Origin of the sequence: Micromonospora sp. CPCC 206171 (assembly GCF_036906755.1) — a bacterium.
Lineage (GTDB): Bacteria > Actinomycetota > Actinomycetes > Mycobacteriales > Micromonosporaceae > Micromonospora > Micromonospora purpureochromogenes.
Genome location: NZ_JBAKHT010000021.1, coordinates 57,672 through 115,342, shown reverse-complemented (window position 1 = coordinate 115,342; position 57,671 = coordinate 57,672). Strand labels below are relative to the sequence as shown.

50 protein-coding genes, 1 tRNA gene and 2 pseudogenes (2 of these 53 cut by a window edge) are annotated in these 57,671 nt (G+C 73.9%); 38 read left to right on the top strand and 15 right to left on the bottom strand.

Going from position 1 to position 57,671, the window contains the following annotated elements:
* On the top strand, nt 1-2,352 hold the 3' portion of the coding sequence (locus V6U89_RS22445) for a S8 family peptidase (RefSeq protein ID WP_334573317.1). 1,383 nt of this gene lie to the left of the window's left edge; only the last 2,352 of its 3,735 coding nucleotides appear in the window; its start codon lies off the left edge, out of view; the stop codon is at nt 2,350-2,352.
* Nucleotides 2,353-2,575: 223 nt separating this feature from the next.
* Here the strand turns inward: V6U89_RS22445 and V6U89_RS22440 are convergent, their stop codons facing one another.
* On the bottom strand, nt 2,576-3,556 hold the full coding sequence (locus V6U89_RS22440; protein ID WP_334573316.1) for a helix-turn-helix domain-containing protein: 981 nt from the start codon (nt 3,554-3,556) through the stop codon (nt 2,576-2,578).
* Between the two features lie 79 nt (nt 3,557-3,635).
* On the opposite strand from V6U89_RS22440, the gene recN reads away from it, so the two are divergent.
* From recN to V6U89_RS22335, 21 genes and pseudogenes are all read left to right on the top strand, one after another.
* The gene (gene recN / locus V6U89_RS22435; RefSeq protein WP_334573315.1) at nt 3,636-5,393 is read left to right on the top strand and encodes a DNA repair protein RecN; all 1,758 of its coding nucleotides are present in this window, start codon (nt 3,636-3,638) and stop codon (nt 5,391-5,393) included.
* Between the two features lie 119 nt (nt 5,394-5,512).
* Nucleotides 5,513-6,691: a putative cytokinetic ring protein SteA gene (gene steA, locus V6U89_RS22430; RefSeq protein ID WP_088962657.1), complete on the top strand. Its 1,179-nt coding sequence runs from the start codon at nt 5,513-5,515 to the stop codon at nt 6,689-6,691.
* Nucleotides 6,692-6,719: 28 nt separating this feature from the next.
* Nucleotides 6,720-7,658 (top strand): copper transporter, encoded by a 939-nt coding sequence (locus V6U89_RS22425; protein ID WP_334573314.1) that lies wholly within the window; start codon nt 6,720-6,722, stop codon nt 7,656-7,658.
* Nucleotides 7,659-7,716: 58 nt separating this feature from the next.
* Complete coding sequence (locus V6U89_RS22420; protein WP_334573313.1) at nt 7,717-8,577, top strand: hypothetical protein; 861 nt, start codon at nt 7,717-7,719, stop codon at nt 8,575-8,577.
* Nucleotide 8,578: 1 nt separating this feature from the next.
* A complete protein-coding gene (murJ, locus tag V6U89_RS22415) occupies nt 8,579-10,270 on the top strand; it encodes a murein biosynthesis integral membrane protein MurJ (protein WP_334573312.1) in 1,692 nt (563 codons plus the stop codon).
* A 298-nt stretch (nt 10,271-10,568) separates the two neighbouring features.
* The gene (locus tag V6U89_RS22410; protein ID WP_334573311.1) at nt 10,569-11,735 is read left to right on the top strand and encodes a glycosyltransferase family 4 protein; all 1,167 of its coding nucleotides are present in this window, start codon (nt 10,569-10,571) and stop codon (nt 11,733-11,735) included.
* A complete protein-coding gene (locus tag V6U89_RS22405; RefSeq protein WP_334573310.1) occupies nt 11,735-14,344 on the top strand; it encodes a hypothetical protein in 2,610 nt (869 codons plus the stop codon). Before V6U89_RS22410 ends, V6U89_RS22405 begins: the two co-directional genes overlap by 1 nt.
* Nucleotides 14,345-14,494: 150 nt before the next feature.
* Nucleotides 14,495-16,246 carry a CTP synthase gene (locus tag V6U89_RS22400; protein ID WP_334573309.1) on the top strand — a complete coding sequence of 584 codons (1,752 nt, stop codon included), beginning with the start codon at nt 14,495-14,497 and terminating at the stop codon, nt 16,244-16,246.
* A complete protein-coding gene (locus tag V6U89_RS22395; protein ID WP_334573308.1) occupies nt 16,243-16,848 on the top strand; it encodes an NUDIX hydrolase in 606 nt (201 codons plus the stop codon). The genes V6U89_RS22400 and V6U89_RS22395 overlap by 4 nt, the downstream gene beginning before the upstream one ends.
* Nucleotides 16,849-17,258: 410 nt before the next feature.
* Nucleotides 17,259-18,374: an alanine dehydrogenase gene (ald, locus tag V6U89_RS22390; RefSeq protein WP_334573307.1), complete on the top strand. Its 1,116-nt coding sequence runs from the start codon at nt 17,259-17,261 to the stop codon at nt 18,372-18,374.
* Nucleotides 18,371-19,363 (top strand): site-specific tyrosine recombinase XerD, encoded by a 993-nt coding sequence (locus tag V6U89_RS22385; protein ID WP_334573324.1) that lies wholly within the window; start codon nt 18,371-18,373, stop codon nt 19,361-19,363. The genes ald and V6U89_RS22385 overlap by 4 nt, the downstream gene beginning before the upstream one ends.
* 191 nt (nt 19,364-19,554) lie before the next feature.
* The gene (locus tag V6U89_RS22380) at nt 19,555-20,478 is read left to right on the top strand and encodes a ParA family protein (RefSeq protein ID WP_154937924.1); all 924 of its coding nucleotides are present in this window, start codon (nt 19,555-19,557) and stop codon (nt 20,476-20,478) included.
* A 53-nt stretch (nt 20,479-20,531) separates the two neighbouring features.
* Nucleotides 20,532-21,689 carry a segregation and condensation protein A gene (locus V6U89_RS22375; RefSeq protein WP_334573306.1) on the top strand — a complete coding sequence of 386 codons (1,158 nt, stop codon included), beginning with the start codon at nt 20,532-20,534 and terminating at the stop codon, nt 21,687-21,689.
* A gap of 388 nt (nt 21,690-22,077) precedes the next feature.
* Nucleotides 22,078-23,052, top strand: coding sequence for an SMC-Scp complex subunit ScpB (gene scpB / locus V6U89_RS30240; protein WP_442933972.1), 975 nt, complete (start codon nt 22,078-22,080; stop codon nt 23,050-23,052).
* Nucleotides 23,039-23,809, top strand: a complete 771-nt coding sequence (locus V6U89_RS22365; RefSeq protein ID WP_334573305.1) for a pseudouridine synthase — start codon at nt 23,039-23,041, stop codon at nt 23,807-23,809. The genes scpB and V6U89_RS22365 overlap by 14 nt, the downstream gene beginning before the upstream one ends.
* A 189-nt stretch (nt 23,810-23,998) precedes the next feature.
* Complete coding sequence (gene cmk, locus V6U89_RS22360; RefSeq protein ID WP_334573304.1) at nt 23,999-24,679, top strand: (d)CMP kinase; 681 nt, start codon at nt 23,999-24,001, stop codon at nt 24,677-24,679.
* Complete coding sequence (der, locus tag V6U89_RS22355) at nt 24,676-26,082, top strand: ribosome biogenesis GTPase Der (RefSeq protein ID WP_334573303.1); 1,407 nt, start codon at nt 24,676-24,678, stop codon at nt 26,080-26,082. Before cmk ends, der begins: the two co-directional genes overlap by 4 nt.
* Nucleotides 26,083-26,257: 175 nt before the next feature.
* Nucleotides 26,258-26,331, top strand: a tRNA-Pro gene (locus V6U89_RS22350).
* A gap of 362 nt (nt 26,332-26,693) precedes the next feature.
* Nucleotides 26,694-27,434, top strand: a pseudogene (locus tag V6U89_RS22345) (class I SAM-dependent methyltransferase); the annotation flags it as partial.
* Nucleotides 27,435-27,550: 116 nt separating this feature from the next.
* Complete coding sequence (locus V6U89_RS22340; RefSeq protein ID WP_334573302.1) at nt 27,551-28,459, top strand: hypothetical protein; 909 nt, start codon at nt 27,551-27,553, stop codon at nt 28,457-28,459.
* A 289-nt stretch (nt 28,460-28,748) separates the two neighbouring features.
* On the top strand, nt 28,749-29,864 hold the full coding sequence (locus tag V6U89_RS22335) for an FUSC family protein (RefSeq protein WP_334573301.1): 1,116 nt from the start codon (nt 28,749-28,751) through the stop codon (nt 29,862-29,864).
* Between the two features lie 248 nt (nt 29,865-30,112).
* Here the strand turns inward: V6U89_RS22335 and V6U89_RS22330 are convergent, their stop codons facing one another.
* The 4 genes from V6U89_RS22330 to V6U89_RS22315 form a co-directional block, all read right to left on the bottom strand.
* A complete protein-coding gene (locus V6U89_RS22330; RefSeq protein WP_334573300.1) occupies nt 30,113-30,538 on the bottom strand; it encodes a nuclear transport factor 2 family protein in 426 nt (141 codons plus the stop codon).
* Between the two features lie 243 nt (nt 30,539-30,781).
* Complete coding sequence (locus V6U89_RS22325) at nt 30,782-31,045, bottom strand: DUF4184 family protein (protein WP_334573299.1); 264 nt, start codon at nt 31,043-31,045, stop codon at nt 30,782-30,784.
* A gap of 55 nt (nt 31,046-31,100) precedes the next feature.
* Nucleotides 31,101-31,481, bottom strand: coding sequence for a VOC family protein (locus V6U89_RS22320; protein ID WP_334573298.1), 381 nt, complete (start codon nt 31,479-31,481; stop codon nt 31,101-31,103).
* An 87-nt stretch (nt 31,482-31,568) separates the two neighbouring features.
* Entirely contained in the window at nt 31,569-32,231 is a 663-nt protein-coding gene (locus tag V6U89_RS22315) for an FMN-dependent NADH-azoreductase (RefSeq protein ID WP_334573297.1), read from the bottom strand.
* 68 nt (nt 32,232-32,299) lie between these two features.
* Here V6U89_RS22315 and V6U89_RS22310 point away from each other — a divergent pair, with 68 nt between their 5' ends.
* The 4 genes from V6U89_RS22310 (at nt 32,300) to V6U89_RS22295 (ending at nt 33,942) form a co-directional block, all read left to right on the top strand.
* Nucleotides 32,300-32,800, top strand: coding sequence for a MarR family winged helix-turn-helix transcriptional regulator (locus V6U89_RS22310; protein WP_334573296.1), 501 nt, complete (start codon nt 32,300-32,302; stop codon nt 32,798-32,800).
* Nucleotides 32,801-33,016: 216 nt separating this feature from the next.
* Complete coding sequence (locus V6U89_RS22305) at nt 33,017-33,475, top strand: DUF2975 domain-containing protein (RefSeq protein ID WP_334573295.1); 459 nt, start codon at nt 33,017-33,019, stop codon at nt 33,473-33,475.
* Nucleotides 33,475-33,681 carry a helix-turn-helix domain-containing protein gene (locus V6U89_RS22300; protein WP_334573294.1) on the top strand — a complete coding sequence of 69 codons (207 nt, stop codon included), beginning with the start codon at nt 33,475-33,477 and terminating at the stop codon, nt 33,679-33,681. Before V6U89_RS22305 ends, V6U89_RS22300 begins: the two co-directional genes overlap by 1 nt.
* A 96-nt stretch (nt 33,682-33,777) precedes the next feature.
* On the top strand, nt 33,778-33,942 hold the full coding sequence (locus V6U89_RS22295; protein ID WP_334573293.1) for a hypothetical protein: 165 nt from the start codon (nt 33,778-33,780) through the stop codon (nt 33,940-33,942).
* A gap of 36 nt (nt 33,943-33,978) precedes the next feature.
* Here V6U89_RS22295 and V6U89_RS22290 read toward each other — a convergent pair whose 3' ends face one another.
* Nucleotides 33,979-36,219, bottom strand: coding sequence for a hypothetical protein (locus V6U89_RS22290; RefSeq protein WP_334573292.1), 2,241 nt, complete (start codon nt 36,217-36,219; stop codon nt 33,979-33,981).
* Nucleotides 36,220-36,626: 407 nt separating this feature from the next.
* On the opposite strand from V6U89_RS22290, the gene abc-f reads away from it, so the two are divergent.
* Nucleotides 36,627-38,264 (top strand): ribosomal protection-like ABC-F family protein, encoded by a 1,638-nt coding sequence (abc-f, locus tag V6U89_RS22285; protein WP_334573291.1) that lies wholly within the window; start codon nt 36,627-36,629, stop codon nt 38,262-38,264.
* Between the two features lie 156 nt (nt 38,265-38,420).
* Here the strand turns inward: abc-f and V6U89_RS22280 are convergent, their stop codons facing one another.
* Nucleotides 38,421-38,642: a hypothetical protein gene (locus tag V6U89_RS22280; RefSeq protein ID WP_334573290.1), complete on the bottom strand. Its 222-nt coding sequence runs from the start codon at nt 38,640-38,642 to the stop codon at nt 38,421-38,423.
* Between the two features lie 197 nt (nt 38,643-38,839).
* Between V6U89_RS22280 and V6U89_RS22275 the strand changes: the two genes are divergently transcribed.
* A complete protein-coding gene (locus V6U89_RS22275; RefSeq protein WP_334573289.1) occupies nt 38,840-39,637 on the top strand; it encodes a Stf0 family sulfotransferase in 798 nt (265 codons plus the stop codon).
* Here the strand turns inward: V6U89_RS22275 and V6U89_RS22270 are convergent.
* Nucleotides 39,586-40,230, bottom strand: a complete 645-nt coding sequence (locus tag V6U89_RS22270; protein ID WP_334573288.1) for a GNAT family N-acetyltransferase — start codon at nt 40,228-40,230, stop codon at nt 39,586-39,588. The two genes, V6U89_RS22275 and V6U89_RS22270, sit on opposite strands and share 52 nt — an antisense overlap.
* A 165-nt stretch (nt 40,231-40,395) precedes the next feature.
* On the opposite strand from V6U89_RS22270, the pseudogene V6U89_RS22265 reads away from it, so the two are divergent.
* Nucleotides 40,396-40,851, top strand: a pseudogene (locus tag V6U89_RS22265) (sulfite exporter TauE/SafE family protein); the annotation flags it as partial.
* 102 nt (nt 40,852-40,953) lie between these two features.
* On the opposite strand, the gene V6U89_RS22260 reads toward V6U89_RS22265, so the two are convergent.
* Nucleotides 40,954-41,613, bottom strand: coding sequence for an HNH endonuclease family protein (locus tag V6U89_RS22260; RefSeq protein ID WP_334573287.1), 660 nt, complete (start codon nt 41,611-41,613; stop codon nt 40,954-40,956).
* A gap of 226 nt (nt 41,614-41,839) precedes the next feature.
* On the opposite strand from V6U89_RS22260, the gene V6U89_RS22255 reads away from it, so the two are divergent.
* Both V6U89_RS22255 and V6U89_RS22250 read left to right on the top strand, forming a co-directional pair.
* Entirely contained in the window at nt 41,840-42,586 is a 747-nt protein-coding gene (locus V6U89_RS22255; RefSeq protein WP_334573286.1) for a hypothetical protein, read from the top strand.
* Entirely contained in the window at nt 42,576-43,301 is a 726-nt protein-coding gene (locus V6U89_RS22250) for a Fic family protein (protein ID WP_334573285.1), read from the top strand. The genes V6U89_RS22255 and V6U89_RS22250 overlap by 11 nt, the downstream gene beginning before the upstream one ends.
* Here V6U89_RS22250 and V6U89_RS22245 read toward each other — a convergent pair.
* The gene (locus V6U89_RS22245) at nt 43,240-44,460 is read right to left on the bottom strand and encodes a PucR family transcriptional regulator (protein WP_334573284.1); all 1,221 of its coding nucleotides are present in this window, start codon (nt 44,458-44,460) and stop codon (nt 43,240-43,242) included. The genes V6U89_RS22250 and V6U89_RS22245 overlap by 62 nt on opposite strands.
* Before the next feature lie 83 nt (nt 44,461-44,543).
* On the opposite strand from V6U89_RS22245, the gene V6U89_RS22240 reads away from it, so the two are divergent.
* The 4 genes from V6U89_RS22240 (at nt 44,544) to V6U89_RS22225 (ending at nt 49,096) form a co-directional block, all read left to right on the top strand.
* Nucleotides 44,544-45,635, top strand: coding sequence for a ferredoxin reductase (locus V6U89_RS22240; RefSeq protein ID WP_334573283.1), 1,092 nt, complete (start codon nt 44,544-44,546; stop codon nt 45,633-45,635).
* A gap of 14 nt (nt 45,636-45,649) precedes the next feature.
* Nucleotides 45,650-46,798 (top strand): fatty acid desaturase family protein, encoded by a 1,149-nt coding sequence (locus V6U89_RS22235; RefSeq protein ID WP_334573282.1) that lies wholly within the window; start codon nt 45,650-45,652, stop codon nt 46,796-46,798.
* A gap of 253 nt (nt 46,799-47,051) precedes the next feature.
* Nucleotides 47,052-48,224: an alanine--tRNA ligase-related protein gene (locus V6U89_RS22230; RefSeq protein ID WP_334573281.1), complete on the top strand. Its 1,173-nt coding sequence runs from the start codon at nt 47,052-47,054 to the stop codon at nt 48,222-48,224.
* 107 nt (nt 48,225-48,331) lie between these two features.
* Nucleotides 48,332-49,096 carry a hypothetical protein gene (locus tag V6U89_RS22225; RefSeq protein WP_334573280.1) on the top strand — a complete coding sequence of 255 codons (765 nt, stop codon included), beginning with the start codon at nt 48,332-48,334 and terminating at the stop codon, nt 49,094-49,096.
* 39 nt (nt 49,097-49,135) lie between these two features.
* Here V6U89_RS22225 and V6U89_RS22220 read toward each other — a convergent pair whose 3' ends face one another.
* From V6U89_RS22220 to V6U89_RS22205, 4 genes are all read right to left on the bottom strand, one after another.
* Nucleotides 49,136-49,654 carry a hypothetical protein gene (locus V6U89_RS22220; RefSeq protein ID WP_231925460.1) on the bottom strand — a complete coding sequence of 173 codons (519 nt, stop codon included), beginning with the start codon at nt 49,652-49,654 and terminating at the stop codon, nt 49,136-49,138.
* An 82-nt stretch (nt 49,655-49,736) separates the two neighbouring features.
* Complete coding sequence (locus tag V6U89_RS22215; protein WP_334573279.1) at nt 49,737-51,011, bottom strand: MAB_1171c family putative transporter; 1,275 nt, start codon at nt 51,009-51,011, stop codon at nt 49,737-49,739.
* Nucleotides 51,008-51,526 carry an ImmA/IrrE family metallo-endopeptidase gene (locus tag V6U89_RS22210; RefSeq protein ID WP_334573278.1) on the bottom strand — a complete coding sequence of 173 codons (519 nt, stop codon included), beginning with the start codon at nt 51,524-51,526 and terminating at the stop codon, nt 51,008-51,010. The genes V6U89_RS22215 and V6U89_RS22210 overlap by 4 nt, the downstream gene beginning before the upstream one ends.
* A gap of 82 nt (nt 51,527-51,608) precedes the next feature.
* The gene (locus V6U89_RS22205) at nt 51,609-52,064 is read right to left on the bottom strand and encodes a hypothetical protein (protein WP_334573277.1); all 456 of its coding nucleotides are present in this window, start codon (nt 52,062-52,064) and stop codon (nt 51,609-51,611) included.
* 427 nt (nt 52,065-52,491) lie between these two features.
* On the opposite strand from V6U89_RS22205, the gene V6U89_RS22200 reads away from it, so the two are divergent.
* The 3 genes from V6U89_RS22200 (at nt 52,492) to V6U89_RS22190 (ending at nt 56,064) form a co-directional block, all read left to right on the top strand.
* The gene (locus V6U89_RS22200) at nt 52,492-53,913 is read left to right on the top strand and encodes an ATP-binding protein (protein WP_334573276.1); all 1,422 of its coding nucleotides are present in this window, start codon (nt 52,492-52,494) and stop codon (nt 53,911-53,913) included.
* Nucleotides 53,873-55,744, top strand: a complete 1,872-nt coding sequence (locus V6U89_RS22195) for an acyl-CoA dehydrogenase (RefSeq protein ID WP_442933970.1) — start codon at nt 53,873-53,875, stop codon at nt 55,742-55,744. The genes V6U89_RS22200 and V6U89_RS22195 overlap by 41 nt, the downstream gene beginning before the upstream one ends.
* Before the next feature lie 149 nt (nt 55,745-55,893).
* Nucleotides 55,894-56,064, top strand: coding sequence for a hypothetical protein (locus tag V6U89_RS22190; protein ID WP_334573274.1), 171 nt, complete (start codon nt 55,894-55,896; stop codon nt 56,062-56,064).
* Between the two features lie 403 nt (nt 56,065-56,467).
* Here V6U89_RS22190 and V6U89_RS22185 read toward each other — a convergent pair whose 3' ends face one another.
* Nucleotides 56,468-57,671: the 3' portion of a long-chain-fatty-acid--CoA ligase gene (locus V6U89_RS22185; RefSeq protein ID WP_334573273.1), read on the bottom strand. It continues 479 nt past the right edge of the window; the window shows 1,204 of its 1,683 coding nt (coding positions 480-1,683); the start codon falls outside the window, past its right edge — the gene reads right to left on this strand; the stop codon is at nt 56,468-56,470.

Below are 57,671 nucleotides of genomic sequence, written 5' to 3'. Positions count from 1 at the left end.
GAACACCCGGACTGGACCGCCGGGAAGCTCAAGGACGCGCTGGTCAGCACGACGAAGGCGAACCCCGCGCTGACCGTCTTCGAGCAGGGCGGCGGCCGGGTTGACGTGGCCGGCGCGCTGAGCCAGCGGGTGTACGGCTCGGCCACTGCCGACTTCGGCCGGGTGAACACCGGCGGTGCGGCGGTGGAGCGGACCGTTACGTACACCAACGGCACGTCGTCCCCGCAGACCCTGCGGCTGGCCCTGGAGCTCCGCAACCTGGACCGCGGTGCGGCCGAGCCGGACGGGGTGTCGCTCGACGGCACGGAGGTGACCGTGCCGGCCGGCGGCAGTGTGAACGTCCCGCTGCACGCCGACCCGGCGAAGCTGGACCGGGGAGTGCACGGAGGGTGGCTGGTGGCCACCGGCGCGGACGGTGTCGCGGTACGTACGGCCGTCGGGCTCACCCTCAGCGGCCCGATCCACACCGTCACCCTGCGCGCGCTGGACATGGCCGGGCAGTCCGGCGTGGCGACGGTGTTCACCCTCTTCGGCGAACACCGCGAGTCGGACCAGCTCGGTTGGATCCCCGGCGAGGTGCAGGTGCAGGTCGAGGAGGGCCCGTACCTGCTCGAGGGGCTGATCTATCACGGCGCACCGCTGGACGAGCAGCTCACCCTGGTCACCGATCCCGAGCTGATGGTCGACCGGGACCTCACCGTGGTGCTCGACCCGCGCAAGGCCACGCCGGTGCGGATCGAGACGCCGAAGCCGACCGAGCAGCGGGCGGTGATCAGCTTCTTCGAGCACCGGATCTTCGGCAACGGCCGGCAGGTCGACCACGGCGTGATGGAGTTCAGCACGGTCCAGCAAGTGAACGTCACGCCGACCCGGCCGTTGCGCGAGGGCGAGTTCGAGTTCTCCTCGCGGTGGCAGCTGGTCGCCCCCATGGTGGACGCCAAGGTCAGCAACGTCTCCGGTCCGCTGGACATCAACCTGCTGCACCAGTCGCCGGCTCCCGACGGCCGGCGGAAGCTGCCGCTGGTGTGGGCGGGCGACGGCACCCCCGCCGAGCTGTCCCGAGCCGGGGTCCGAGGTGCGGCCGCGCTGGTCGTCAGCAGCCCCGAGGTTGTCGCGGAGGACCAGATCGTCGCCGATGCCGCCGCGGCGGGCGCCGCGATGGTGCTCATGGTCCGCCCGGCGGATTGGAGCGCGTGGACGGTCTGGGCTCCCGACGGGGACCGCCTGCCTATTCCGTCGATGGTGGTCGCGAACGACGACGGGCAGCGGATGATCGCGGCGGCGAAGGCCGGACGCGTGACGCTGGACCTGACGCTGACCCCGAACAGCCCCTACCTGTACGACGTGTGGCAGGTGTCGAAGGGGCGGGTCCCGGACCGCATCGTGCACCAGGTGACCGCGGACAACACCGCCGAGGTGACCGCCCGCTACGCCGACACCGGCGGGTTCGACTGGGCCGGCGAGCAGCGGTTCGGCTGGCGGCCCTGGCAGGAGTACTCCTGGATGGACGAGAAGCGGTTGGTGCGTACCGGCACCATGCGGCAGGAGTTCGTCAGCGCCGGGGACAACTGGTGGCAGCAGCGGGTGCTGCACCGGCTCCCCTGGTCCTGGGGCCGGCTGACCGGGGGCTCTACGCAGCAGCCCCGGCAGTACGCCGCCGACGACCGGGTCACCGAAACCTGGCACGCGCCGGTGTTTCGGCCGGCCGTGCCGGCGGGTACCGGGGTGGCGGTGCCCACGCGTACCGGGGACAACCTCGACCTGCGGGTGGCCGAGTTCGTCGACGCCGACGGCCACTACAGCCCGGCCGGGTTCAGCGAGGAGCAGGACACCGTCGAGCGTCGGCTGAGCCGGGACGGGCAGCAGATCGCCGACCTCTCCGGCGGCTGGGCACCGGTTCCGACCACCCCGGGTTCGGCCCGCTACCGGCTGGACGTCACCACGCGGCGGTCGTCGGACGAGTGGCGCTGGGCCACCCGGACCGAGACGGCCTGGGAGTTCACCTCGGCCCGCCCGGCCGGGGACAGTGCCCAGCCGTTGCCGCTGCTCCAGGTGGACTACCGGGTCCCGGCCGACCTGCGCGGCACGGTCGCCGGCGGGCGTCCGCACCAGCTGGAGCTGACGCTGCGCCAGCCGGTGGGCGTATCGGCCCCGAAGGGCACCAGCCTGCGGGTGGAGGTGTCGTTCGACTCCGGTGCGACCTGGCGGTCGGTGCCGGTGCGCGGCACCGACACCCGGTACACCGCGTCGGTGCCGGCCGGCACAGGAGCCGTGTCGCTGCGGGTGCACGCCGCCGACAGCGCCGGCAACGTCGTCGACCAGACCGTGATCGACGCGTACGGGCTGCGCTGAGCCGGGCGTCCGCGCGGGTCGACCCCCCCTCCCGCGCGGACGCCTCCGTCGGCCCGTCCGGCTGCCCGCCCCGAACACGGTGGGCAACCGGACCGGGCCGGCCAGTGGCCGCCGCCGGCACCGCCTTCGGGTGGCGGGACCGGCGGCGGCTCGGCCGGTGGTGGGGCCGGCCGGCGGTCAGTGGTGGGGCGACCGGCGGTTCGTGGCGGGGCCGGCGGGCGGTTCAGAGCCAGCCGCGCCGGGCGGCCTGGTAGGCCAGGCCGGGGCGGGTGTCCACCCCGGCGACCGTCATCAGGTCGGCGAGCCGGCGTTGCACGGTGCGCCGGCTCACCCCGAGCTGGGAGGCGATGGACTTGTCCGGCACCCCGGCCACGAAGAGCGAGAGCAGCCGGACCTCGTCGGCGTCCGGCAGGTAGCCGTCCGCCTCGCCGGCCGGCGTGGTGGCGGACCGCAGCGGAGTGGCCACCAGCCAGTGGCTCTCGAAGAGGGCGAGCAGCGCGTCGAGCAGTTGGCTGCGGCCGATCACCGCGGCGCTCGGCTCACCGATGTCCCGGTCGGGCACCAGCGGGCAGATCGCCGTCCGGGCGTCCACGATGGCCAGCCGGACCGGCAGCCGGTCCAGCACCCGGGCCTGCTCGCCGGCGCGTACGCCCTGCTCCACGTCCGCCAGCGCGCCCGGTTCGAGGAGCATCTTCCGCTCGTAGATGGCCCGGTAGCGCACCCCGCGGGCCAGCGCGTCGAACTCCTCGACGTTCTCCGATCCGGGCATCGTCAGCGGGTTCGCCCGGCAGAACCAGAGCACCTCGCTGCGCGCCGAGTTCTGCAGGTCGCGCAGCCGTTCCCGGAGCATCCCGGCGCCGGTGATCACCTCCACCAGGTGGTCGGCGTCGTGCCGGCGCAGGCCGGCCCGGTACTCCTCGGTGAGCCGGGTGACCGCCACGCGGGCGGCCTCCAGTGCCTCCTGGCGACGCAGCAACGCCTCGCCGAGCGCGACGTCGGGGGCCAGCGGCCGCAGCGGCCCGTCCGGGTCGGGACCGGTCGGCAGGACCAGCCCCTTGTCGCGCAGGGCGTCGAGCTGGGCGACGACCTCGGCCCGCGGGCGGCGCAGCCACCGGGCCAGCTCGTCGACCCGCGCCACGGTGAGCTGCACCAGGCGGCGGTACAGCTCCTCCTCGTCCGGAGTCAGGCCGATCACGTCCAACACGGGGCTGAACTGTACGCACGACTCCCCCCGGCGTCGCCGGCTGGTCAAGTGTCGGGGGCCGCGTCTACTGTCGGTTGCTGTGCTGGAAGAGCTGCGCATCACCGGACTGGGCGTCATCGAGGACACCACGCTGCCGTTGACCGGCGGGATGAACGTCATCACCGGCGAGACCGGTGCCGGCAAGACCATGGTGGTGACCGGCCTCGGCCTGCTCTTCGGTGGCCGGGCCGACGCCGGGCGGGTCCGGGCCGAGCCCGGCCGGGCGGTGGTCGAGGGGCGGCTGCGCCTCGGTGGCCGGCTCGCCGACGCGGTGCACGCCCGGATCGTCGACGCCGGCGGCGAGCCCGACGAGGACGGCTCGCTGCTGCTGAGCCGCACGGTCACCGTCGAGGGCCGGTCCCGGGCCCACCTGGGCGGTCGGAGCATGCCGGTGTCGATGCTCGGCGAGGTGGGCGAGCAGGTGGTGGCGGTGCACGGCCAGTCCGACCAGCTGCGCCTGCTGCGCCCGGCCGAGCAGCGCGCCGCGCTGGACCGGTTCGCCGGGCCGGAGCACGAGAAGCTGCTCGACGCGCTGCGCGAGGCGTACGGCCGGTGGCGGCAGGTGGTGGACGACCTGGCCGACCGGCGGCGCAACGCCCGCGCCCGCAACCAGGAGGCCGACCTGATGCGGCTGGGCCTGGACGAGATCACCCGGGTCGACCCGCAGCCCGGTGAGGACGACGAGCTGAAGGCGGAGGCGCAGCGGCTGGAGCACGCCGAGGGGCTGCGCACCGCGGCCCAGCTCGCCCACCAGTGCGTCGCCGGTGGCGCGGAGGCCGCCGACGAGACGCCCGACGCCACGGCGCTGCTGGGTACCGCCCGGCGCACCCTCGAGGCGCAGGCCGGCACCGATCCGGCCCTCGGCGAGCTGGCGGTCCGGCTGGAGGAGGCGGCCACCCTGGTCGCGGACGTCTCCGCCGAGCTGTCGACGTACCTGGCGGCGCTGGACGCCGACCCGGCCCGGTTGCAGGTCATCTACGAGCGGCGGGCCGCGCTGCGCGCGCTCACCCGCAAGTACGCCGACGACGTCGACGGGGTCATCGCCTGGGCCGAGCGGGCCCGCACCCGACTGTCCGACCTGGACAGCTCCGACGAGCTGCTCGACGAGCTGGACCGGGAGGCCACCCGGCTCGCCGGTGAGGTGGCCGACCTGGCCGGCCGGGTGTCCATCTCCCGCCAGGAGGCGGCGACCCGCTTCGCCGAGCAGGTCACCGTCGAGCTGGCCGGGTTGGCCATGCCGCACGCCCGGATCGACGTGGCGGTGGTCTCCCGGCCGGCGGGCCGGGCGGAGCCGAGCCTCACGGTCAACGGCGTCGAGGCCGGCATCGGCCCGGACGGCGCCGACGAGGTCGAGTTGCGGCTGCTGGCTCACCCGGGCGCGCCCTCGCTGCCACTGCAGCGCGGCGCCTCCGGCGGCGAGCTGTCCCGGGTGATGCTCGCCATCGAGGTGGTCTTCGCCGGCTCCGGCGGCCCGCCCACGCTGGTCTTCGACGAGGTGGACGCCGGCGTCGGCGGCCAGGCGGCGGTGGAGATCGGCCGCCGGCTGGCCCGGCTGGCCCGCAGCCACCAGGTGCTGGTGGTCACCCACCTGCCGCAGGTGGCCGCCTTCGCCGACCGGCACCTGGTGGTGGCGAAGGACACCGGGGGAGCGGTGACGACCAGCGGGGTCCGTGTGGTGGAGGACACCGAGCGGGCCCGGGAGCTGGCCCGGATGCTCGCGGGTTTGCCGGATTCCGACCTGGGTATCGCCCATGCGGAGGAACTCCTGGCGGTGGCGGCCAAGGAAAGGCGGCCCTGACCGCCGCTATTGTGAGCGCAAGCACACCGGCCTGCGCTCCGGTGTGCTTCCCTGGGTAGGCGGCCCTGCTCAGGCATGTCGCGACAGAAAAGCCTGCCTCACATGCCAGGATGGTCACGATGCGTCTACCCACGTTGCGCCGGACCCGGAACGCGGAACCGGGCTCAGTCCTCGGCACCGCACGTCTCGATCGTCGTACCAAACGGCTGGTCGGCCGGCTCCGCCCCGGTGACATCGCGGTGATCGACCACGTCGACCTGGACCGGGTGGCGGCCGACTCGCTGGTCGCCGTCGGTGTCGCCGCGGTGCTCAACGCCAAGCCGTCGGTCTCCGGGCGCTATCCCAACCTCGGCCCCGAGGTGCTGGTCGGCGCCGGCATCCCGCTCCTCGACGACCTGGGCGAGGGGGTGTTCGAGCGGATCCGCGAGGGCGACACGATCCGGATCGAGGGCAACACCGTCTACGTCGGCGACGAGCCGGTCGCCCACGGTGAGCTCCAGGACGCCGAGACGGTGGCCAAGGCGATGGCCGACGCCCGGGAGGGGCTGTCGGTCCAGCTCGAGGCGTTCGCCGCCAACACCATGGACTACCTGCGGCAGGAACGCGACCTGCTGCTCGACGGGGTGGGCGTACCGGACATCCAGACCCAGGTCCAGGGCCGGCACTGCCTGATCGTGGTCCGCGGCTACGACTACAAGGACGACCTGGACGTGCTGCGCCCGTACATCCGGGAGTTCAAGCCGGTGCTGATCGGCGTGGACGGCGGAGCGGACGCGCTGGTCGAGGCGGGATACACCCCCGACATGATCATCGGCGACATGGACTCGGTCACCGACGACGTGCTGCGCTGCGGCGCCGAGGTGATCGTGCACGCCTACCCGGACGGGCGGGCGCCCGGCCTGGCCCGGGTCAACGGGCTCGGCGTGCCGGCGATCACCTTCCCCGCCGCCGCCACCAGCGAGGACCTCGCGATGCTGCTGGCCGATGAGAAGGGCGCCTCGCTGCTGGTCGCCGTGGGCACCCACGCCACACTGGTGGAGTTCCTGGACAAGGGCCGCGGCGGCATGGCCTCGACCTTCCTCACCCGGCTCAAGGTCGGCGGCAAGCTGGTCGACGCCAAGGGCGTGAGCCGGCTCTACCGGCAGAGCATCTCGGGCTCGTCGCTGCTGCTGCTGGTCCTCTCGGCGGTCGCCGCGATGGCCTCCGCGGTGGCGGTCTCCACCGTCGGGAAGGCGTATTTGGGCGTGGTCTCGGAGTGGTGGGACAATTTCGTGTTCCAGCTCGGCCAGCTCTTCTAGCTCCCCGACCGATCAAGAGGCTGCAAGCGTGATCAACTTCCGATACCACGTGGTGTCCCTGACCGCGGTCTTCCTGGCGTTGGCCATCGGCCTGGTGGTCGGCACGGCCGCCCTCAACGGCCCCGTGGCGGACTCGCTCAAGGAGAACGTCAACGCGCTGCGCAAGGACAACCAGCAGATGCGTCAGTCGGTCAACAACATGCAGAAGGAGTTGGAGCTCGAGGAGGACTTCGCCGCCCAACTGGCGCAGGTCGTCCTGCCGGGCAAGCTCACCGGCAAGCGGGTGCTGGTGCTGAGCCTGCCCACCGGCCGCGACCACACCGAGGGCGTGCTGAAGATGCTCGAACTCGCCGGGGCCGACGTGACCGGCCGGGTGGACCTGCAGGACAAGTTCATCAACCCGGACAACAACACCAACCTGATGGAGCTGGCGGTGACCGCCGCGCGGCCCACCGCGCCCGCCTCCGCGCTGCCCGGCAACGGCAACGGGGTGGAGACCTCCAGCGCCCTGCTGGCCAGCGTGCTGCTCGACCGGGCCCAGGGCACCGCCGCCGTCACCGACGGCGACCGCCGGGCGGTGCTCAACTCGTACGCCAACAACGGCTACCTGACCACCGAGCAGAAGGTCACCGGATCGGCTGAGGCCGTCGTGCTGGTCAGCGGGCAGCCGTACGTGGACAAGGACTCCGCCAAGAAGGACGAGTCGGTGGTGAAGGTCGCCGAGCAGTTCGACCGGACCGGCTCGATCGTGGTCGGCGGCAACGGCTCGGCCGGCGGCAACCTGGTCGCGATCGTCCGGGGCGACCCGGTGCTCGCCCAGACCATCTCCACCGTCGACAACGCCAACACCGTGCAGGGCCAGCTGGTCACCAGCCTCGCCCTGGTGCAGCAGCTCACCGAAAAGAAGGCCGGCCAGTACGGCGTCGGCGACAACGCCGCGTCCCTGCTGCCTAGACTGCCCCAGTGAGCGAACGACGTACCCCGGTGACCGGAGTCCACTCTACCGTCGCATCCGGCAGGGCCGCGTGAACGGGCTGGGGCGGCTGCTCGCCGCCGCCGCCGGTGCCGCGGCCGCCCGGTACGCGCTGCGCGAGATCCGTACCGCCCCGCCCGCCCCGGCGCTGGAACGGACCAACTTCCGCGGCCGTACCGTCACCCTGGCGGCCGGCCCGGCCCTCGCGGTCGGCGCGGCCGGTGCCGGCGCGTTCGGCGCCACCAGCATCCCCGCCGGCGCGGCAGCGCTGGTCGCCGGCCTCGGCGCCGGCGCGGTCGGGCTCTACGACGACGTGGTCGGCGGGCGGCCCGAGCAGAAGACCGCGAAGGGCTTCGCCGGCCACCTGGCCGCGCTGCGCGAGGGCCGGGTCACCGCCGGCACGGTCAAGGTGCTCGGGGTGGGCGCCGCCGGGCTCGGCGCGGCCGTCCTGCTCGCCGCCGACCCCCGGGTCGCCGCCCGGCGCACGGGCCAGCGCCCCCTCGCCCGCGCGGTCGACGTGCTCCTCGGCGCCGGGGTGGTGGCCGGCACCGCCAACCTGCTCAACCTGCTCGACCTGCGTCCCGGCCGGGCCCTCAAGTCCGGCCTGCTGCTCGGCGCCCCGCTGACCCGGGGCCCGCACGGCGGTATCGCCGCCGGGGCGGTCGGCGCGGCCGGCGGCCTGCTCGGCGAGGACCTCGACGAGCAGGTGATGGTCGGCGACAGCGGCGCCAACGCCCTCGGCGCGGTGCTCGGCGTGGCGCTGGCCGCCCGGACCGGACCGGTCGGGCGGGCCGGGATCCTGGCCGTGCTCGCCGGGCTCACCGCGGCCAGCGAGAAGGTCAGCTTCACGGCTGTCATCCAGCGCACCCCCGGCCTGCGCGAACTCGACGCCCTGGGTCGGCGATCCGGCTGACGTGACCAGACCGGCACCCCTCGCCGGCGCCGGCCGTGTGGCCGGAGCGGCCGCCCTCATCGCCGTCCTCACCGTGGTCAGCCGCTTGGCCGGCTTCGGTCGTACCGCCGTGTTCACCTGGACGCTGGCCCCGACCGACCTCGGCGGCGCGTACGTGGTGGCCAACGCCGTACCCAACTTCATCTTCGAGATCGTCGCCGGCGGTGCGCTGGCCAGCCTGGTCGTACCGCTGCTGGCCGGCGCGGTCGCGGCCGGCGACCGGCGGGCGGTGGCCGCCACCACCGGCGCGCTGCTCACCTGGACGGTCACCCTGCTGGTGCCCCTCGCGGTGCTGGTGGCGCTGGCCGCCGGGCCGATCGTCGGCCTGCTCGGCGACGGCCTCAGCGTCGCCCAGCAGCACAGCGGCGAGCGGATGCTGCGGTTGTTCGCGCCGCAGCTGCCGCTCTACGGCATCGGCATCGTGCTGACCGGCGTGCTCCAGGCGCACCGGCGGTTCGCCTGGCCGGTGATCGCCCCGCTGCTCAGCAGCGTCACCGTGATCACGGTCTACCTCGCCTTCACCGCCGTGGAGGGGCGACTGGCCACGGTCGCCGAGGTCAGTGGCGCGGGGGAGCTGATCCTGGCCGGTGGCACCACCGCCGGGGTGGTGGTGCTGTCGCTGTCGCTGCTGGTCCCGCTGCGCCGGCTCGACCTGCGGCTGCGCCCCGGGTACGGCTTCCCGGCCGACGCCCGGGCCCGGGTCGGCGGGCTGGCGGTGGCCGGCGCGGTGACCGTCACCACCCAGCAGATCGCGCTGATCGTCAGCCTCAACCAGGTCACCTACGGCGCGGCGACCAACCCCGGCGTGTACAACCTCGCGCAGACCGTCTACCTGCTGCCCTGGGCGGTGCTCGCGGTGCCGCTGGCGGTCGCCGCGTACCCGACGCTGGCCGCGGCCCGGGCCGCCGCCGACGAGGAGGCCTACCGGCGGACCCTCGCCCCCGCCGTGCGCGGCGTGCTGATCTTCAGCAGCCTCGGCGCCGCCGCCCTGGTCGGTGTGGCGACGCCCATCGGGTACTTCTTCTTCCCGGCGCAGACCGCGCCGGGAGCCGCCGCCGCGATCGCCGGTTTCGCCCCCGGGCTGCTCGGCTACGGCCTTTTCGCGGTGCTCACCCGCGCCCTGTACGCCCGGGGCGAGACCCGGACGGCGACCTGGGCGACCGCGCTCGGCTGGCTGTCGGTGCCGGTCGCCGCGCTGCTGCTGGGGGCGGCGCTGCCGCTGCGCGACCGGGTGCTGGCGGTGACCCTGGCCAACTCGCTGGGGATGCTGCTCCTCGGCGCCCTGCTGCTGGCCGCGGTGGCCCGCTCGGCGGGCCGGGCGGCCCTGTCCGGCGCGGGTCGCGCCGCCACCGCCGGCGTGCTCGCCGCCGCGCTCGCCGCGCCCGCCGGCGCGCTCACCGCCCGGTGGCTCGCCGACGTCGCCGACGGCACCCCGACGACACCGGAGGCACTCGTTCAGGGCATGCTGTCCGGGGCCGTGGTGGGCGTGGTGTTCCTCGGCGTGGCCTACCTGGCCGACCGGCCGGACGTCCGGCCGCTGCTCGCCGGCGTCGGCCGCCGGCTGCGCCCACGCCGGCGCGGCCCGGCGTCCGACCGGGCGCAGGAGGGCGGCCGTCCGGAACGGGATGACGGGAAGGAGACGGTGTCCCGGTGAGCGCGAGGAGTGAGCCGGGTCTGCGAGCCCCGCAGTCGCGAACGGAAGACGTCGCGGTGAGCGCGAGGAGTGAGCCGGGTCTGCGAGCCCCGCAGTCGCGAACGGAAGACGTCGCGGTGAGCGCGAGGAGTGAGCCGGGTCTGCGAGCCCCGCAGTCGCGAACGGAAGACGTCGCGGTGAGCGCGAGGAGTGAGCCGGGTCTGCGAGCCCCGCAGTCGCGAACGGAAGACGTCGCGGTGAGCGCGAGGAGTGAGCCGGGTCTGCGCGCCCCGCAGTCGCGAACGGAAGGTGAGCACCGATGACCGACGCATCCTCGGCGCCGCGCTGGCAGGGCACGGTCGTCCTGCTGCTCGCCTCCAGCACCGGCGGGGTCGGTCAGCACGTCCGGTCGGTGGCCCGCGGCCTCACCGAGGCCGGCGTCTCCGTGCTGGTGTGCGGGCCCGCCGCCACCCAGGACCAGTGGGACTTCACCGCCGTCGGGGCGCGCTTCGCCTCGGTGGAGATCCCGGCCAGCCCCACCCCGGCCGACGCGCGGGCCGTGTCCGCGCTGCGCCGGGCACTGGCCGCCGAGACGGTACGGGTCGTGCACGCCCACGGGCTGCGCGCCGGTCTGGTCGCCACGCTCGCCCGGCCGGCCGCGCCGGTCGTGGTGACCTGGCACAACGCGGTGCTCGCCGGCGGGGTGCGCGGTCAGCTCTCCCGGCTGGCCGAGCGGGTCGTGGCCCGTTCCGCCCGGGTCGCGCTCGGCGCCTCGGCCGATCTGGTCGAGCGGGCCGCCGCGCTGGGCGCCGCCGATGCCCGGCTCGCCCCGGTCGCCGCACCCACCCTGCCCGCCCCGCGCCGCCGGCGCGCCGCCGTGCGCGCCGAGTTCGGCGTCGTACCGGGCCAGCCGCTGGTGCTCTCCGTCGGCCGGCTGCACCCGCAGAAGCGGTACGACGTGCTGGTCGACGCGGCGGCCCGCTGGCGTACCCGGACCCCACCGCCGGCCGTCGTGATCGCCGGCAGCGGGCCGGCGTATCTGCAGCTGGCCGCCCGGATCTCCGCCGCCCGGGCGCCGGTGACCCTGCTCGGCCACCGCACCGACGTGGCGGACCTGCTCGCCGGCTGTGACCTGGCGGTGGTCACCAGCGACTGGGAGGCCCGGCAGTTGTTCGCGCAGGAGGCGCTGCGGGCCGGCGTACCGCTGGTGGCGACCGCCGTGGGCGGGCTGCCGGAGCTGGTCGGCGATGCCGCGGTGCTGGTGCCGGCGGGGGACGTCGACGCGGTCGACGCCGCGGTGCGCGCGCTGCTGGACGACGAGAGCCTCCGCGCCGACCTCGCCCGGCGCGGCGCCGCCCGCGCCGCGACCTGGCCCGCCGAGGAGGACACCGTCGCCGCGCTGCTCGACCTCTACGCCGAGTTCGGTCCCGACGCCGCCGGGCCGGCCGCGCCCGGCGCGGACACCGGATCGACGGGACGCCGCTGATGCTGCGCAGACTGACCCCGGTCCTGCTAACCCTGCTGGTGGTGGTGCTCGGCGTGACCGCCCTGGCGGCCCGCCCGGAGACCGGCGCGCCCCGGCGCACCGCCGACTTCGTGGTGCTCGCCGGCGTGGCGGGGCTGCGCTGGGACGACGTCGACCCGCAGAGCACCCCGACGCTGTGGCGGATGGCGCAGCAGGGCTCGATCGGCTCGCTGTCCACCCGCTCCGCGCACCGCCCCACCTGCCCGGTGGACGGGTGGCTCACCCTCGGCGCGGGCAGCTACGCGGCCTGGAACGGCAGCCGGCAGGAGGGCGCCTGCCCGCCGGTCGGCGTGACGATCGAGCAGCCGGACCGGATCGGCGCGAACCTGCCCGACCAGGAGAGCGTGGTCCTGCACAACCAGGAACGGCTGCCCTGGGGGGCGGTGCCCGGCTCGCTGTCGGAGTCGGTGCGCTGCTCGGTGGCGATCGGCCCCGGCGCCGCCGTCGCCGCCGCCCGTCCCTTCGGCCGGGTCGACCGGTACGCGCCGAAGCTGCCCGACGACCCCGCCGGCCTGCTCGGCTCCTGCGTGCTGAGCATCGTCGACCTGGGCACGGTGGCCGGTGACGACCCGGCCACCCGGGCCGCCGATGCCCGCCGGGTCGACGCGGCGCTGGCGACCGTGCTCGCCGCCCGGCCGCCCCGTTCGCTGGTGATGGTGGCCGGGGTCTCCGACACCGAGACGCCTTCCCGGCTGCACGTGGCGGTCGCCGACGGCCCGGGCTGGGAGGGCGGCCTGCTCACCTCCGCCAGCACCGGGCGGGAGGGCTACCTGCAACTGGTCGACCTGGCCCCGACCGCGCTCGCCGCACTCGGCCGGCCGATGCCCGAGCGGCTCTTCCTCGGCCGCCCGGCGATCCGTGTCGACGGCCGCCCGGACGACCTGGCCGCCGCGATCGCCGCCCCGGCGGACGCCGACCGGGAGGCCGGCGCCCAGCGGAGGGTGGCCGGCTGGTTCTTCGCCCTGCTCGCCCTGGCGCAGGTGGCGCTCTACGTGACCGTGCTGCCGCTGCTGCGCCGGGCCCGCCGGCTCGCCGGCCCGCACAGCCCGCCGCCGGTCTCCCGCCGGGTGGTGGCGACCGTGGAGCTGCTGCTCGTCGCCGCCGCGCTGGCGGTGCCGGCCGCGCTGCTCGCCGACGCGGTGCCCTGGTGGCGGGTGGACCACGCCGGCTGGTGGTTCGCGCTGGTGACCGTGGCCCTGATCGTCGCGGCCACCGTCCTGGTGCGCCTCGCCCCCGGCCACGACCGCACCCTGGGCCCGCTCGGCGCGGTCGCCGGGCTGGCCACCCTGGTGGTCGGCGCGGACGTGCTCAGCGGGGCCCGGTTGCAGCTCAACGGCGTGGTCGGCTACTCGGCGCTGGAGGGCGGCCGGTTCTCCGGGCTCGGCACGGTGGGGCTCGGGGTGTTCCTCGCCGGCGCGCTGCTCAGCGCCGGTTGGCTCGCCCAGCGGTTCCGCCGGGCGTGGCGGCCGATGGTGGTGGTGACGGTCGGCGGGACGGCCGCGGTGGTGGTCGGCAGCCCGTACCTCGGCTCGGACCCGATCGGCGCGGTCGCGCTGACCGCCGGGGTGGCGGTCGCCGCGGCGATCTCCACCGGCGGCTGGCTCACCGTCAGCCGGCTGGTCTGGGCCGCCATGGCGGGCCTGGCGCTGACCATCGGGTACGCCGTGGTGGACGTGCGCCGGCCGGCGGAGGAGCGGGGCAGCCTCGGCCGGTTCCTCGCCGCCCTCGGCGACGGCACCGGCGGGTTGACGGTGCACCGCTCCAGCACCGCCAACTTCGAGACCCTGGTGAACAGCCCACTGACCCTGCTCGCCGTGGTCGGTGCCCTGCTGGTGTGGTTCGCCCTGCTCCAGCCCTGGGGCGGGTTGATGCGGCTGTTCGGCATCTACCCGGCGATCCGGGCGGCGATGGCCGGCACCGCCGTGGCGGCGGTGATCGGCGGGCTGCTCGGCGGCTCGGCCCTGGACGTGGCCGGGGCAGCCGCCGCGCTGGTGGTGCCGATGGCGGCGCTGGCCTCGCTGCGGGTGCTCGACCACTCCACCGACCGCACCCAGCCGGGCGCCGGCCGGCAGCGCGGCGACGGGCCGTCCGGCCCGCCCGCCGGGGACGCGCCGGACGGCGGACCGGGCGGGGGCAGCACCACCACGGCCGACGAGCACCCGCGCGCCGACCGCCCGCTGCCCGCCGGCGCGGGTACCCGGGAAGCGGACCCGGCCGACGACGCGGCCCAGGCCGACGACGCGGACCCGGCCCAGGACACGGCCTCGGCCGAGGACACGGCCCGGGCCGACGACGCGGCCTCGACCGGCGCCGAGGTCGGCTCCGGCGACCGGAGCATGGCGGCCGGCGACACTGCCCGCACCGCCGACAGCGAGGCCGGTGACGACGGCGACACCGCCACCGGCCCCGATGCCGGTGACGGTGACGGCGGCGGCGGTGACGGTGACGGTGGGGTGCGGAGCGTGGGCGAGCGGGCGGCGGGAGCGGGCGGCGCCCGCGGTGCCGGCGTGCCCGCCGCGCGGGCCGGGGAGTCGGCCACCCCGACATCGACCGAGGTCACGACGGGTTGACCCGCTGCGGGCTCCGACACCGGCCGGGGTGGGTGCGACGCCCGCCCCGGGCCGGAGAGGTGTTACCGTGGAATCCCGTGGATCGCGTGATCACTTTGCTGATCGGCACGGCGGTTCGCACGACCGCTACGGACGACACGGGAGCAGGCCTTGGCCCCTTCAGCACGGACGACCAGGCACATTTTCGTCACCGGGGGCGTTGCCTCCTCGCTGGGCAAGGGCCTCACCGCCTCCAGCCTCGGCAATCTGCTCACCGCGCGCGGGCTGCGCGTGGTGATGCAGAAGCTCGACCCGTACCTCAACGTCGACCCGGGGACGATGAACCCGTTCCAGCACGGTGAGGTCTTCATCACCGAGGACGGCGCTGAGACCGACCTCGACGTCGGGCACTACGAGCGCTTCCTCGACCGCGACCTGTCCGGTAAGGCGAACGTCACCACCGGCCAGATCTACTCGGACGTGATCGCCAAGGAGCGGCGCGGCGAGTACCTGGGCGACACCGTCCAGGTGATCCCGCACATCACCAACGAGATCAAGTCCCGGATCCTCGGCATGGCCGACCCGGACGGCGACGGCCAGATCCCGGACGTGGTGATCACCGAGGTGGGTGGCACCGTCGGCGACATCGAGTCGCTGCCGTTCCTGGAGGCGATCCGCCAGGTCCGCCACGACCTGGGCCGGGACAACTGCTTCTACCTGCACGTCTCGCTGGTGCCGTACCTGGCGCCCTCCGGCGAGCTGAAGACGAAGCCGACCCAGCACTCGGTGGCCCAGCTGCGCAACATCGGCATCCAGCCCGACGCGATCGTGCTGCGCTGCGACCGGGAGATCCCGGAGAAGCTCAAGGAGAAGCTCTCGCTCTACTGCGACGTGGACCGGGAGGCGGTCGTCGCCGCCCCGGACGCGCCGAGCATCTACGACATCCCGAAGGTGCTGCACCGCGAGGGCCTCGACGCGTACGTGGTGCGCCGGCTCGGCCTCTCCTTCCGTGACGTCGACTGGGCCAGCTGGGACGACCTGCTGGACCGGGTGCACCAGCCGCACCACACGGTGACCGTCGCGGTGGTCGGCAAGTACGTCGACCTGCCCGACGCGTACCTGTCGGTGAGCGAGGCGATCCGGGCCGCCGGCTTCGGCCACCGGGCCCGGGTGCAGCTGCGCTGGGTGCCCAGCGACGACTGCGTCACCCCGGCGGGCGCCGCGGCGGCCCTGGCCGGCGCGGACGGCATCGTCATCCCGGGCGGCTTCGGCGTGCGCGGCATCGAGGGCAAGATCGGCACCGCCCGGTACGCCCGCGAGAACGGCATCCCGCTGCTCGGCCTCTGCCTCGGCCTGCAGTGCATGACCATCGAGGTGGCCCGTCACCTGGCCGGCCTGGACGGCGCCAACTCGCTGGAGTTCGACGAGGAGGCCAAGCACCCGGTCATCGCCACCATGGCCGACCAGGAGGACATCGTCGCCGGCAAGGGCGACCTGGGCGGCACCATGCGGCTCGGGGCGTACCCGGCGACGCTGGCCGAGGGCTCGCTCGTCGCCGAGGCGTACGGCAGCACCGAGGTCAGCGAGCGGCACCGGCACCGCTACGAGGTGAACAACGCCTACCGCGACCAGCTCACCAGGGCCGGCCTGCACGTCTCCGGCACCTCGCCGGACGGCCGGCTGGTCGAGTTCATCGAGCTGGACCGGAGCCTGCACCCGTTCTTCGTGGCCACCCAGGCGCACCCGGAGGTGAAGAGCCGCCCGACCCGCCCGCACCCGCTCTTCGCGGCGTTCGTGAAGGCGGCCGTGGCGTACTCGGAGGCCGACCAGCTGCCGGTGGACCTGGACGCGATGGCGGAGGCCCCGACGGCGAAGAAGGCGTCCCGCAACGGCGCCACGGCGAAGGCGGCGTCCGCCTCGTGAGCGCCGTCGAGCACCGCTACGAGCTGCGCGACCGGCAGGAGCGCTTCCAGGGCCGGATCTTCTCCGTGGTCACCGACGAGGTGACCATGCCCGGCGGCGACACCGCGAAGCGGGACTACGTCCGGCACGTCGGCGCGGTCGCCGTGGTGGCCCTCGACGACGCCGGCCAGGTGGTGCTCGTCCGGCAGTACCGGCAGCCGGTGGGGCGGCACCTCTGGGAGCTGCCCGCCGGGCTGATGGACGTCGACGGCGAGCCGCTGCCGGCGGCCGCCGCCCGCGAGCTGGCCGAGGAGGCCGACCTGACCGCCGGCACCCTCGACCTGCTGGTCGACGTGCACACCTCGCCGGGCTTCTCCGACGAGGTGGTCCGGGTCTTCCTCGCCCGCGACCTCGCCGACGTGCCGGCCGAGGCGCGGCACGAGCGCCGCGACGAGGAGGCCGACATCCAGATCGTCCGGCTCGACCTGGACGAGGCGGTCGGCATGGTGCTGGCCGGGGAGATCACCAACGGTCCGTGCGTGGCCGGGCTGCTCGCCGCCGCCCGGGCCCGCGACGCCGGCTGGTCGGCGCTGCGCCGGGCCGACGCCCCACTGCCCCGCTGACGGGTACGCCCCCGAAGGGCCGCGCGGTTCGCCGCGCGGCCCTTCCGCGTCTCTGGCCGGGGACCGGCGCGCACTGAGCGTGACGGCGACGAGCCGGCGACGACGAGGAGCGAGCGGCGGCGGGCACCGAGCGCGGCGGGTTGGACACCCGGCGTGTCGCCTGCGGGTTCCGCCCGGCGGTACCCGTCGCGCGGTGCGACGATGAGGGCGAACGCCGAGCGGGGGAGCCGGGCCCGCACGCCTGACACATCGTCAGGCGGATCGGGCACCGGATGTCACTGTGCTGGGCCCCGGAGGGTGCTCCCGCGCCTAGACTGCCGCCGGCGGGACCGGTCGACCGCGCCGGCAATGGGGCCGGAGCGGGGCCGAGCAGTCGGGGGTGAGCTGCCCCGAAGAGAGGTGTCTGCATCGTGAAGGTCGGAATCCCACGCGAGGTCAAGAACCACGAGTACCGCGTGGCGATCACGCCGGCGGGCGTCAACGAGTTCACCCGCCACGGTCACGAGGTCTTCGTCGAGTCCGGCGCCGGTGTCGGGTCGACCATCAGCGACGACGAGTTCGCCGCGGCCGGCGCCAAGATCCTCGGCACCGCCGACGAGGTGTGGGACACCGCGGATCTGGTGCTCAAGGTCAAGGAGCCGATCGCGGAGGAGTACCACCGCATGCGCGAGGGGCAGGTGCTCTTCACCTACCTGCACCTGGCCGCCTCCAAGGAGTGCACCGACGCGCTGGTCGACCGGAAGGTCACCGGCATCGCGTACGAGACCGTCGAGATGCCCGACCGGTCGCTGCCGCTGCTCGCCCCGATGTCCGAGGTGGCCGGCCGGCTCGCCCCGCAGGTGGGCGCCTTCTACATGATGCGCACCGGCGGTGGCCGGGGCGTGCTCCCCGGCGGCGTCTCCGGCGTGTACGCGGCCAAGACCGTGGTCATCGGCGCCGGTGTCTCCGGCCTGAACGCCGCGGCGATCGCCCTGGGCCTGCAGTCCGAGGTGCTGCTGCTGGACAAGAACGTCGCCCGGCTGCGCCAGGCCGACGCCATCTACCGGGGCCACCTGCAGACCGTCGCCTCCAACGCGTACGAGATCGAGCGGGCCGTGGTCGACGCGGACCTGGTCATCGGCGCGGTCCTCGTCCCGGGCGCGAAGGCCCCGAAGCTGATCTCCAACGAGCTGGTCTCCCGGATGAAGCCGGGCAGCGTGCTCGTCGACATCGCCATCGACCAGGGCGGCTGCTTCGAGGACTCGCGTCCCACCACGCACGCCGACCCGGTCTACAAGGTGCACGAGTCGATCTTCTACTGCGTGGCGAACATGCCCGGCGCGGTGCCGAACACCAGCACCTACGCGCTGACCAACGTCACCCTGCCGTACGCGCTGGAGCTGGCCAACCAGGGCTGGCGCGAGGCGCTGCGCCGCGACCCGGCCCTGGCGCTGGGCCTGAACACCCACGACGGCCAGGTCGTCTACGGCCCGGTCGCCGAGGCGCACGGCATGCCGACCCTGCCGCTGGCCGAGGTGCTGGCCTGACCGCTGCACCGGACACCGCCGGCGCGGGCGTCACGCCCGCGCCGGCCCTGCGCCGTGTCGTCCGTGGCTACCTCGACCACCTGACCGTCGAGCGTGGGCTGTCGGCGAACACGCTCGCCTCGTACCGTCGGGACCTGGAGCGGTACCTCGACACCCTGGCGGTCGCCGGGGTGACCGACCTGGCCGCCGTCGGACCGGGGCAGGTCGAGGCGCACCTGGCCCGGCTGCGGGCCGGGGACGACGGCCACCCGCCGCTGGCGGTCTCCTCCGCGGCCCGGGCGGCCTCCGCCGTGCGCGGGCTGCACCGCTTCGCGCTGCGCGAGGGGCTGGCCGGCGCCGACCCCAGCCGCGACGTCCGGCCGCCCACGCCGCCCCGCCGGCTGCCCCGGGCGCTGCCGGTCGACGACGTGGTCCGGCTGCTGGAGACCGTCGGGGCGGTGACCGCCGCCGGCGACGGTGCCGCCCTCGCGCTGCGCGACCGGGCGCTGTTGGAGTTCCTCTACGGCACCGGCGCGCGGATCTCCGAGGCGGTCGGCGCGGCCGTGGACGACCTCGACGTCGACGAGGGCACCGCGCTGCTGCGCGGCAAGGGCGGGCGCACCCGGCTGGTCCCGATCGGCGGGTACGCCGTCGAGGCGCTGCGCGCCTGGCTGGTCCGGGCCCGGCCCGCGCTGGTCGCGGCCGGGCGGGGCACCCCGGCGGTCTTCGTCAACGCCCGCGGCGGCGGGCTGACCCGGCAGGGCGCCTGGACGATCCTGCGCCGCGCCGCCGAGCGCGCCGGGCTGCCGGTGGACGGGCCCCACGCGGTGTCCCCGCACACCCTGCGTCACTCGTACGCCACCCACCTGCTCGACGGCGGCGCCGACGTGCGGGTGGTGCAGGAACTGCTCGGCCACGCCTCGGTGACCACCACCCAGGTGTACACGTTGGTCACCGTGGAGCGGCTGCGCGAGGTGTACGCCACCGCGCATCCCCGCGCCCGCGGCTGACCGGGGCGCCACGGGTCGGTCGGGCGGGACGGCCGACACGCCGGACCGGTACCGAACGCGCTGCTGGTGAGTGGCGTACAGTCGGCATCGGCGCGGACCTCCTGGGGCGACATCCGGGGTGCGCAGCGGCGCCGCGCAGGACGTCGGACGGCTCCGACGCCGGGTGGTCGTCGGGAGGGGGCAACGAGGACATGGCTGGCAACGGTGACCGTGCCGACGCCTGGACGTCGGAGCTCCGCGAGCAGCAGGCGTCGCTCGGCGCGGACCTGGGTCCGGCGGACCCGGCCGCCTACACGATGCGCAAGCCGATCCCCGAGCCGATGCCGACCGACCGGCACGGGCCGGCGCGGATCATCGCGATGGCCAACCAGAAGGGCGGCGTCGGGAAGACCACGACGACGATCAACCTGGGCGCCGCGCTCGCCGAGTACGGCCGCAAGGTGCTGCTGGTCGACTTCGACCCGCAGGGCGCGCTCTCGGTCGGCCTCGGGGTCAACCCGCACAACCTCGACCTGTCGGTCTACAACCTGCTCATGCAGGACGACGTCACCGCCGAGGACGTCCTGATCAAGACCGACGTCGCCGGGCTGCACCTGCTGCCCGCCAACATCGACCTCTCCGCCGCGGAGATCCAGCTGGTCAACGAGGTCGCCCGGGAGATGGCCCTGGCCCGGGTGCTGCGGACCGTCCGCAAGGAGTACGACTACATCCTGATCGACTGCCAGCCCTCGCTGGGCCTGCTGGCGATCAACGCGCTCACCGTGGCGCACGGCGTGCTCATCCCGCTGGAGTGCGAGTTCTTCAGCCTGCGCGGGGTGGCGCTGCTGCTCGACACCATCGACAAGGTGCGCGAGCGGCTCAACTTCGACCTGGAGCTCGAAGGCATCCTCGCCACCATGTACGACAGCCGCACCACCCACTGCCGGCAGGTGCTCCAGCGGGTGGTCGAGGCGTTCGGCGACAAGGTCTACCAGACGGTCATCACCAAGACGGTGAAGTTCCCGGAGTCCACGGTGGCCGGTGCGCCGATCACCACCCTCGACCCGGCCTCGTCGGGGGCGCGCAACTACCGGCAGCTGGCCCGTGAGGTGATCGCCGCCCAGGCCGACCGGTAGGTCGGGGTGCACCTTGCCGCCGGTGCACCCGGGGCGTGGACTACGGTCGTCCGGTGACCGCGCCACCCCTGGACCCGCCGACGACCCCGGAGCAGCCGCCCGTGCTGGCCGCCGAGGCCGCCGCCGAGGTGGCCACCGACCCGGCCGGCGTGCCGCAGGCCGCGGAGAGCACCGGCTTCACCGTGCGGCTGGCGAACTTCACCGGGCCGTTCGACCTGTTGCTGCAACTGATCGGCAAGCACAAGCTCGACGTCACCGAGGTGGCCCTGCACAAGGTCACCGACGAGTTCATCGCGTACATCCGGGCGATGGGCGACCAGTGGGACCTGGACGAGGCGAGCGAGTTCCTGCTCATCGCGGCCACCCTGCTCGACCTGAAGGCGGCCCGGCTGCTGCCCGCCGCCGAGGTCGAGGACGAGGAGGACCTGGCCCTGCTGGAGGCGCGGGACCTGCTCTTCGCCCGGCTGTTGCAGTACAAGGCGTACAAGGAGGCGGCGGCGCACATCGCCGAGCTGGAGGCGGTGGGCGGCCGGCGCTACCCGCGGGCGGTCACCCTGGAGCCCCGGTACGCCGAGGCGCTGCCCGACCTGGTCCTCGGCATCGGCCCGGAGCGGCTGCTCAAGCTCGCGATCCGGGCGATGACCCCGAAGCCGACGCCCGAGGTCTCCATCGCGCACGTGCACATGGTGCGGGTCAGCGTCCGGGAGCACGCGGCGATCCTCACCGAGCGGCTGCGCCGCGCCGGCACCGCCACCTTCTCGCTGCTCTGCGCCGACTGCGAGATCACCCTGGAGGTGGTGGCCCGCTTCCTGGCGCTGCTGGAGCTGTACCGGGAGGGGCTGGTCTCCTTCGTGCAGGACCAGGCCCTGGAGGAGCTGACGGTCCGCTGGACCGGCCCCGCCGACGGCGACACCGACCTGCACATCGACGAGTACGCCGGTTCCCCCGCCGAACCCGCCCCCGCCGATCCGTCGGCCACGAGCCCGGCTGGCGGCGGGCCCTCCGCGGGTTCGTCGTCCCCGGACGTGGGCGGCGCGGGCCCGTCGTCCCCGGACCTGGCCGGTGCTGGCTCGTCCGCCGGCTCGTCGTCCCCGGACGTGGGGGGTGCTGGCTCGTCGTCCTCGGAGGTGGGCGGTGCTGGACCATTGTTCACGGACCCGGCCGGGGTCGGTCCGTCCGCCGGCCTGCCGCCCGGCGAGCCGCCGTCGTGACCGGTCGACGTCGCCGTGATCGACTCCGTTCCGGCGTTGTGGCGGTGTCGGGGCGGGCCGGACACCGCCACATCGCGGACCTGGAGTGGATCATGCCGCCGCACCCGGGGCGCAGCCGAGGAGCCGACGCAGGAGGAACAGGGTGACCAGTGACGAGGAGCGCCGGAGCTCGCTGGCCGACCAGGCCGCCGCGTGGATCCCACCGTGGCAGCGCCCCACCCCGCCCGACGAACCCACCGATGGCGCCGCCCCGGCCGACGCCGACGCGGACGCCGCCGACGTAGAGGCCGCCGAGGCCGAGACTGACGCCGAGGCTGTCATCGTCGACGCTGCCGACCCCGACGCCAACCCCAACCCAGACGCCGCTGCCGCTGTCGCCCCCGCCTCGGTGCCCGCCGAGCGGCCGGGGGCCGAGATCTTGGACACTTACCCTTCGACAGAAACGGAAACTGTCCAAGATCTCGCCGATGGCGACCCCGCACCGGTGCCGCCCGCCGGGCCTGCGGTGACCGGTCACGGCGAGCCGACGGAACCGACCGACGTCGGTGCGGCCAACGTCCGGCGGACCGACGCCGGTGAGACCGACGCTGACGCCACGAGCGCCGGTGGGGCCGACGTCGGAGGAAGCGACGCCGGCAGGCCCGGCGCCGAGCCGGCCGGCGCGGGCACTGACCGGGCAGCACCACCCGTTGCCGACCCGGACGCCGCCGGGTCGGCCGAGGACCTGCCCGGGGCGGGCGCGGCTGCCCGCGTACCCGGGAAACAGCCGGCGTCCCGGCGGCGGGCGACGCCCGCGCCGGAGCCGGCGCCGGTGTTGGACGACGCGGAGCTGCGCGGCGCGCTGGAGGCTATCCTGCTGGTGGTGGACGAGCCGGTCAGCGAGTTGACCCTGGCCCAGGTGCTGGAGCAGCCCGCCGAGCGGGTCGGGCCGATGCTGGACGAGATCGCCGCCGGCTACACCGCCGCCGGGCACGGTTTCGAGCTGCGCCGGGCCGCCGGTGGCTGGCGTCTCTACACCCGCCCGGAATACGCCACCTACGTGGAACGGTTCGTACTTGACGGGCAGTCGGTACGGCTGACCCAGGCCGCGCTGGAGACGCTCGCGGTGATCGCCTACAAACAGCCGGTCACCCGTTCGCGGATCTCTGCCATCCGGGGTGTGAACTGCGACGGGGTGATCCGTACGCTGGTCTCCCGCGGGCTGGTCGAGGAGTGCGGCACCGAACCGGACAGCGGGGCGTTCCTCTACCGGACCACCACGATGTTCCTGGAGAAGCTGGGGCTGAACTCGGTGGCCGACCTGCCCCCGCTCGCCCCGTTCCTCCCCGACGACGTAGAAGAGCTTGCCGATGCGACGCGATGACCGTGCCCCGAAGCCCGACGCCCCCGTGTACGAGGGGACCGAGCGCCTGCAGAAGGTGCTCGCCGCCGCCGGCGTGGGCTCCCGACGGGCCTGCGAGGACCTGATCTTCCGGCGCCGGGTGACCGTGAACGGCCGGGTCGCCCAGCTCGGCGACAAGGTCGACCCCGCCACCGCCGTGATCCACGTCGACGGCGAGCGCCTCCAGGCAAACAACCGCCTGGTCTACGTGGCGATGAACAAGCCGCGCGGGGTGGTCACCACCATGGCGGACGAGAAGGGACGCAACGAGCTCGCCGACTTCATCGGCAACCGGCTGGAGCAGCGGGTCTACCACGTCGGGCGGCTCGACGCGGACAGCGAGGGCCTGCTGCTGCTCACCAACGACGGCACCCTCGCCCACAAGCTCATGCACCCGTCGTACGAGGTGCTCAAGACCTACCTCGCCGAGGTGGCCGGGCCGATCCCGCGCAACCTGGGCAAGCGGCTGATGGCCGGGGTGGAGCTGGAGGACGGGCCGGTCAAGGTCGACTCGTTCAAGGTGGTGGACACCCTGGGCAAGACCGCCCAGGTGGAGCTGAGCCTGCACGAGGGGCGCAAGCACATCGTCCGGCGGTTGCTGGCCGAGGTGGGGCACCCGGTGTCCCGGCTGGTGCGTACCGCGATCGGGCCGATCCGGCTGGGTGACCTGCGTACCGGGCGGATCCGGCGGTTGACCAACGCCGAGGTCGCCGCCCTGTTCAAGGCCGTGGGTGACTGACCCCGGCGAACCGGGTATCGGTGCCGGTAGGCTTCGTCGCGGCCGATGGGCCGGCGGGTGGCGTGGGTCGCCCCCGACGGTGTTTCGCGCGGCCACCCGCGAGGCGCGGGCATGATTGACGATGGACAACCGCTCAACGGCGCCGGAGACACCGGCGACCCGCGAGGTACGGGCTATAGGAGGACAACGGTGGAGGAAAACGTACGGGCCGTGCGCTGCGTGGTCGCTGTGGACGGGCCGTCCGGTTCGGGTAAGTCCACCGTCTCGCGGCGGCTCGCCGCCGGCCTCGGTGCCCGCTACCTCGACACGGGGGCCATGTACCGGGCGATCACCTGGGCCGTGCTGCGCTCCGGGGTCGACCTGACCGACGTCCAGTCGGTGGCCAAGGTCGCCGGCGAGGTCGACCTGCGCATCGGCACCGACCCGCAGGGGTACGGCGTGACCGCCGACGGCGTGAACGTCGACAGGGAGATCCGTGGCCCCGAGGTGACCGCTGCGGTCTCCGCCGTGGCCGCTGTGCCGGCGGTGCGGGAACTGCTCGTCGCCCGGCAGCGCCAGATGATCACCAACGCCGGCCGGATCGTGGTCGAGGGCCGCGACATCGGCTCGGTGGTGGCCCCCGACGCCGACCTGAAGGTCTACCTGACCGCCTCCGAGGCGGCCCGCGCCCAGCGGCGCAGCGCCGAGGACGCGGTCGACGTCGCGGCGACCGCCGCCGACCTGGCCCGCCGGGACAAGCTCGACTCGACCCGCAAGGTCAACCCCCTGCAGCAGGCTCCGGACGCGGTGGTGCTGGACACCACCGAGCTGGGCATCGACGAGGTCGTCGCCCGACTGCGCGACCTCCTCACCGAACGGGGGGTGGCATGAGCGAGGACAACGGCGGCTGGGTGGAGCTGCGGGAGCCGGACCTCGACGTCGAGGAGCCGTCCGGTCCGCAGCCGGTGGTGGCCGTGGTCGGCCGTCCCAACGTGGGCAAGTCGACGCTGGTCAACCGGATCATCGGCCGCCGCCAGGCGGTCGTGGAGGACGTTCCCGGGGTCACCCGGGACCGGGTTCCCTACGACGCGCAGTGGAGCGGCCGGGCGTTCACCGTGGTGGACACCGGCGGTTGGGAGCCGGACGCCAAGGACCGGGCCGCGGCGATCGCCGCGCAGGCGGAGACGGCCGTGGCGACGGCCGACGTGGTGCTCTTCGTGGTCGACGCGATGGTCGGCTCGACCGATGTGGACGAGGCCGCGGTGAAGATGCTGCGGCGCAGCGCCAAGCCGGTCATCCTGGTGGCGAACAAGACCGACAACACCGCCATCGAGATGGAGGCGACCTCGCTCTGGTCGCTCGGCCTCGGCGAGCCGTACCCGGTCTCCGCGCTGCACGGTCGGGGTTCCGGCGAGCTGCTCGACGCCATCATGGAGGCCCTGCCCGAGGCACCGAAGATCATCGAGAACCGGCCCCGCGGCCCGCGCCGCGTGGCGCTCGTCGGGCGTCCCAACGTCGGCAAGTCCAGCCTGCTCAACCGGTTCTCCGGTGAGGAGCGGGCGGTGGTCGACGCGGTCGCCGGCACCACCGTCGACCCGGTCGACAGCCTGGTCGAGATCGGCGGCGACGTCTGGCAGCTGGTGGACACCGCGGGCCTGCGCAAGCGGGTCGGCAAGGCCAGCGGCACCGAGTACTACGCCAGCCTGCGCACCGCCTCGGCCATCGAGGCGGCCGAGGTGGCGGTGGTGCTGCTCGACTCCAGCGAGCCGATCAGCGAGCAGGACCAGCGGATCCTGTCCATGGTCACCGAGGCCGGGCGGGCCCTGGTCATCGCCTTCAACAAGTGGGACCTGGTCGACGCCGACCGCCGGTACTACCTGGACAAGGAGATCGACCGGGAGCTGCGCCGCATCCCCTGGGCGATCCGGCTGAACCTGTCGGCCCAGACCGGCCGGGCGGTGGACAAGCTCGCGCCGGCGCTGCGCAAGGCGCTGGCGAGCTGGGAGACCCGGGTGCCGACCGCGCAGCTCAACCAGTGGCTGACCGCGCTGGTCCAGGCCACCCCGCACCCGGTGCGCGGTGGTCGGGCGCCGAAGATCCTCTTCGCCACCCAGGCGGGAGTCGCGCCGCCGCGCTTCGTGCTCTTCACCACCGCGCCGCTGGACGCCGGCTACCAGCGCTTCGTGGAGCGCAAGCTGCGCGAGGAGTTCGGCTTCGAGGGCAGCCCGGTGGAGATCTCGGTACGCCCGCGCAAGAAGCTCGGCCCCGGCGGTCGCGGCAAGGCGCACGGCTGACCCGTACCGTTCCGATCGCCGGGTGGAGCCTCTGCTCCACCCGGCGTTCTCTTTCCTAGGACGCTCCAGGGGGAGTGGCGTGGGACGCCGCGACGCGGGAGGGGCCTGTGCGCGTGGTGCGAAGATCCTGCGCTAAGCTGTACCGGCTGCCGCGGGGGAGACCACGCGGGGGCATCGGGACGTGGCGCAGCTTGGTAGCGCACTTGACTGGGGGTCAAGGGGTCGTCGGTTCGAATCCGGCCGTCCCGACAGCACGTGAGGGGCCATCTCGGAAGATCGAGACGGCCCCTTTGTCGTACCTGGGCGACCAACTGAGTGACCACGCCTCAGCCCCGGAGATCCCGTCCATGGCGGCTGCGCTGCTCAGGAGCTGCGACGCGACTTCTTGATCCTGGTGTCGCCGTCGGCGCGGACCGAGCGCCACACCTGGATGGTCGGCGGTGTCCCGGAATCGGGGTGGCCTGGTGGCGGCATCGCTAGAGTGGCCGGCGGACAGCCGCTGCTGGATCGACGGCCGGCCAATGCGCACGTAACCTGCTTTCCAAGGCAGCGACGCCAGGCTCCGTGCGCGGCGTAGGGCTGGTGACAGCCAGGGAGGCGGCGACATGTCCGGCGCGCAGTTGTACGACACCCTCGGAGCCACTTACACCGTGACGCGGCGCACCGAACCGCGGATCGCCGCAAGGGTCTGGGCTGCGCTCGGCGATGCGCGGACGGTAGTGAATGTCGGGGCTGGTACCGGCTCCTACGAGCCGGCCGACCGTGACGTCACTGCGGTGGAACCGTCGGCGCTCATGCGTGCGCAGCGCCCCGCAGGCGCAGCGCCGTGCCTGGCTGCCGCCGCGGAGAGCCTTCCGTTCGAGGACCAGTCCTTCGACGCAGCGATGGCTTTTGCCACCATCCATCACTGGCAGGACCCGATCGCGGGCCTGCGCGAGATGCGGCGCGTTGCTCGCCGCGTGGTGGTGTTCACGCACGACACAAGTGACACCGGATGGCTTCGTCGGTTCTGGCTCACTCGCGACTACCTTCCTGAAGTCGCGGACATCCTTGTTGGCCGGCCTCCGCTGACCGAGCTGGCCAGCGCGATCGGAGCCCGCCTGGAGCCGGTGCTGATCCCGTGGGACTGCGTTGACGGCTTCTTCGAGGCCTACTGGCGCCGGCCCGAGGCATATCTGGACGAGAAGGTCCGTCGCGGGGTGTCGGTCTGGGCCAGAGTCGGGCCGGATGCCGAGCAGAGGGCAGTGCAGAGCCTCCGTGATGACCTCGCCTCAGGTCGGTGGGCAGAGCGCAACCGCGACCTCGTCGATCTCGATGCAGCAGAGCTCGGCCTTCGCCTGCTTATCGCCTGAATCCGCCACGCCGCTCCGACCCCAGCGCTGAATTCGCCGGCTGGTTGCGTCACCAGCAGCGTCAGGCCAAGAGCATGCGGAAGGAAGGCCAGTCCGCCCGTGACATGATTGCGCCCATGGGGAAGCAGCAGGACGTCGGCGGGCCCGATGGTCAACGCGGGTCAGGTACCACCGCCCACCATGGGAGCGGCGGCAGCGTCGACGAGCGGCTTGCCATCGCGCAGGACCCCGCAACGCCACAGATGACCCTCTTCGACCTGGCGTCCGACCCGTCGGCCGTGGTCCGTAAGGCGGTTGCGGCCCGGACCGATGCCCCCGCGCAGGCGCTGCGACCGCTGACCCGGGACCATGATCGTCAGGTCCGGGAGGCGGTGGCGAGAAACCCTTCGACCTCGGTCGCCAATCTCCTGCGTCTCGTCAAAGACGCCGACCGGTGGGTCCGCTGGGCGGTCGCCGGCAACCCGGCTTGCGACGAGTCAGTTCGCCGGGTGATGTCAGAGACACCCGACAAGGAGCTTCGTGGTCTCCTCGCGGAGATGCGGGAGTTGGAGCCCGAACTGGCCGCCAGGCTGATCGACGACGTCTCGCCCGAGGTACGGGAACGGCTCGCCACCCACACCCACGACCCCGACGTGATCACCGCCCTGATGGCCGATCGCACCGTACGCGTCCGCAAGGGGGTCGCCCGCAACCCGCGGACCACCGCCGAGCAGCGCACGGCTCTTGCCCAGGACCCCGTGGTCGACGTCCGTGTCGCGCTGGTCCGCGCGGTCCAGCTGGACGAGGCGGATCTGGAACGCCTGGTTCGCGACCGTTCGGTGCAGGTCCGACTGGCAATGGCAACATCCGAGGTCATCCCGCCGCACATCCGGCGGGCCCTCGAAAGCGATCCCGACGATATGGTGGCCGGCGCGGCGCGCGATTTTCGCCCGGCGTCTGGCAGCTCCCCGGTGATAAGGGCTCCCCGCGTCGGTCACCGGCGCTCCGGGAGTGGCCCAGGTCGACCGGGCGGCGCTGCCCGCTAAGGGCCGGCGGCACGTCCGCCACGGCTCAGCAGGGACGTGTGGCGGTAAGAGCGACCCCACGTCGTACCGCTCAATGGCGTCGACAACTGGCTGTACCCGCTGCTCGGCCCGTATCGGATCCGCCTTGTTGATGCGGGGACAGGAGGGCTGAGATCCCGGAGAATGGGGCCGTGCCCTCGGAACAGGAAGCAATTCAGCGCCTGCGAAACGCGCTCGTGCGAGACCCCTACCACTCCGAGCGGTGTCCGCAGACGTGACCCGCGCCTCCGTTGCTCCTCGGAGGTGAGACGTGCGCAGCCGATATCGCGGTGTGGGGCCAGGGATGGTGTGGCGAGAAGGCCGGGAGGCCTACGAGCGGCTTCGCACCTATTTCATCATCGCGGTCCAGGCGGGTGTGGCGGCCGGTCTGTCCTGGTTCATTGCAGACGACCTCCTGCACAACTCGCAGGCCCTGTTTGCACCCGCCGCCGCGATCGGCACGATCGCGGCGGCTCTTGGCAATCGGATCAGGAGAGCGGCGGAACTCATCGTCGGGGTGTTCGTTGGAGTGTTGACCGGAGAGTTGATCATCCAGGTCATCGGGACGGGACCTGTACAGACCGGCCTGATCGTGGCATTCGCGATCTCGTCGGCAGCCGTGATTCGCGGGGGCGGTGCCGTCATGGTGCATGCGGGAAGTACCGCCCTGCTGCTGGGAACGCTGGCTGCGGAACAGTCGCATCTCTCCGTGGCGCGGACCGTCAACGGGCTGGTCGGAGGGGTGACGGCCATCGCCGTGGCGCTGCTGATCCTGCCGGCCAACCCCGTGCGCGTCGTACATCGCTCAGCCGGTCCGACGCTGGATATCTTCGCCCGTGAGCTCACGGCTGTCGCTCAGGCGTTGGAGCAGCGTGACCTTCAACAGGCGGAGGGCGCCTCGCATCGCTTGGCTGCGGCAGAGATGGAAAGAAACAAGACGATCGAGATGGTCGCTGCGGCGGGGGAGATCGCGGTTCTCTCACCTTGGCGGTGGCGACGATTGGGCGTCCTGCGCAGGTACCAGCACGCCTCCAAGCACCTCCAATGCGCCTACTCCAACAGCCGTGAGTTGGCGCACTGGGTCGCATCGGCGGTACGGCTACGTGAGCCGATACCGGCCAGCCTTCCAGCGTCGATCGAGCACTTGGGCCAGGCGGTGAGGCTGCTGCATCGCGATTTCCTCGCCGGTCGAGAGCCTGAACGTTCGCGCGCGCGGGCGCAACAGGCCATCGAGAAGGCCAACCAAGCCTGCGCCGAAGATGTTGAGTTCTGCGGGAGGGTTCTCGCTTCGCGGCTGCGCCTTGCCATCAGCGAAGTGCTTCAAGCATCCGGAGTGCCGAAGGCAGAGGCGAATCAGCAGGCGGGGTTGGCTGCCGACGCGAGCTGATGAAGCAACCTGTGATGTCGTCTTGACGCCTGCCGAAGCGAGGGCATGCAAGTCGATACAGGCAGAGATGAACTGTCGGTCGCGCGCAGAGCGAGGCCGGTGGGCTGGCCGCCCGGAGGTAGCAACTACCAGGTACGAGTATGAACGCCCCGTGCCGCGACCAGGACCAGCCAAGATCGGCGTGACCACCGCTTCTTGACCGCTGGTCACCCGTCAAGTGTCTCGGCGCCGGCGGCGGGTGCTGGTGATCACGCGGATGGTGGGGTCGCCCGATCCATCCGCTCGACCCACTGTGCCCGCCAGGCCGGCGGCTCCCAGGGCTCTCCGAAGTAGATCCGCTCGCGAACGACCTTGCCGTCGCGGAACTCCATGATCCCGACGGCCATCATGGGCCGGTCGTCGTACCGGATGGTGTACTCGTTGACCCACAGATCGCCGCAGCCAACGGTCCGGTGCAGCTCGAACTCCTGTCGCGCAGGGTAGCTGGACCTCAGGGCGGTGATGTTGGCCTTGCCCCGGACGCGCTCGCCACCCTGCGGCCACTCCAGCACCGCGTCGTCGGCGTAGATCTCGGAAGCGCGGGCGATGTCGTCGCCCGGCCCGCCGCCGGGTGCGCTGACGTTGGAGGCCGCGAAGTGGGCTTTGATCATCGCCCGCGCGACGGTCTCGTCCATGGCTCAACCTTCCGTCCGAACGGAGGTCTGCGTGTTGGCCTGCGCACATGGAAGCTACCACCGGCCGGGCGCCACCAGGTGCCGTACCTGACGGATGCTCCTCCCGGCGGACCGCACGCCGCCGCGGTGGGCGGGCCTGTCTCAGTTCGCTGCTCGGCCTCGGCGGTCGAGGTTTCGTCGTCCGGCACTCCCCAAGGCGCGTGAGGGCCAACCGGAGGTGCCTCAGGTCGCGCGGCACGGCAGTCACCGACGAGCAGCGGCTGCGGGTCGGGGGAGCGCGGCCGCGCGCACGATGGCCGCGCAGAGCAGCGTCACGGGCAGGCAGAACAGGATCAGCCCGGCTGGCTGGTGCGACACCGGGAAGACGGGCAGTCCGGAACCGTCGAGGGCGTAGGCCAGGTCCGGTGCGGCCGAGCCGACGACGAGGGCCACGCCGTCGAACCAGCGGGGGCGCCAGAGCTTCAGCGGCAGCGGCAGCGCGGCGTGTGAGGGGAAGGTCAGCGGCACCGTCGTCGCGGGCCCAGCCGGCCGCCCCGCACGGCGCCGGATGGGGTGCTGGCTGTCAGGGCCAGGTCCGGGCCTGGGCGTCGAAGACCTCGGGCGGGCTCTCCACCGGCAGGACGCAGACCAGGTGTCCCCCCGGCACTCGCAGGATGCGGCAGTCCAGCCACCGGGTCACCTCGGTGGCGCCGAGGGCGACCAGCCGTGCCGTCTCGGCGTCGACGTCGTCGGTCTCGAAGTCGAGGTGGAAGCGGGGCGCGTCATCGACGGCCTGCACAGCGGTGACCAGCCCGGGCAGGGCGCCGTGCAGGCCGACGAACTGGGGATACTTCGGGTCTGCCTCGGTGGGAACGCCGAGGGCGGCCGACCAGAAGGCCGCCGCCCGGGCGGCCTCCGCCTGCGGGGTGTCGATCAGGACGGCGTAGACGCGGCTCCGATGCATGCCGGGCAAGATAGTGCCTGTCCACGATCCGCGCCGCCCCGATGGAGCCGGCGCGAAGGGAGTGGGCCGGCCCCGTGGCGGCCTCGCCTAGGCCGCGGCGGCGGCCGGGACCCAGAGCTCGTCGACGGCGCGCTCGGCCGCCGCGAGGCTCTGCTCGGCCAGCGGCACCAGGCCGGCCATGGCCGGGTTCACGCCGGCGAGGGTCAGCTCCGCCGTGATGAAGCGCGGCTGGAGGCCGGTCATCGCCAGGCCGTGCGGCAGCCAGGGCTCGGCGTGGTCCCAGCCCTCGCGTGGCGTGCCGGGGGCGTACCCGCCGCCGCGGGTGGCCAGCACGATGAACTCACGGTCGCCCAGGAGGCCGGCCTGGGTCTCCGGGTCGTAGGCCAGGCCGGGCGCGATCAGGTGGTCGACCCACGCCTTGACGCTGCTGGGGGCGGCGAAGTTGTACAGCGGCAGCCCAAGCAGGACCGTGTCGGCCCGCCGCACCTCCTCGACCAGCTGCTCGGTCAGCGCCCAGGACTCCCGCTGGGCCGGGCTGTGCTGCTCCGGCGGGGTCATCCGCGCCAGGCCGCCGGCCCGGTCCAGATGCGGCAGGGGCTCGGCGCCCAGGTCCCGGTAGTGGACCGTGCCGCCGGGGTGCGCGGCGCGCCAGGCGCTGGCCGCGCGGTCGGTGAGCCGGCGGCTCACCGACCGGTCCCCCTGGATGCTGGAGTCGATGTGCAACAGGTGTGCCATTGGCTTGCCTCTCATAATTCGTTGGTGTTACGCAAGCCATTTGTAGCACGTGGGTCGTGGGTGGCGACGGTAGGCTTGGTCACATGCCTGCCGTACCGGTCGACCAGCCCGAGCACCGCTCGGCGCCCCTGCTCGACCACCTCGCGCGGCGGATGCGGCTGCGTGTCGAGACGGTGCTGGCGCCGCTGGGCCTGCGACCCCGGCACCTGGTCGCGCTCACGGTGCTCCGGGCGCAGGGCGGCAGCAGCCAGCAGGCCCTCGCCGGCACCCTGGAGATGGACGGCACCAACATCGTCGGGCTGCTCAACGAGTTGGAGGCGGACCGGCTGATCGAGCGACGCCGATCTCCCGAGGACCGCCGCCGGCACGTCGTCGAACTCACCCCCGCCGGAGAGAAGCGCCTCGGGGAGGCCGAGTGCGCCCTCGCGGCGGTGGAGGACGAGGTGCTCGGCGCGCTGGACGCGCGGCAGCGCGAGACGCTCTACGAGCTGCTGGAGCGGGCGGTCGGTGGCGGTCCGGCGTCCTGCGCCGGGGCGGCGGGAGGTCCCTCGTGCTCGGCCGCCGGCGAGCCGGGGGCCTGCTGACGGCACCCGCCTGCCGGCGCCGGCCCCCGGCGGGGCCTGGTTTCTGGCTGATCTTCGGCCCGCTGGGCTGGTATCCGTCCTCGGTCGGGAGGTCGCGGGCGCCCCGCTCTCGCCGGCAGAACCGAGCGGCGGCAGGCCTCTCAGCAGTTCGCCGTACCGATTGACTTTCGATAGGTTGCGAGCGATAGCCGATGCATGTTCACTGAGCATCGAGCGGTGGCCCCGCTCAGAGTCTTCCTCGTGCTGCTGTTCGGGATCCTGGTCATGTTCCAGACCTTCTCCCTGCCCGGACAGTTCGCGCACATGGCCCAGGAGTCCCCGGACCAGGCCTACCTCCGGTGGCCGCTGACTGCCGTCTCGGTGTTCTGGCTGCTGTGTATCCAGGTGGTGATCGTGTCCACCTGGAAGTTGCTCACCCTGGTCAAGAACGACCGCATCTTCAGTGACGCCGCCCTGGCGTGGGTGGACGCGATCGTCTGGGCGATCGTCGCCGCCTGGGTGGTGCTGCTGGGCGTGTTCCTCTATGTCGGCTTCGACGCCTCCGACCCCGGACTGCCGCTCCTGCTCTTCCTGATGTTGGTGGGCGTCGCCGTGCTGGGGCTTTTGATGGTGGTGATGCGGGCACTGCTGCGGCAGGCCACGACACTGCGCACCGACATGGAAGCGGTGATCTGATGCCCATCGTCGTCCGCATCGACGTCGAGCTGGCCAAACGCAAGATGAGCGTCGGTGAGTTCGCCGAACGCGTCGGGCTCACCCCGGCGAACGTGGCGGTGCTGAAGAACGGCCGTGCCAAGGCCGTCCGCTTCAGCACCCTGGAAGCCATGTGCCGGGTGCTCGACTGCCAGCCCGGTGACCTGCTCGAGCGGGTCGAGGACTGACTCGGCGCACCGCCTCCCGACGACCGAACACCTCGGCCACGTCGACCCGCTCACCGGCCGGATCCGCGGCGGATCCGGCCTCGGAAAGGAAACCCCATGAAGTACGTCCTCGCGATCGTCGCCCTCCTCGCCGTCGCGATCGGCGTCGCCGGCATCGTGTACGGGGAGGCCGACGACTCCCCGGGTCTCCAGCTCCTGGGTGTCCTGCTCGTCCTCGGCACCGTGGTGTTCGGCGTGCGGGCCGTCCGACGCGGCAGGTAGCGGAACCCGCGGTGGCTCCGGCCCCGCCCGGCGGGGTCAGGTCCGGCCCTCGGCGCGGAGCCGGTCGGCCAGCTCACGGACCGCGGCGGCGAAGCGTTCGTCGGATTCGCACGGCCAGTGCCCCTTCACCGGGGGCGGGACGCTGTCGCTCGGGGGCGCCACCACGTCCTCGGGGTCCCGCAGCCGCCGGTCGACCCGGTCGCTCGGGCCGGCCCGGGTCGATGGGTCGCCGGGCCGGTGTGCGGCGAACATCCAGCCGCCGATCGGGTCGGTCTCCCGCCACAGGTTCAGCCAGCGCCAGCCGACCCGCTCGCCCACCTCGTGCAGCACGTCCCGGCCCAGGTACGCGGGGAAGAGCCGGGCGTACAGGCGGTCGAGCGGGGACCCGTGGGTCAGCAGCGCGACCCGCCGGCGTACCTGCGGCGGTAGCTGCAGCACCGTGGCCGCCAGCAGCACCGAGCCGTGGCTGTGGCCGGTGAGCAGCACGCCGGTGTGCCGCTCCGCCAGGTAGCAGATCCGCTTCGCCAGCTCGGGTACGGCCCGTTCGGCGTAGCACGGCGGCGCGAAGGGGTGGGCCGCCCGGGGCCAGAACGTGCCCAGGTCCCACACCACGCCGACGTACCGGCGGAACTCCGCCGTCCGGTAGGCGAACAGTCCGCCCATCAGCAGGGCGAGCACGAGCCCGGCGATGAGATAGCTGCCCACGGTCAGCCCGAAGTTCACGAACCCGGACGGCACCCCGAGCAGCCGTTCCGCCAGCGGGCTCGGCTGTAGATCGAAGAGTCCGAGCAGGCTCGTGGCCAGACCGAGCGCGGCGAGGCAGGCGTACCCGACGGCCAGCGGGCCGAGCCACTCGGTGAACCGCGCCCGCGCGATCGTCTTCTCCACGCGGCGCATCCGGTCGGCGGCCTCCGGCGGGGCTGCCGGGAAGTCCCGGGCGACGATGGCGGCCGCCGCCCGTCGGCGACCTCGGAAGGAGAGCAGGGTCAGCCCGCCGGCGACCAGCACCGCCACGATCATGCTCAGGAAGAAGGTGAACAGCGCCCACTTGTAGGCCAGCGGCGGGGCCGCCAGATCCATCGCGCTTCCGGTGATCGCCCGCCGGTTGAGGAAGTACGCCGTCCGGTAGACCAGCTCGGCGGAGAACGCGCTCGACAGGCCGACCGCGAAGGCCGCGATCACCGGCGCGCCGAGGCCGTGCAGCAGCGCCCGGCCGCCGTCCCGGCGGCTGCGCCAGGGGGCCAGCACGGCGAGGGCCGCCAGCAGGGCCATCTGCGCGAGGAAGGCCCAACCGACGATCCGGCCGTACCCGGGCAGCCCGGCCGAGAGCGGCCACGGGGTCCGGTCCAGCGCGACCACCCCGAGGGTCGCCACGGTCAGACCGCAGGCCACCGTGCGCAGCGCCACGGTCAACCGGTCGGTGGTGTGCGCCGTCGCCGGCCGTTCCAGCAGCTCGGGCACGCAGAGCAGCGCCGCGCCGGCCGCCAGCACCAGCACGGCCAGCACAGCCAGGCCGACCGTCGCGACCGAGGGGTGGCCGGCGGCGCGCGCGGTGAGCAGGATCAGGTCGAGCACCGCGAGCGCGACGGCGATGTGGATCGCTCGCAGCCGACCCACCATCGGCATGGCGTCCCACTGGCCGACGGCGCTGAGCCGGTCGCCCTCCGGGTCGCCCGTCGGCACCCGGAAGCCCTCGTAGGAGCGGCCGGGCCGGGCCCCCAGCAGCCAGACCAGCCCGACCGCGCCGATCGGCACCGCGGCCAGCACCGCCAGCCGCAGGCCGACCGGGTGCCCGCCCAGCCAGGACAGCCAGGTGCGGCCCATCAGGCAGCGGGACGAGCCCATGCACTTCCAGGCGATCAGGTCCAGGGCGACGCCGGCGGCGGACAGGGCGTACAGCACGGTGAGGCTGAGCGCGAGGAGCCGGCACAGCACCTTGACGCCCGTGCCGGGCCCCCGCCGTGCCGGGCGCATCCAGATCGCCACGTTGCTCAGCATGAACGGGAGCAGGAAGACCAGGGACAGCGTCCGGGCGGCCGTGCCGGAGGGCAGGTCGCTCCACCGGTACGCCTCCAGCACCACGCCACCCGGCCCGGTGCTGTCCGGGTAGCCCGGCCTCGGTCGGAAGAAGCCGCCGCTGCGGTCGCCGGCCACCTGGTGGGCGTGCGGCCGGTCGAGCACCTGGTCGGCGCGGGCGCCGGAGACGCCGTGCACCCGCAGTTCGACGACATCGTCCGGCGCTTGCTGCTCTCGGGACGGCGGTGCGGTGTCCGTCATCGGCCTGCGACCCCCGGGCGGCGCGGCCAGCAGTTCGGGACGGCTGCCGAGACACGAGTCGCCCGACTAGCCGGCTGGCGGGGGTGACTACCCGTGCAGGCGGGCGCCAACCGGGAAGGTCACCCGGGGTGGACATCCCCGGCCGCGCATCGACCGGCACAGCTCACCTGTCGCGTCCCGTCGTCGGCCGGACACCGGATCGGCGGCTGGTAATGTCGGCGGCGAGTGATCGGGACAGGGAGACCAGACATGGCGGGTGACGACGACATCTCCGGGTGAGACCGGACATGTTCGGCCATCGGCAGGCGCGTGGGAAGCGCCCCGCCGCCGGTGAGCCGTGCCGTTGTCGACCAACCCTGCCCGCCGGGCGGCTGTGGCACGCCCGCATCACACCCGAGGTCCTCCGCATGTCCGATGCGTACGTCATCTGCTCCAACCTCTCCTTCTCCTGGCCCGACGACACCCCCGTCTTCGAGGACCTGTCGTTCACCGTCGGCGGTGGTCGTACGGGTGTGGTCGCCCCCAACGGCGCCGGCAAGAGCACGCTGCTCAAGCTGATCGCCGGGGAGTGCCGGCCCACCGGCGGGTCGGTGACCGTCGAGGGGGTGCTCGGCTACCTCCCGCAGAGCCTGCCGCTGGCCGGCGACCTGACCGTCTCCGAGGTGCTGGGGGTCGCCCCCGTGCTGCGGGCGCTGCACGCCATCGAGGCCGGCGACGCGAGCGAGGAGCACTTCACCACGATCGGCAACGACTGGGACGTCGAGGAGCGCACCCAGGCCCAGCTGGACAGGTTGGGGCTCGCCGGGGTCGCGCTCACCCGCCGCCTGGACACCCTCAGCGGCGGGCAGGTCGTCTCGCTCGGCCTCGTCGCGCAACTGCTGAAGCGGCCCGACGTCCTGCTGCTCGACGAACCCACCAACAACCTCGACCTCGACGCCCGGCGCCTGCTCTACCGCGTGCTCGACGACTGGTCCGGCTGCCTGCTGCTGGTCAGCCACGACCGGGCGTTACTGGACCGGATGGACCGCATCGTCGAACTCGACCGGGGCGAGGTCCACTCCTACGGCGGCAACTTCACCGCCTACCAGGAGGCCGTGCGGGCCGAGCAGGAGGTCGCCGAGCGCAACGTCCGCAACGCCGAGCAGGAGGTCAAGCGGGAGAGGCGGGAGATGCAGCAGGCCCGCGAGCGGGCCGAGCGGCGGGCCAGCAACGCCAGCCGCAACCTCAAGAGCGCCGGGCTGCCGAAGATCTTCGCCGGGACGATGAAGCGCGGCGCCCAGGAGTCGGCCGGCCGGGCCGGCGAGACCCACGCCGCCCGGGTCAGCCAGGCGCGGGCCCGGCTCGACGAGGCCGGCCGCGCCCTGCGCGACGAGCAGCGGATCGTGCTGGACCTGCCCGGCACCAACGTTCCCGCCGGGCGCACCGTCTTCCTCGGCGAGCGGATGCAGGTCCGCTACGGCGACCGGGCGCTCTTCGCCGCCGACGGCGCCGACCTGGTCATCCGGGGGCCCGAGCGGATCGCGCTGACCGGGCCCAACGGCGCGGGCAAGTCCACCCTGCTCCGCCTGGTCCACGGTGAACTGACCTCCGACGGCGGCCGGGTGCGGCGGGCCGACGGGCGGATCGCGTACCTGTCGCAGCGACTGGACCTGCTGGACCTCGATCGCACGGTCGCGGAGAACCTGGCCGCGTTCGCGCCCGGGACGCCGGAGGCGGAGCGGATGAACCTCCTCGCCCGCTTCCTGTTCCGGGGCTACCGCATCCACCTGCCGGTCGGGGTGCTCTCCGGCGGGGAGCGGCTGCGCGCCACCCTGGTCTGCGTGCTGTGCGCCGAGCCGGCACCCCAGCTGCTGCTGCTGGACGAGCCGACCAACAACCTCGACCTGGTCAGCGTCGCCCAGTTGGAGAGCGCGCTCGCTTCGTATCAGGGCGCGTTCGTGGTGGTCAGCCACGACCAGCGGTTCCTCGCCGAGATCGGGGTGAACCGCTGGCTGCGGCTCGCCGGGGGAGAGCTGCGGGAGACCGGCGCGCCCGAGCCCGACTGACACCCCGGGGATCACCAGGGGACGGGCCGGCCGTCCCCGGTTGGCGCCGGTCACCACGGCGGTGCGCCCGTCGGTCACACCGGCAGCTTGCCCCGCTGCACCGCCGTACGCACCGCCCGGCGTGGAACCGGGACGCGCGTACGGCGGCGGCCGGGGTCAGCCGGTGCCCTGCCGGTGTATCCGCCCTTCGTGCGCGACCTTGGAGCGGCCGTGGTCGCGTTCGCTGCCGGCGGCGCCGGTCGCGGTCCGCTCGTGCCGGCGCTTGGGTGAGCGTTCGACCTCGGAGCCCTGCCGCCCCGGCGCGCCGCTGCCCGGGTGCCGGTGGGCCCGAGCCGATTGGCCACCGCTGTCGTGTTTGTTGTGCTTCTGGCTACCCATGGGCTGCGCGTACCCGCCGAGCGGGCGGCTAGTCGCCCGTCACCCGGTGATGGCGGCCCCTGGATCGGCGGCGGTCGCGGCGGTGCTGGCCGACCTGGCGTGACAGGGACCCGCGCGCGAGTGGCGCCCGTATGGTCGGCCGGCACCCGGAAAAAGTGGTTGAAGCGCGCCCGCCCGGCCGGCCTACCCTCGGCGGCGTGACCACCCGCCCCGGCCGCGAACCCGTCGACTCCTACCTGGTCTGCGCCACGCCCCGCACCGGGAGTTCGCTGCTGCTCGGGCTGCTCGCCTCCACCGGGGTCGCCGGTCGCCCGCAGGCGTACTTCCGGGTGCCGGACGAGCCGCTGTGGGCCGAGCGCTGGGGGATCGCCCGGCGTCCGGACGGGAGCGTCGACTACCCGGAGTACCTGGGGGCGGCGCTGGCGGCCGGGCGTACCGGCAACGGCGTGTTCGGCGCGAAGCTGATGTGGGGGACGCTGGACGAGCTGGTCGACCGGCTGGCCACCGTGTACCCGGGCCTCGCCGGCGCGGACCTGGCGTTGCTGGAACGCGCCTTCGGGCGTACCCGTCTCGTGTACCTGCGGCGCGACGACGTCGTCGCGCAGGCGGTGTCCTGGTTGCGCGCCGAACAGACCGGCACCTGGTACCTGGGCGGCGACGGTGAGATCAGCGGGGGCGGCGGCGGGGGCGCGCCGACCTTCGACGCGGACGCCATCGGCCGGCTGGTCGAGGTGATCGGCCGGCACGACGCGGCCTGGCGGGCCTGGTTCGCCGCGTCCGGCGTCCGGCCGTACGTGGTGTCCTACGAGGACCTCGACGCGGACCTGGTCGGCGTCACCCACGCCGTCCTCGACTTCCTCGGGCTCACCCCACCCGCCGGGGTCGCCGTCGTGCCCCGGCACCGGCGGCAGGCCGACCAGCTCAACCGGGACTGGATCTGCCGCTACCGGGCGGTCTCGACCGGCCCCGGCACCCGCGTCGTCCGGCCGAGGTAGGTGACCGGACCGGGGTCGGGCACCGGGATCTCGTGGAAGCCCAGCCGGTCGTAGAAGCCGCGCGCCCGCACGTTGGCGGTGACCATGCCGACGTGCAGCCCGGGCGCCCCGGCGCGGGCGGCGGCGCGCAGGAACGTCTCGACGAGCCGGCGGCCGTGACCCCGGCCCTGGTGCCCGGGCAGCAGGTCGATGTGCAGGTGGGCGGGGTAGCCGGCGAGTTCCGGCAGCAGCATGCGCTCCGGCCGGTGGTGCAGCGCGATCATCTCGTCGTCCGCGGTGGCCGGCGGGCGGGTCGGTACCGGGTACCGGTCGGCCAGCCGGGGTATCCACTCCCGGCGGTACGCCCGCACGAAGGCGGGCGTGTCCGCCGTGCCGATCACGTAGCCGACGACGACGTCGGAGTCCGTGAGCACGAACGCCAGCTCCGGCTCCAGGCGCAGGTACGGCCCGGCGAAGAGGTCGGGCATCAGGTCCTCGCTGGCGTACCGGCCGCGGGCGTCACCGCCGGCGTCGGCGGTGCGGACACAGATGTCGTAGACCGCGTCGTGGTCGCGGTCCCGGTAACGGCGGATGGCGGTGGCGGTGCGGTCCATGCCGGGACGGTACGGGGTGGAACCGCTTGCACCGCAAGCCGTTCCGGCGCTGTCCCGCCGGACCAGGACCGACGGGTGCACCACCGGCCGATCGGCGTCGGCGTCCCCGGTGAGCAGCGCGCGCACCGCCCCGGCGGCGATCCGTTCGACCGGGTGGGTACCGGTGGTCAGGTCGGCACCGGCGGCGGGTTCCTGGTGGTACCCGCGCTGGCGCTGCTCGGCGGTCTGCCGATGCCGGTCGCGGTCGGCACGTCGCTGGTGGTGATCGCGATGAAGTCCTTCGCCGGACTGGCCGGGTACCTCGCCGGCGTGACCGTCGACTGGGGGCTGGCCGCCGGGGTGACCGCCGCCGCCGTGGTCGGCAGCCTCCTCGGCGGGCGGCTGGCCGGCCGGGTGCGCGAGGACGTGCTGCGTCGGGCCTTCGGTTGGTTCGTCGCGGTGACGGGTGTCTTCGTGCCCGCCCAGCAGCTGCCGCCGGACGTGCGGACCAACCCGTTGCTCTGGATCGCACTCGGCCTGGCTGTCGCGGTGTCGGCAGCCCTCACCACCGGTTCGCGCAGAGGGTCTCCGGCCGCCGTCGAGGACGACGTCGTGGCTGTGCCCACCGGCCCGCGGGGGTGAGGCCCGAGGTAAGACACCGCCGCCCCTCCGCCGACTCCGCGACGTGCGGGGCGGGCCGGCCGGGGACGGCCGGCCCGCCGGGTGGCGGGCCGGCCGGGGGCGTCACCAGGCGTAGGTGACCGAGACGGTGGTGGCGGGGCAGTTGTTCGCCCAGCTGTTCAGGGCGCTCTTCTCGGCGCTGTCCACGGTGAGCCGCCAGCGGATCTTGGTGGCGACCCACTCCTTGACGTAGCGGCAGCGGGCGGAGGCGTACGGGGGCAGCCAGGTGGCCGGATCCTGGTCGCCCTTGGCCTGGTTGACGTTGTCGGTGACGGCGGCCAGCGGGCGGCTGTCGCCCAGGTCGTTGGCGTACGCCTGGCGGCGGCTGGTCGTCCAGCTGCGCGCGCCGGAGTCCCAGGCCTCGGCGAGCGGCACCATGTGGTCGATGTCGAGGTCGCCGGTGAGGGTCCAGTACGCGTTGTCGTAGTAGGAGTACCAGCGCCCGCCGGACAGCGTGCAGCTTCCGCCGATCGTCGGCGCGGAGACGGCCTCGGCGATCAGCACCTCGTTGCGGGCGTGGCAGCCGTCGCCGTCGGCGTCGACCCAGTGGGGGAAGAGGTCGCGACTGTAGCCGGTGCGGACCTCGGTGGCGACCGGTAGGCCGGCGACCGCGGTGGTCAGCGAGGCGGAGTAGCTGGCGGCCCAGGCGGGGTGGGCGAGGCCGAGGGTGGCGGCCAGGGCGGCGGCGAGGATGGTGGCCGTCGCGCGCAGGGTACGGGTCATGGTGCTCCGTCCGATGTGGGTGGGCGGGATCGCCTGCGTACATATGGACAGAGAAGACGGCCGATATCCAGATCAACTTTGTGAACGATGGGCGACGCAGCGTCGCCGAACCGATGACAAGCTCGGGGCGCCCGACCGCGGTGCCGGCCCGACGGCGGGGCGGCCGAAGGCGGTGGGCTCCACTATGGTGGGCCGGCTGGATCGCCGACCCGTGGGAGACGCCCCCTTGCCGGATGCCGCACCCGAGCCCTACCTGCGCAGCACGGACCCGGAGATCATGCCGTGGTGGCTGACCTGGCCGGAGGTGGATCCGGCCCGGCACTCCTTCGACCGCCCTTCAGTGCCGGACGTCGTCCGGTTGCTCGCCCCGGCCGCCTCGGTGCCCACCCGGCCACCCGGCCGGTCGGGCCGGGACGACGTGTACGAGTGGGGCCGGCGGGTGGGCACCCGGTGGGCGGACGAGATGAGCGTCGCCCTGGTCCGCCACTACGGCAGGTGGGTCTCGGGCTGGCGATGGGGGGTCGGTGAGGCGGACCTCGGCGGCGGGCCGGTCCACGCCTGGTGCTGCCCGGCCGACAGCATGGGCAGCCCGGAGCAGACCCTGGACGTCGTCACCGAGGCCCTCGTCGAATGGCGGGGCTGGCTGGAGGAGTTGGCTGAGCGCTTCGGCCGCTTCCTGCCGGCGGTCACCGACGACCGCGCGGACGTCGCGCTGGACGGCTGGGAGCGGGCGGTGGCGCACCTGGTCACCGTGGTGGTGGACCGGACCTGCGCCGACGGCGGCTGGGAGCACCACTGCCGGCAGGTTCTGGGTTGGTTCCTCACCGTGGCGGGCGTGCCCGCCGAGCGGCACGCGCCCCTGGTGGAACACGCGATCGGCGGTCGCTTCGACAGCTTCGTCGCCCCACCGGACCGGCTCATCCGGGAGGTCGCCGAGCGGTTCGCCGGGGAGGTCGAGCGTCGTGCGCGATGACCTGCTGACCTGGCTGTCGGTGCGGGAACGGGTGGGCTGGGCCGAGGTCGCCCGGCCGGTCGGCGGGCCGGTGCGGGGCGGGCGGGACGGGGTGGTCGAGTTCGTCCGTACCGACGTCGGCCGGGACCCGGAGCGGGCCGCGCGGCTGCTGACCGCCCTCGACCGGGTCCGGGCGGCCGCCGACCAGGGTGGGCCGCTGACGTACGAGCTGCTGACCGACTGGCAGCGCCAGGTGCTCGGGTCGCCGGAGGTCGGATTCCGCACCGGGCCCGCGTACGCCAAGGGCGGCCGGGAACGCTACGGCCTCGCAGCGGACACCGCGGACCGGTTCCAGCGCTGCCTGGGGCAGGCGACCGAGCCGGGTGTGCCGCTCGCGGGGCGCGCCGCCCGCGCCTACCTCGACGTGGCGTTCTTCCACCCGTTCGCCGACGGCAACGGGCGGGCGGCGATGCTGGCGCTGTACTTCCTGCTGGTGCGCGACCGGGCGGTGCCCGACCTGGCCGCCCCGGTGCTGCGCACCGTCCGCCGGGCCGACGACCTGGACGGCGCGGCGGACCTGGTGCGCCTGCTCGACGTCCTGATCGCCGCCACCCGACGCCGCCGCGAGCGGCCGGCGGCCGGGCGGGCGCGGCCACCCGTGGCGGCAGGCCGGATCACTCCGCCGGCAGGAAGGCCAGCGCCAGGGTCAGCTCCAGCACCGTCGCCGGGTCGTTGAGGCGCTCGCCGTACAGCTCGCGCAGCTGACCCATCCGGTAGCGCACGGTCTGCGGATGGACGAAGAGATCACCCGCGACGTCGTCGCGCCGGCCCTGGTGCAGCAGCCAGGAGCGCAGCGTCTCGGCCAGCCGTCGGGCGGTCGCCGGGGGCAGCGCTGACAGCGGTTGCAGCACCTGCGCACGCAGGTCCGCCAGGGCCTCCGGGTCGGTACTGAGCACCAGCCGGGCCAGGTGCTGCTCGGTGTCCAGCGGCGCACCGTCCGCCGGCCGGTCCAACCCGAGCGCCAGCGCCCGCAGCACCCGCTGGTACGACTCGGCGACCCGGGTCCACGGCCGGGCCGGCCCCACCACCGCCCGGTGCCCCTGCACCGCGCCGGTGAGCCGCCGCCGGCGCCCACCGTGCACGTCGGGAACGAGCAGCACGGCGGACTCCTCGGCCAGCTCCACCCCGGGCAGGTCCTCGCCGCTCTCCAGCGTGTGCGGGCTGAGCATCGCGAGCACCCCGCGCAGGTTGCTGCGGGGCAGCACCGCGACGGTGAGGGTCTGCGGGGGTGGCCACTCCGCCCGCTCGGCGCTGCGGCGCAGCACCTCCTCCGGCTCGCCGGCGAGCAACTGCTGGACCAGCCGTTCCAGGTAGCGCCGGTGCACCCGGCCGGCGCTGGCCAGCTCGTCGGTGTGCCCGGCCACGCTGGCGGCGGAGAGCTCGTCGATGTAGGCGAACATCAGCTCGGCGAACTCGGCCACCCGCTCGGCGGAGAGCCCGTCGCGTACGGTGGTGGCGGAGACCTCCCGCCAGGCCACCCGGGCCCCCACCCGGTACGCGGCCAGCAGCGCGTCCATGCTCCGCCCCGACCGGGCCTCGCCGCTGCCGAGGGCGTACGCCGCCTCCAGCGCCCGGCTCAGCGGCGTGCTCGGGTCGGCGGCGTCGGCCCGCTCGATGAGCTGGAGGAACGTGCCCAGCGCGATGCGGACCGCGTTCTCGATCTTCTCGCGCATCTGCCCGGTGAGGGCGCCCGAGTAGTCGGGGACCTCGGCGGTGATCGCGGTGACCGTCCGCTCGGCCACCGCGGGGAGCTGGCCGCGCAGCCGGTCGGCCACCCGCTCGTCCAGCTCCAGGTGCGCCGCCCGGCGGCTGGTGGCGCCGGAGGGATCGGTCATGTTGTTCTCCCCGAACAAGAACCCGTGGTCAATTCACCTTTGCTGGCCAAGATGTTATCCGAACGGGCGACGACCCTGGACATATGACCACCACCGTCCCGCGTCCCCCGACGAGGCTCTCCGTCCGGGACCGGCTCCTCCGGCTCGCCGAGATGGTCACCACCCCGCTGCTCCCCGAGGACTATCTCGACCTGGTCGCGCCGCTGCGTGCCGGGGCCGCGCTGCGCGGTCGCGTGGTCGCCGTCGACGCCGAGACCCGCGACGCCGCCACCCTGACCATCCAGCCCGGCCGCGCCTGGCGGGGCCACACCGCCGGGCAGTACGTGCGCCTCGGCGTGGACGTCGACGGGGTCCGGCAGTGGCGGGCGTACTCGGTCACCTCGGCTCCCGGGCGTCCCGACGGCCGCATCTGCGTCACCGTGAAGGCGATCCCCGACGGGAAGGTCAGCAACCACCTGGTCCGGCGCATCCGCCCGGGCGCCATCGTCCAGCTCGACCAGGCGCAGGGGGACTTCGTCCTGCCCGACCCCGCGCCGGCCCGGGTTCTCTTCCTCACCGCCGGCAGCGGCGTCACCCCGGTCATGGGGATGCTGCGGACCGGTGCGCTCGGCCGGTCGGACGTCGTGGTCGTGCACTCCGCGCCCACCCCGGCCGACGTGGTCTTCGGCGCCGAGCTGCGGGCGCTCGACGCGCAGGGGGCGATCCGGCTGGTCGAGCGGCACACCGACGCCGACGGGCTGCTCGGCGTCGAGGAACTGGCCGGGCTGGTCCCCGACCACCTGGAGCGCGACACCTGGGCCTGCGGCCCGATCGGGATGCTCGACGCGGTGGAGGAGCACTGGCGGGCGGCCGGCGCGGCGCAGCGGCTGCACACCGAGCGGTTCCGGCCGACCGTGATCTCACCGGGGGAGGGCGGCACCGTCACCTTCACCAGGGCCGGCCTCAGCGTGCGGGCCGACGGCGCGACCCCCATCCTGGATGCCGGGGAGGCCGCCGGCGCGCTGATGCCGTCGGGCTGCCGGATGGGCATCTGCTACGGCTGCGTCCTCCCGCTGCGCCAGGGGGCGGTCCGCGACCTGCGTACCGGGGACATCACCACGGCCGTCCCCGGTGACGGCGTACTCATCCAGACCTGCGTGTCGGCGGCGGCCGGTACCTGCGACATCGATCTGTAGACAGGAGGCCGGACGTGACCGCGATCCAGAAGAAGCCGGACAACCCGATCGCCCATCTCAGTGCCGAGGACATCGAGATCCTGGGCAAGGAGCTCGACGCCATCCGGGACCGGGTGATCGCCGAGCGCGGCGAGTCCGACGCCCGGTACATCCGCAAGGTCATCAAGACCCAGCGGACGCTGGAGATCAGCAGCCGCGCGGTGCTGCTCTTCTCGCTCTTCCCGCCGGCGTGGGTGGTCGGCACCGCGGGCCTGGCGGTGGCCAAGATCCTGGAGAACATGGAGATCGGCCACAACATCCTGCACGGCCAGTACGACTTCATGCGGGATCCGAAGATCCACTCCACCACCTGGGAGTGGGACCACGTATCCCCGGCCGACCAGTGGAAGCACTCGCACAACCAGCTGCACCACACGTACACCAACGTGCTCGGCAAGGACAACGACCTCGGGTACGGCATCATGCGCGTCGACGAGGACCAGAAGTGGCACCCGATGCACCTCGGCCAGCCGCTGTGGAACTTCGTCAACGCCTGCTTCTTCGAGTACGGCATCGCCGCGTACGACCTGGAGCTCGGCCGCAACCTGCAGAAGGACCGGCGCAAGGACCCCCAGTTCCGGGCCCGGGCCCGCGCCGTCGGCCGCAAGATCCGCCGGCAGGTACTCAAGGACTACATCGTGCACCCGCTGCTGTCCGGCCCGTCCTTCCTCAGCACCCTGGCCGCCACCTTCACCGCGAACCTGATCCGCAACCTGTGGAGCCACTCGGTGATCATGTGCGGGCACTTCCCGAACGGCGTGGAGACCTTCGAGAAGACCAGCATCGAGGGCGAGACCCGCGGCGAGTGGTACCTGCGGCAAATGCTCGGCTCGGCCAACATCAGCGGCAGCCGGCTGATGCACATCATGACCGGCAACCTGTCGTTCCAGATCGAGCACCACCTCTTCCCCGACCTGCCGAGCAAGCGCTACCAGGAGATCGCCCCGCAGGTCCGGGCGCTCTTCGACCGGTACGGGCTGAAGTACACCACCGGCCCGCTGCCCAAGCAGGTCGCCTCGGCCTGGTGGAAGGTCATCCGGCTGTCGCTGCCCAGCCGGACTCCGGCGGCGCCGAAGCCGGCCGACGAGCTGTCGACGCGTACCCTCGCTCCCTCCGGGGCCTGAGCGACCACGACGGCGCCGCCGACCCACCCGCAATGCGGTGGGCGGCGGCGCCGTCGTCGCGGTACGGTCGGGTCATGCAGATCAGGCGCACCACCACCGCGGCCGCGCGAGCTTCCCGCTCGCCGGTTGCCGCCGCCTGATCACCTGACCCCACGCCGGCGACCGGAAACGGCCCGCCGGCGTTCGCGCGTCTGCACCCCCGCGTCCGCGCGGCGGGCCGTACCGGTCGCACCCGCACCGGAAGGCCCGCGCCATGACACCCGAGCAGATCGTCCGCACCTTCGTCGACCACTTCCACCGGCGGGGTCACCGGTCCGCGCCGGAGAGCCCGCTGATCCCACCGCCGGGCGATCCGGTCCTCTTCACCACCTCCGGGATGCACCCGCTGACGCCGTACCTCGCGGGCCGCCCCCACCCGTCCGGCCGGCGCCTGGTCAACGTGCAGCGCTGCCTGCGCACCACCGACCTGGACGAGGTCGGGGACCCGACCCACCTGACCGTCTTCGACATGCTCGGCACCTGGTCGCTCGGCGACTACGGCATCGGGCCCAGCCTGCGCTGGGGCTACGAGCTGCTCACCGACGGCTTCGGCATCGACCCGGGCCGGCTGCACGCCACCGTCTTCGGCGGCGACGACCAGGTCGACCCCGACGAGACCGCGCTGGCGACGTGGACCGAGCTCGGCGTGCCGGTGGAGCTGACCCGCGCGGAGAACTGGTGGTCCAACGGCCCCACCGGACCGTGCGGGCCGGACTCGGAGATCTTCGTCTGGACCGGCGACGGTCCGCCCACCGGCACCCCGGGGGGCGACGACCGGTGGATGGAGGTCTTGAACCACGTGCGGATGCGCTACCACCGGTACGACGACGGCCGGCTGGAGCCGCTGCCGCAGCCCAACATCGACACCGGGATGGGCCTGGAGCGGCTGGAGATGGTGCTGCGCGGCGGTCGGTCGGTCTTCGAGTGCGCCGGCCTGACCCCCTGGGTCGAGGCGGTCCGCGACCGGTGGCCGCTGGACGAGACGGCGCACCGGATCGTCTGCGACCACCTGCGCTCGGCGGTCGTGGTGCTCGGCGACGGCGTCCGGCCGGCCAACACCGGCCGGGGCTACGTGCTGCGCCGGCTGGTCCGGCGGGCGCTGACCACGCTGTGGCGCGACGACCCGGCGCGGACCCTCGCCGAGCTGCCCGATCAGCCGTACGCGGACACGCTGCGCCGGTTCCGCCAGGGCGGCGACGTCGGGCCGCTGCGCCAGGTGCTCCTCGACGAGGAACGGCGCTTCCGGGCCCTGCTGCGGCGGGGGCGGCCGGTGGTCGAGCGGTGCCGGTCCCGGGGGCCGCTGACCGACGCGGACTACGCGTGGCTGCACGACACCCACGGGCTGCCCCGCGAGCTGGTCGACGGGCCGCTGGGCGAGGCGGGTTGACCCGGGCGCGGACCCGAGGGGGTGGATTGCGGGCGCCGCCACCTGGGTATCCGCTGTGGACCGCCGCCGGACGGCCGGCGGCGGCCCGCCCTCGGGGGAGGTGTCCGGTGACCGTCCGTGCCTCGGCGAGCGTGCTCGCCCTCCTGCTCACCCTGACCGGCTGCGGCGTGGCACGGGACCTCGCCACCGGCGACGCCGCGACCCCGTCCGGGCCGTCCGCGCCCGACGAGCTGCGCCAGGCGGCGCGGGCGTTGGACCGGGGCCCCTACAGCTTCCAGTTCCGCACGCCCACCACCATCGGCGCCGGCGCGGTCGACGGGCGCGACGGCTGGTTGCGGATCAGGGTGGTCGGCGGCGAGATCGCCAAGGCCCGGGTGACGTTCGAGGTGCTGCACCGGGACGGCCAGCACCTGGTCCGCAGCAACCCGCTGACCGAGGACCGGTGGACCCGGCTGGACATGACGAAGGTGAACCCGGCGCGCCGGGCCGCGCTGGAGCGGTTCGGCGACCCGGCCCACGCCGAGGACCTGCTCGCCGGGGTCGGCACCGCCGAGCGCACCGGCGAGCGGGGCTATCGGGGCACGTTGGACCTGACCCGGGCGACCGAACCGGGCGCCAGCCGCCTCATCGACGACGAGCATCTCCGGTCGCTCACCCCCGAGCAGACCGGGGCGGTGCCGTTCGAGGCGACCGTGGACTCCCAGCGGCGGCTGCTGGGCCTGCGTTTCACCCTGCCGGCCGCCGGGGGCCGACCGGAGCAGCCGTCCGAGGTCAGCTACTCGGGGCACGGCTTCAAGCCCGACCTCAGCGCGCCGTTCGACGGGAGGATCGGGCCGGCGCCGGCGGAGGTCTACGAGTTCATCAACAGCTGACCCGTCGACCTCGATCATCTCGGCGGCGGGACCGGAGACCTAGCCGAGCAGCAGGTACGTCGGCACCCCGACCAGCACGCCGGCCACGCCGCCGGCGAGCACCTGGGCGGTGGTGTGGTCACCCAGCCGCACCCGGGACCAGCCGATCAGGGCCACCAGCCCGAACGCCACCAGCAGCGCCGGCCCGAAGACGACCACCAGCACCCCGACCGCCCCGGCGGCGACGGCCGCGTGCGCGCTGAGCTTCCAGACCTGGTTGACCGCGGTGACCACGAGCAGCACCGCGAACATCACCACCACCATCGCCACCAGCGCCCGGGGCGCCCCGAGCAGGACCAGCGCCGCGATACCCGCCAGCACCGACAGCAGGCCGCCGACCAGTGGCCCGCGCCGCTGCTCGCGTACCCCGATGTGGTGGTCGGTGAGCCGGCCGCGCCGCACCCCGAGCCAGATGATCCCGTACGGCACCACCGCGCTGAACAGCATCGCCAGCAGCGCCCAGCCGAGGCCGGTCAGCCAGGCCGGTGCGGTGGCGTGCAGCGCCACGACCACCGGCATCGCCGCCGCCCACACGGCCGGGGCGAACGCCTCGGTGACGATCCGCGCGACGCCGGGGCCGGCGGGCGCGACGATCCTGGTCTCACTGGACACGCTGTTCCTTCTCCCTGTTCTCGGCGCCGGTCGCCGGGTCCAGCCCGGCCCGCAACCGGGTGACCTCCGGGGAACGGTAGGCCCTCGCCACCCGGACGAGCCAGGCGACCTGCTCCGCGGCCTCCCCGCCGTCGGTGCCCCCGGCCGGCAGGTCGGGCAGCTCCTCGTGGTCGGCGGCCGGCGGCGCCCCGGCGGCCCGCGCCTGCAGCGCGGCGGCCAGCACGGTCGCCTCGGCGGCGGCGGTGAGCCGTTCACCGCTCCAACCGGCCCGGCGGCCGGCCGCCTCGGCGGCGCGCAGCAGCGCGGCCGACATCCAGGGACGCAGGGTGGCGTACCCGTCGAGGATCTCCACGGTGGCGCGGACCCGGCGCAGGTACGGGTCGCGCAGCACCGCCAGCAGCCCGGCGGGTCCGCGCGGCTCGGGCAGCAGCGCGAGCTCCGGCAGCACCCGGTGCACCGCCGCCTGGAGCGGACGCAGCCGGTGATGGTCGACGACGGCCCCCAGCCGCGCGCCGAGCCGGTCGAGACCGACCAGCGGCCCCCAGGACGGCAGGGTCGAGCCGATCAGGATGAGCAGGATGGAGACGGTGAAGCTGAACACCACCACCGCGTCGGAGACGAGCGCGGAGCCGGGCCAGAGCGCGCCGACGGCCACCGCGGTCAGCTTGCCCAGCACGTACACCAGGCCCCAGGCGGCGCCCGCCACGATCAGTCGCAGACCGAGGCGGAGCAGCGGCCGGCCGGCCTGCCGCGCGTACCGGTGGGCCAGGGCCACCACCTGCGTCATCGACCAGCCCAGGTAGGTCAGGTAGACGTAGAGGAAGGGGGCGTCGAACGGGTCGCCGTAGTACCGGCCGCTGGCCACCCGCGGGTCGTCCAGGGCCGTCCGCGCCGGGGTCAGCGCGAAGAGCACCGCGATCGCGGCGATGCTGACCAGCAGCGCGACGGTGCGGCGGCGGACCCGGCGGCGGGTGCGCTCGTCGTCCCCGGTCATGTGCAGCAGGAAGGCCTGCGCGGCGGTGGCCGAGACCAGGGTGAGGCAGTTGGACAGCAGCCGGGCCAGGTCGAGCACGCCGAGCGCCCGGTCCAGGGCCGGCATGAACGGCTGGATGGTCAGCGACACCGTGATGCCGACCAGGGCCAGGCAGAGCGCGCGCAGCGGCCGGTAGCGCGGGTTGCGGGCCAGGTCGCGCAGCTTGTAGAGGCTCATCACCCAGCAGGTCAGCGTCACGCCGATCATCAGGTCACGGACGAGGCTGATCACGGGTGGCGGCGTCCTTCGAGGGCGGCGGCGAGCCGGTCGGCGAGGGCGATGTCGGCCGGGGCGGTGACCGGTATCTCCGACCAGCTCTCCGCGCGCTGCACGGCGAGGCTGCCGAAGATCTCCGCCCGCCGCTCCTGCGGCACGTCGTACGAGCTGCGGGCCAGCGGGGCCGGCGCGGCCGCGGCCCGGTCCGGCCCGGACGCCGGGGAGGCGTCGTCGAAGAGGGCGTGCCCGTACTCGTGCCCGATGATCAGGCGCTGGCGCACCGGGCTGGCGTTGGCGGCGTAGAAGATGTAGTCGGCGTGCTCGCCGGCCACCCAGAGCCCGTGCGGGGCCAGCGCGGGCAGCTCGCGGGGAATGAGGTGCACCGGCCGGCCGCGGCGCCGTTCCACCCGTTCGTGCAGCTCGCCGAAGGTGAAGCCGCCGGTCAGTCCGAGCGCGTCCAGGGCCTGCTCGGACTGGCGGCGCAGCTGCCGCAGCTGCTCCTCGCCTGCCGCCCGTCGTCGCCGGATCATCGGGCCGGCGCCGGGTGGTGGGCGTACCCGTCCCGCGGCGCCCGCAGCCGGTCGCCGCCACCGCCGGTGACCCGCGCCGTCCTCACCTCGCCTCCGCCGGCCGCTCGTTGGAGCGGCGGGCGCGGGCGGCGGCCTCCAGGCGTTCCACCTGCTCGATCATGGCCACCACGGCGGCGTGGCCCTCGGGGGAGAGCCGGGCGTCGGCCAGCCGCATGGCCACCTGCTTGATGTGCGGGTTGGCCAGGGCGTGCGCGAGGTCGCGCCCACCGTCCACGTCGTCCTGACCGTGCGCGAAGCAGCTCGACGGCTGGCCGAAGAAGGCGGCGATGGCGTCCACCACCGACTGCCGCGGGTCCGGCGCGCGCCCCTGCCGCAGGTTGCTCAGGTGGGTGTGCGATATCCGGCAGCCGCGCCGGGTCAGCTCCTGGGCCACGTGCCGGACGCTGTACGGCCGGCCCTGCGGGTCGGTCACCGTCCGGAAGAGCCGGTCCAGGCGGGCGGCGAAGGAGTCGTCGTGCGGCTCGGTGACCTGGGGCAAGGGGACTCCTCCGCACACGCGCGATGCCACCGGCCGGGGACGGTGGCACCGACTGTTGACGCCGCTATCGCGAGTATGTATAGCATTACCACCCCTGGCACCGGGAGTGGACACTTTGGTGTGATCATGGCACCGCCCAATGCCAGGGGCGTCCTGGCAGGTTCGACGGGAGCGCGCAGCCATGCGCCATCGGGGGTCCGTCGGAATCACCATGGGACGCGGGCGGCCGGGCTCGGGCCCGCCGCCGCAGGGGTGCGGTACGCCGTGCCGCACCCCTGCCCACGACGTCCGCCTGGTGGCAGCCGAGGTGGCCGGGTGTCAGACTTGCCGGCGGGGGACCCCAGCGGCGAGGGACGTGGACGCATGACGGGACACGGGTACGCACTCCGGCCGGACACCGAGACCGTGACGCTGGGTCGGCGCCCGGGTGACCCTCGTCGACCCGGCCGCCCTGCTCGCGGCGGCCGTCGCCGGTCCCGTCGCGCTGCTGGCCGACGCCACCTTTCCCGACCCGGTGCGCCGGGTGCGGTTCACGGTGCGCGTCGAGGCGGGGGAGCACCGGTTCGACGCCTCGGTACGGGCCGGCGTGCCGGCCACGGCGGTCGGGCTGCTCGCGCTCGGCCTGGCCGGCCCGGCCGGGATGCTGCTGGCCCAGAAGCTGGCCGCCGGCGATCCCCGCGCCGACCGGGTGGCCGCCGCCGCCGGCCGGGTGGCCGCCGGGGCCTCCCGCCGGCTCGGGTTCCGCCCGCCCGCGCCCGCCGCGCCGCCACCCGACGCCGCCGGGGCGGCCGTGCTCGACCGCGCCCGCGAGCTGGGGCTGCACCCCGAGATCAGCCACCACGCCGAGCCCGGCGGGCGGCTGGTCACCGTGCGCGGCGCGACGCCCAGCGCCGACGTCACCCCGGCGCACCTGACGGCGATGGTCGCCCTGGTGCTCCAAGCCGTCCGCGAGCTGGCCGGCGACACCTCGGAACCGGCGGTGCTGCGCGGCCGGGCGTACACCCTCGGGGTCCGGCCGGAACCGGCCGTGACGCCGCCGGGCAGCGCGGCGGTGACCCTCGACCAGGTCGGCGGTCTCGACGAGGTGGTGGCCCGGTTCCGGGAGATCGCCGTGTCGTTCCGGCACCCCCAGGTGATGGCCCGCTGGGGCGCGCGCCGCCCGCAGGGCATCCTGCTGTACGGCCCGCCCGGCACCGGCAAGACCATGCTGGCCCGCGCGCTGGCCAACGAGATCGGCGCCGACTTCCGGGAGATCCGCACCCCGGAGATCCTCGACAAGTACCTCGGCGGCTCCGAGCGCAACATCAAGCAGATCTTCCGCGAGGCGCGCGGCTACCGGCAGCCCACGGTGATGCTCTTCGACGAGTTCGACAGCATCATCAGCTACGCCGGCGCGGGCGGGGACGCCGCGAGCCAGGCCGTCAACGCGGTCGCCGGCATCTTCAAGCAGGAGATGAACACCCTCATCGAGGAGAACCCGGACGTCATCGTGGTGGCCACCACCAACTTCCCGCACCGGGTCGACGCCTCGCTGACCCGCTCCGGGCGCTTCGACGTCAAGCTGGCCATCCCGGCGCCCGACGAGGCCGGCCGCGCCGAGATCATCGCCAAGATGGTCCGCGAGCTGATCGACCGGCACGAGCGCCCCGGCTTCCGGATGTTCGCCGACGACGTCGACCCGCGCGGGCTGGCCGCGCTCACCGCGGGACTCACCGGCGCGGACCTCCGCGAGGTGCTGCGCCGGGTGCAACTCGCCAAAGCGATGCGCGAGGCCACGGAAGGTGCGCCGGCCGCCCCGATCAGCCAGGATGAACTCCGTGACGCCATCGCCGGGCTGCGGCTCGGTTGAGGCGTACGACGGAAGGAGATCCGTGTCGTCCACCCTGCTGTCCCGTCGTGACCTGCGCTTCCTGCTCTACGAGTGGCTGGACGCGCCCCGGCTGACCGAGCGCCCCCGCTACGCGGAGCACTCCCGGGAGACCTTCGACGACGTGCTCGACCTCGCCGAACGGGTCGCCGCCGAGCACTTCGCCCCGCACAACCGGGCCGCGGACACCAGCGAGCCCGTCGTCGACGGCGGGCGGGTCCGCATGATCCCGCAGGTCAAGGCCGCGCTGGAGATCTTCGCCGGCACCGGGTTGCTCGGCGCCAGCATGGACGAGAGCGTCGGCGGGCTGCAGCTGCCGCACGTCGTCTCCGCCGCCGCGTTCGGCTTCCTCCAGGCCGCGAACGTGAGCACCGCGGCGTACCCGTTCCTGACCCTGGGCAACGCCAACCTGCTGCTCGCCCACGGCAGCGCCGCCCAGGTCGACACCTTCGTCCGGCCGATGGTCGAGGGCCGGTTCTTCGGCACCATGTGCCTGTCCGAGCCGCAGGCCGGCAGCTCGCTGGCCGACATCACCACCCGCGCCGAGCCGCAGGACGACGGCAGCCACCGGCTCTTCGGCACCAAGATGTGGATCTCCGGGGGCGACCACGAACTGGCCGAGAACATCGTCCACCTGGTGCTCGCCCGGATCCCCGGCGGCCCGCCCGGGGTGAAGGGCATCTCGCTGTTCATCGTGCCGAAGGTGCTGGTCGGTCCGGACGGCACGCTCGGCGCCCGCAACGACGTGGTGCTGGTCGGCCTCAACCACAAGATGGGGTACCGGGGGACCACCAACACCCTGCTCAACTTCGGCGAGGGCGTGCACCGGCCGGAGGGGCGCCCCGGGGCGGTCGGCTACCTGGTAGGCGAGCCCCACCAGGGCCTGACCCAGATGTTCCACATGATGAACGAGGCGCGCATCGGCGTCGGGGCCGGCGCGACCGCGCTCGGCTACACCGGCTACCTGAAGTCCCTGGCGTACGCCCGGCAGCGCCCGCAGGGCCGGCCGGTCGCCGACAAGGACCCGACGGTGCCGCAGGTGCCGATCGTCGCGCATCCCGACGTGCGCCGGATGCTGCTGGCCCAGAAGAGCTACGTGGAGGGCGCCCTCGCGCTGGTGCTCTACTGCGGGCGGCTGCTGGACGAGGAGAAGACCGCCCCCGACCCGGCCGACCGGGCCCGGGCGCACCTGCTGCTGGACATGCTCACCCCGATCACCAAGAGCTGGCCGTCGCAGTGGTGCCTGGCCGCCAACGACCTGGCCATCCAGGTGCACGGCGGCTACGGCTACACCCGCGACTACGACGTCGAGCAGCACTGGCGGGACAACCGGCTCAACCCGATCCACGAGGGTACGCACGGCATCCAGGCGCTGGACCTGCTCGGCCGCAAGGCGACCATGGACGGCGGAGCGGGGCTGTCCCTGCTGCTGGAGACGATCTCCGCGACGGTGAGCCGGGCCTGGAAGGCCGACGGGGAGGCCGCCGAGCTGGCCGCCCAGCTCGGTGCCGCGGTCGACCGGATCGCCGGCACCACCCGCCGGCTGTGGGCCACCGGTGACCCCGCGCTCGCCCTGGCCAACGCCAGCCTCTACCTGGAGGCCGTCGGGCACGTGGTGGTCGCCTGGATGTGGCTGGAGCAGCTGCTTGTCGTGGACGCCGCGCCCCCGAGCGCCGACCCGGACTTCTACGCCGGCAAGCGGCAGGCGGCCCGGTACTTCTTCCGGTACGAGCTGCCCCGGACGGCGGCGCAGTTCGACCTGCTGGACAGCCTGGACCGCACCACGTCGGACATGCAGGAGAGCTGGTTCTGACATCGGCGCCGGCCAGACGTCACCTCACCTGACTGGCCGACCTGGGGCCTCAGTCGATGGGGATCCGGTAGACGAGGTCGTACCGGCCGCCCGGCAGCACGATGTCCGCTGTCTCGACCGGCACGCTGCTGGCGAGGTAGGTCCGCTCGATGGTGTGCACGAACGTCCGCGCGGGCAGTTGGAGCGCTTCGACCTCGCCGGCCGCCGCTGCCCGCCGGCGGGAGCTGCGGGCGGAGTTCGCGGATGCCCCCGTGTCGTTGGATCTGACCTGGGCGCCGGCCGGCACGCTGCACCGGCGTTTCCTCGGTTGGCTGCGGTGAGCAATCTTGGGTCGGCGACGAGAGGTTCCACCACAGCGACGGCTCGCACCGGTGGATCCCCCCAGACCCGGACTACGACCAGGCGGTCTGGGACGAGCAGGTCCGCCAGCACAAGCTGGGTCACCTGCGCGACGAGCGTCCCAAGGTACGCAGCCGGCGGCTCGTCTGAGACGGCCTGGACGGCGTGGCCGAGTTGTCCTGCCGCCTGGAGCGCCGGAGCCCGGACGGCGCGCCACCTCGTCAGCGCCCTCGGATTCTGGACCGCGGTCCTGGTAGACCTCTGGTCGGGGAGGCCACGCCGAACGACCCGCCGGCCCCGCACTGGCTCGACCGGCGGCGGGCCCGCCGCATCCTGCGCCTGGGGCCGCCCGTCCGCTGACGGCGCGTCCCTGCCTCGCCCGGCTCAGTCCTGCGCGAGCAGCCGGTCGCGGACCTCGCGACGCAGGATCTTGCCGATCTGCGAACGGGGCAGCTCCTCGACCACCAGCACCCGGCGCGGCACCTTGTACGCCGTCAGGTGCTGCCGGCAGGACGTGCGCAGGCTCTCCGGATCGGCCGTGCAGTCCTCGTGCAGCACCACCGCCGCGACGACCTCCTCGCCGCCGTGCTCGTCGGGCAGCCCCACCGCGGCGGCGTCGGCCACCCCGGGCACCCGGCGCAGCGCGTCCTCCACCTCGGACGGGTAGACGTTGAAGCCGCCGGTGATGATCAGTTCCTTGATCCGGTCGACCACGGTGACGAAGCCGTCCGGGTCCATCACCACCACGTCCCCGGTACGCAGCCAGCCGCCCGGCAGCAGCACCGCCGCGGTCTCCTCCGGGCGGTTCCAGTAGCCGGCGAACACCTGCGGGCCCCGGATCAGCAGCTCCCCGGCCTCGCCGGGGCCCCGGTCGACCGACGGGTCCTCGGGGTCGACGATGCGGACCTCGGTGGACGGGAACGGCACCCCGACGGTGCCCGGCCGGCGGGCGGGCGAGACCGGGTTGCCCAGCGCCACCGGGGAGGTCTCGGTCATGCCGTACCCCTCGACCAGCAGCCCGCCGGTGACCGACTCCCAGAGCTGGACCGTGGACGGCGGCAGGGCCATCGCGCCGGAGATGGCGTACCGGACGGAGGTGAGGTCGACGCCGCGCTCGCGGGCGGCGGTGGCCAGCTTCTCGTAGATCGGCGGGACGGCGGGCAGGAACGTCGGCGGGCGGCGGCGGACCGCGTCGAGCACCTGGTCGACGTCGAAGCGGGGCAGCAGCACCAGGGTGGCGCCGATGCTCACCGAGAAGGTCAGGCAGAGCGTCAGCCCGTACGCGTGGAACAGCGGCAGGACGGCGTACACCGTCTCCTCGCCGTCGCGCAGCCCCGGCACCCAGGCGCGGCCCTGCGCGGCGTTGGCGCGCAGGTTGCGGTGGGTCAGCACGGCGCCCTTCGGGATGCCGGTGGTGCCGCCGGTGTACTGCAGCAGCGCGGTGTCGTCCGGGCCGGGCGCGGGGTGCTCGGCGGGCAGCGGCGGCGCGGCGGCCAGCAGGTCGTCCCAGCTCAGCGTGCCCGGCGCCGCAGCCGTCATCGCCGCCCGGGCGGCCCGCGCCTTCGCCAGCGGCAGCCGCAGCGCCCAG

Bases quoted from the DNA above. Each gene is read 5' to 3' on its own strand.
- steA (WP_088962657.1), top strand. From the start codon at position 5,513: ATGCGTCTACCCACGTTGCGCCGGACCCGGAACGCGGAACCGGGCTCA.
- V6U89_RS22410 (WP_334573311.1), top strand. From the start codon at position 10,569: ATGACCGACGCATCCTCGGCGCCGCGCTGGCAGGGCACGGTCGTCCTG.
- V6U89_RS22405 (WP_334573310.1), top strand. From the start codon at position 11,735: ATGCTGCGCAGACTGACCCCGGTCCTGCTAACCCTGCTGGTGGTGGTG.
- V6U89_RS22380 (WP_154937924.1), top strand. From the start codon at position 19,555: ATGGCTGGCAACGGTGACCGTGCCGACGCCTGGACGTCGGAGCTCCGC.
- V6U89_RS22365 (WP_334573305.1), top strand. From the start codon at position 23,039: ATGCGACGCGATGACCGTGCCCCGAAGCCCGACGCCCCCGTGTACGAG.
- der (WP_334573303.1), top strand. From the start codon at position 24,676: ATGAGCGAGGACAACGGCGGCTGGGTGGAGCTGCGGGAGCCGGACCTC.
- V6U89_RS22340 (WP_334573302.1), top strand. From the start codon at position 27,551: ATGGGGAAGCAGCAGGACGTCGGCGGGCCCGATGGTCAACGCGGGTCA.
- V6U89_RS22330 (WP_334573300.1), bottom strand. From the start codon at position 30,538: ATGGACGAGACCGTCGCGCGGGCGATGATCAAAGCCCACTTCGCGGCC.
- V6U89_RS22320 (WP_334573298.1), bottom strand. From the start codon at position 31,481: ATGCATCGGAGCCGCGTCTACGCCGTCCTGATCGACACCCCGCAGGCG.
- V6U89_RS22315 (WP_334573297.1), bottom strand. From the start codon at position 32,231: ATGAGAGGCAAGCCAATGGCACACCTGTTGCACATCGACTCCAGCATC.
- V6U89_RS22310 (WP_334573296.1), top strand. From the start codon at position 32,300: ATGCCTGCCGTACCGGTCGACCAGCCCGAGCACCGCTCGGCGCCCCTG.
- V6U89_RS22300 (WP_334573294.1), top strand. From the start codon at position 33,475: ATGCCCATCGTCGTCCGCATCGACGTCGAGCTGGCCAAACGCAAGATG.
- V6U89_RS22295 (WP_334573293.1), top strand. From the start codon at position 33,778: ATGAAGTACGTCCTCGCGATCGTCGCCCTCCTCGCCGTCGCGATCGGC.
- V6U89_RS22290 (WP_334573292.1), bottom strand. From the start codon at position 36,219: ATGACGGACACCGCACCGCCGTCCCGAGAGCAGCAAGCGCCGGACGAT.
- abc-f (WP_334573291.1), top strand. From the start codon at position 36,627: ATGTCCGATGCGTACGTCATCTGCTCCAACCTCTCCTTCTCCTGGCCC.
- V6U89_RS22280 (WP_334573290.1), bottom strand. From the start codon at position 38,642: ATGGGTAGCCAGAAGCACAACAAACACGACAGCGGTGGCCAATCGGCT.
- V6U89_RS22270 (WP_334573288.1), bottom strand. From the start codon at position 40,230: ATGGACCGCACCGCCACCGCCATCCGCCGTTACCGGGACCGCGACCAC.
- V6U89_RS22260 (WP_334573287.1), bottom strand. From the start codon at position 41,613: ATGACCCGTACCCTGCGCGCGACGGCCACCATCCTCGCCGCCGCCCTG.
- V6U89_RS22245 (WP_334573284.1), bottom strand. From the start codon at position 44,460: ATGACCGATCCCTCCGGCGCCACCAGCCGCCGGGCGGCGCACCTGGAG.
- V6U89_RS22240 (WP_334573283.1), top strand. From the start codon at position 44,544: ATGACCACCACCGTCCCGCGTCCCCCGACGAGGCTCTCCGTCCGGGAC.
- V6U89_RS22230 (WP_334573281.1), top strand. From the start codon at position 47,052: ATGACACCCGAGCAGATCGTCCGCACCTTCGTCGACCACTTCCACCGG.
- V6U89_RS22220 (WP_231925460.1), bottom strand. From the start codon at position 49,654: ATGCCGGTGGTCGTGGCGCTGCACGCCACCGCACCGGCCTGGCTGACC.
- V6U89_RS22210 (WP_334573278.1), bottom strand. From the start codon at position 51,526: ATGATCCGGCGACGACGGGCGGCAGGCGAGGAGCAGCTGCGGCAGCTG.
- V6U89_RS22195 (WP_442933970.1), top strand. From the start codon at position 53,873: ATGAACTCCGTGACGCCATCGCCGGGCTGCGGCTCGGTTGAGGCGTAC.
- V6U89_RS22190 (WP_334573274.1), top strand. From the start codon at position 55,894: ATGGTGTGCACGAACGTCCGCGCGGGCAGTTGGAGCGCTTCGACCTCG.